This window comes from Duganella lactea (assembly GCF_009857505.1).
GTDB lineage: Bacteria > Pseudomonadota > Gammaproteobacteria > Burkholderiales > Burkholderiaceae_D > Rugamonas > Rugamonas lactea.
In genome coordinates this window covers 1-57671 of the sequence record NZ_WWCP01000037.1, presented here as the reverse complement: position 1 = coordinate 57671, position 57671 = coordinate 1, and the positions used below count along the sequence as shown (strand labels likewise).

General features: G+C 64.1%; 48 protein-coding genes and 2 rRNA genes (1 of these 50 running past the window's edge). 32 read left to right on the top strand and 18 right to left on the bottom strand.

Annotation, left to right across the window (positions count from 1 at the left end; genetic code table 11):
* Positions 1-1085: the 5' portion of a helicase-related protein gene (locus GTP44_RS22470; protein ID WP_161021168.1), read on the bottom strand. 895 nt of this gene lie to the left of the window's left edge; 1085 of the gene's 1980 nt are visible here — the first part of the coding sequence; the start codon lies at positions 1083-1085; its stop codon lies beyond the left edge, outside the window.
* Between the two features lie 123 nt (positions 1086-1208).
* Between GTP44_RS22470 and GTP44_RS22465 the strand changes: the two genes are divergently transcribed.
* On the top strand, positions 1209-1817 hold the full coding sequence (locus GTP44_RS22465) for an IMPACT family protein (RefSeq protein ID WP_160992225.1): 609 nt from the start codon (positions 1209-1211) through the stop codon (positions 1815-1817).
* 17 nt (positions 1818-1834) lie between these two features.
* Here GTP44_RS22465 and GTP44_RS22460 read toward each other — a convergent pair whose 3' ends face one another.
* The 3 genes from GTP44_RS22460 to GTP44_RS22450 all read right to left on the bottom strand — a co-directional run bounded on the left by GTP44_RS22460 (position 1835) and on the right by GTP44_RS22450 (position 5475).
* On the bottom strand, positions 1835-2995 hold the full coding sequence (locus tag GTP44_RS22460; RefSeq protein WP_161021167.1) for a DUF418 domain-containing protein: 1161 nt from the start codon (positions 2993-2995) through the stop codon (positions 1835-1837).
* A gap of 128 nt (positions 2996-3123) precedes the next feature.
* Complete coding sequence (locus GTP44_RS28065) at positions 3124-4668, bottom strand: methyl-accepting chemotaxis protein (protein WP_308494388.1); 1545 nt, start codon at positions 4666-4668, stop codon at positions 3124-3126.
* Between the two features lie 12 nt (positions 4669-4680).
* Positions 4681-5475: a transporter gene (locus GTP44_RS22450; RefSeq protein ID WP_161021166.1), complete on the bottom strand. Its 795-nt coding sequence runs from the start codon at positions 5473-5475 to the stop codon at positions 4681-4683.
* A gap of 228 nt (positions 5476-5703) precedes the next feature.
* On the opposite strand from GTP44_RS22450, the gene GTP44_RS22445 reads away from it, so the two are divergent.
* The 6 genes from GTP44_RS22445 to GTP44_RS22420 are packed head-to-tail and all read left to right on the top strand — an operon-like array spanning position 5704 to position 12840.
* The gene (locus GTP44_RS22445) at positions 5704-6951 is read left to right on the top strand and encodes an efflux RND transporter periplasmic adaptor subunit (RefSeq protein ID WP_161021165.1); all 1248 of its coding nucleotides are present in this window, start codon (positions 5704-5706) and stop codon (positions 6949-6951) included.
* A gap of 23 nt (positions 6952-6974) precedes the next feature.
* Positions 6975-7637: an ABC transporter ATP-binding protein gene (locus tag GTP44_RS22440; protein ID WP_161021164.1), complete on the top strand. Its 663-nt coding sequence runs from the start codon at positions 6975-6977 to the stop codon at positions 7635-7637.
* Positions 7638-7646: 9 nt separating this feature from the next.
* Complete coding sequence (locus GTP44_RS22435) at positions 7647-8885, top strand: ABC transporter permease (RefSeq protein ID WP_161021163.1); 1239 nt, start codon at positions 7647-7649, stop codon at positions 8883-8885.
* Positions 8885-10081, top strand: coding sequence for an ABC transporter permease (locus tag GTP44_RS22430; RefSeq protein WP_161021162.1), 1197 nt, complete (start codon positions 8885-8887; stop codon positions 10079-10081). Before GTP44_RS22435 ends, GTP44_RS22430 begins: the two co-directional genes overlap by 1 nt.
* A 3-nt stretch (positions 10082-10084) precedes the next feature.
* Positions 10085-11512, top strand: a complete 1428-nt coding sequence (locus tag GTP44_RS22425) for a sigma-54-dependent transcriptional regulator (RefSeq protein WP_161021161.1) — start codon at positions 10085-10087, stop codon at positions 11510-11512.
* Positions 11509-12840 carry a sensor histidine kinase gene (locus tag GTP44_RS22420; protein WP_161021160.1) on the top strand — a complete coding sequence of 444 codons (1332 nt, stop codon included), beginning with the start codon at positions 11509-11511 and terminating at the stop codon, positions 12838-12840. The genes GTP44_RS22425 and GTP44_RS22420 overlap by 4 nt, the downstream gene beginning before the upstream one ends.
* Here GTP44_RS22420 and GTP44_RS22415 read toward each other — a convergent pair.
* Positions 12824-13264: a hypothetical protein gene (locus GTP44_RS22415; protein ID WP_161021159.1), complete on the bottom strand. Its 441-nt coding sequence runs from the start codon at positions 13262-13264 to the stop codon at positions 12824-12826. The genes GTP44_RS22420 and GTP44_RS22415 overlap by 17 nt on opposite strands.
* 64 nt (positions 13265-13328) lie before the next feature.
* Positions 13329-15065 carry a methyl-accepting chemotaxis protein gene (locus tag GTP44_RS22410; RefSeq protein ID WP_229257034.1) on the bottom strand — a complete coding sequence of 579 codons (1737 nt, stop codon included), beginning with the start codon at positions 15063-15065 and terminating at the stop codon, positions 13329-13331.
* Positions 15066-15265: 200 nt separating this feature from the next.
* Here GTP44_RS22410 and GTP44_RS22405 point away from each other — a divergent pair, with 200 nt between their 5' ends.
* Both GTP44_RS22405 and GTP44_RS22400 read left to right on the top strand, forming a co-directional pair.
* Positions 15266-16666, top strand: a complete 1401-nt coding sequence (locus GTP44_RS22405; protein ID WP_160992236.1) for an L-cystine transporter — start codon at positions 15266-15268, stop codon at positions 16664-16666.
* A gap of 62 nt (positions 16667-16728) precedes the next feature.
* Positions 16729-17040 (top strand): hypothetical protein, encoded by a 312-nt coding sequence (locus tag GTP44_RS22400; RefSeq protein ID WP_161021158.1) that lies wholly within the window; start codon positions 16729-16731, stop codon positions 17038-17040.
* Between the two features lie 60 nt (positions 17041-17100).
* Here the strand turns inward: GTP44_RS22400 and GTP44_RS22395 are convergent, their stop codons facing one another.
* From GTP44_RS22395 to GTP44_RS22380, 4 genes are all read right to left on the bottom strand, one after another.
* Positions 17101-18522 carry an OmpP1/FadL family transporter gene (locus GTP44_RS22395; RefSeq protein WP_161021157.1) on the bottom strand — a complete coding sequence of 474 codons (1422 nt, stop codon included), beginning with the start codon at positions 18520-18522 and terminating at the stop codon, positions 17101-17103.
* Between the two features lie 196 nt (positions 18523-18718).
* The gene (locus tag GTP44_RS22390) at positions 18719-21955 is read right to left on the bottom strand and encodes an efflux RND transporter permease subunit (protein ID WP_161021156.1); all 3237 of its coding nucleotides are present in this window, start codon (positions 21953-21955) and stop codon (positions 18719-18721) included.
* Positions 21956-21967: 12 nt separating this feature from the next.
* Positions 21968-23134 (bottom strand): efflux RND transporter periplasmic adaptor subunit, encoded by a 1167-nt coding sequence (locus GTP44_RS22385; protein WP_161021155.1) that lies wholly within the window; start codon positions 23132-23134, stop codon positions 21968-21970.
* A 197-nt stretch (positions 23135-23331) separates the two neighbouring features.
* Positions 23332-23754 carry a divergent PAP2 family protein gene (locus tag GTP44_RS22380; RefSeq protein WP_161021154.1) on the bottom strand — a complete coding sequence of 141 codons (423 nt, stop codon included), beginning with the start codon at positions 23752-23754 and terminating at the stop codon, positions 23332-23334.
* 108 nt (positions 23755-23862) lie between these two features.
* Here GTP44_RS22380 and GTP44_RS22375 point away from each other — a divergent pair, with 108 nt between their 5' ends.
* Complete coding sequence (locus tag GTP44_RS22375) at positions 23863-24927, top strand: DUF475 domain-containing protein (protein WP_161021153.1); 1065 nt, start codon at positions 23863-23865, stop codon at positions 24925-24927.
* A gap of 13 nt (positions 24928-24940) precedes the next feature.
* Positions 24941-25312 (top strand): DUF8785 domain-containing protein, encoded by a 372-nt coding sequence (locus GTP44_RS22370; RefSeq protein WP_160992242.1) that lies wholly within the window; start codon positions 24941-24943, stop codon positions 25310-25312.
* Between the two features lie 46 nt (positions 25313-25358).
* Here GTP44_RS22370 and GTP44_RS22365 read toward each other — a convergent pair whose 3' ends face one another.
* Both GTP44_RS22365 and GTP44_RS22360 read right to left on the bottom strand, forming a co-directional pair.
* Positions 25359-27512 carry a coiled-coil domain-containing protein gene (locus tag GTP44_RS22365; RefSeq protein WP_229257033.1) on the bottom strand — a complete coding sequence of 718 codons (2154 nt, stop codon included), beginning with the start codon at positions 27510-27512 and terminating at the stop codon, positions 25359-25361.
* 94 nt (positions 27513-27606) lie between these two features.
* The gene (locus GTP44_RS22360; RefSeq protein WP_161021152.1) at positions 27607-28596 is read right to left on the bottom strand and encodes a serine/threonine protein kinase; all 990 of its coding nucleotides are present in this window, start codon (positions 28594-28596) and stop codon (positions 27607-27609) included.
* Between the two features lie 56 nt (positions 28597-28652).
* Here GTP44_RS22360 and GTP44_RS22355 point away from each other — a divergent pair, with 56 nt between their 5' ends.
* From GTP44_RS22355 to GTP44_RS22340, 4 genes are all read left to right on the top strand, one after another.
* Positions 28653-29351, top strand: a complete 699-nt coding sequence (locus GTP44_RS22355; protein ID WP_161021151.1) for a UPF0149 family protein — start codon at positions 28653-28655, stop codon at positions 29349-29351.
* Between the two features lie 148 nt (positions 29352-29499).
* Entirely contained in the window at positions 29500-29751 is a 252-nt protein-coding gene (locus GTP44_RS22350) for an alpha/beta hydrolase family protein (protein WP_161021150.1), read from the top strand.
* A 28-nt stretch (positions 29752-29779) separates the two neighbouring features.
* The gene (locus GTP44_RS22345; RefSeq protein ID WP_371867298.1) at positions 29780-31105 is read left to right on the top strand and encodes an Nramp family divalent metal transporter; all 1326 of its coding nucleotides are present in this window, start codon (positions 29780-29782) and stop codon (positions 31103-31105) included.
* Positions 31106-31135: 30 nt separating this feature from the next.
* On the top strand, positions 31136-32017 hold the full coding sequence (locus tag GTP44_RS22340; protein ID WP_161021148.1) for a cupin-like domain-containing protein: 882 nt from the start codon (positions 31136-31138) through the stop codon (positions 32015-32017).
* Here the strand turns inward: GTP44_RS22340 and GTP44_RS22335 are convergent.
* Together GTP44_RS22335 and orn are read right to left on the bottom strand one after the other, a co-directional pair.
* Positions 32010-33002 carry a DUF1176 domain-containing protein gene (locus GTP44_RS22335; protein WP_161021147.1) on the bottom strand — a complete coding sequence of 331 codons (993 nt, stop codon included), beginning with the start codon at positions 33000-33002 and terminating at the stop codon, positions 32010-32012. The two genes, GTP44_RS22340 and GTP44_RS22335, sit on opposite strands and share 8 nt — an antisense overlap.
* Positions 33002-33589 carry an oligoribonuclease gene (gene orn, locus GTP44_RS22330; protein WP_161021146.1) on the bottom strand — a complete coding sequence of 196 codons (588 nt, stop codon included), beginning with the start codon at positions 33587-33589 and terminating at the stop codon, positions 33002-33004. Before orn ends, GTP44_RS22335 begins: the two co-directional genes overlap by 1 nt.
* 56 nt (positions 33590-33645) lie before the next feature.
* Between orn and GTP44_RS22325 the strand changes: the two genes are divergently transcribed.
* From GTP44_RS22325 to GTP44_RS22255, 15 genes are all read left to right on the top strand, one after another.
* On the top strand, positions 33646-34917 hold the full coding sequence (locus GTP44_RS22325; RefSeq protein WP_161021145.1) for a M48 family metallopeptidase: 1272 nt from the start codon (positions 33646-33648) through the stop codon (positions 34915-34917).
* Complete coding sequence (rsgA, locus tag GTP44_RS22320; protein ID WP_161021144.1) at positions 34914-35840, top strand: ribosome small subunit-dependent GTPase A; 927 nt, start codon at positions 34914-34916, stop codon at positions 35838-35840. Before GTP44_RS22325 ends, rsgA begins: the two co-directional genes overlap by 4 nt.
* Before the next feature lie 52 nt (positions 35841-35892).
* Complete coding sequence (locus GTP44_RS22315; protein WP_161021143.1) at positions 35893-38718, top strand: ATP-binding protein; 2826 nt, start codon at positions 35893-35895, stop codon at positions 38716-38718.
* A gap of 100 nt (positions 38719-38818) precedes the next feature.
* The gene (argF, locus tag GTP44_RS22310; protein WP_161021142.1) at positions 38819-39745 is read left to right on the top strand and encodes an ornithine carbamoyltransferase; all 927 of its coding nucleotides are present in this window, start codon (positions 38819-38821) and stop codon (positions 39743-39745) included.
* 19 nt (positions 39746-39764) lie between these two features.
* The gene (locus tag GTP44_RS22305; RefSeq protein WP_160992254.1) at positions 39765-40997 is read left to right on the top strand and encodes an argininosuccinate synthase; all 1233 of its coding nucleotides are present in this window, start codon (positions 39765-39767) and stop codon (positions 40995-40997) included.
* Positions 40998-41092: 95 nt separating this feature from the next.
* Positions 41093-42886 (top strand): methyl-accepting chemotaxis protein, encoded by a 1794-nt coding sequence (locus tag GTP44_RS22300; protein WP_161021141.1) that lies wholly within the window; start codon positions 41093-41095, stop codon positions 42884-42886.
* Between the two features lie 71 nt (positions 42887-42957).
* Positions 42958-44775, top strand: coding sequence for a methyl-accepting chemotaxis protein (locus GTP44_RS22295; protein ID WP_161021140.1), 1818 nt, complete (start codon positions 42958-42960; stop codon positions 44773-44775).
* Between the two features lie 22 nt (positions 44776-44797).
* Positions 44798-45256 (top strand): chemotaxis protein CheW, encoded by a 459-nt coding sequence (locus GTP44_RS22290; protein ID WP_161021139.1) that lies wholly within the window; start codon positions 44798-44800, stop codon positions 45254-45256.
* Entirely contained in the window at positions 45253-46503 is a 1251-nt protein-coding gene (locus tag GTP44_RS22285; protein WP_161021138.1) for a CheR family methyltransferase, read from the top strand. The genes GTP44_RS22290 and GTP44_RS22285 overlap by 4 nt, the downstream gene beginning before the upstream one ends.
* A 12-nt stretch (positions 46504-46515) precedes the next feature.
* Complete coding sequence (locus tag GTP44_RS22280; protein WP_161021137.1) at positions 46516-47208, top strand: chemotaxis protein CheW; 693 nt, start codon at positions 46516-46518, stop codon at positions 47206-47208.
* The gene (locus GTP44_RS22275; protein WP_161021136.1) at positions 47205-49487 is read left to right on the top strand and encodes a hybrid sensor histidine kinase/response regulator; all 2283 of its coding nucleotides are present in this window, start codon (positions 47205-47207) and stop codon (positions 49485-49487) included. Before GTP44_RS22280 ends, GTP44_RS22275 begins: the two co-directional genes overlap by 4 nt.
* Entirely contained in the window at positions 49484-50527 is a 1044-nt protein-coding gene (cheB, locus tag GTP44_RS22270; protein ID WP_161021135.1) for a chemotaxis-specific protein-glutamate methyltransferase CheB, read from the top strand. Before GTP44_RS22275 ends, cheB begins: the two co-directional genes overlap by 4 nt.
* Positions 50528-50542: 15 nt before the next feature.
* Positions 50543-51607 carry a diguanylate cyclase gene (locus tag GTP44_RS22265; protein WP_161021134.1) on the top strand — a complete coding sequence of 355 codons (1065 nt, stop codon included), beginning with the start codon at positions 50543-50545 and terminating at the stop codon, positions 51605-51607.
* On the top strand, positions 51604-51918 hold the full coding sequence (gene ppnP / locus GTP44_RS22260; RefSeq protein WP_160992262.1) for a pyrimidine/purine nucleoside phosphorylase: 315 nt from the start codon (positions 51604-51606) through the stop codon (positions 51916-51918). The genes GTP44_RS22265 and ppnP overlap by 4 nt, the downstream gene beginning before the upstream one ends.
* A 36-nt stretch (positions 51919-51954) precedes the next feature.
* Positions 51955-52887, top strand: coding sequence for a sensor domain-containing diguanylate cyclase (locus tag GTP44_RS22255; protein ID WP_160992263.1), 933 nt, complete (start codon positions 51955-51957; stop codon positions 52885-52887).
* 53 nt (positions 52888-52940) lie between these two features.
* Here the strand turns inward: GTP44_RS22255 and murB are convergent, their stop codons facing one another.
* The gene (murB, locus tag GTP44_RS22250; protein WP_161021133.1) at positions 52941-53960 is read right to left on the bottom strand and encodes a UDP-N-acetylmuramate dehydrogenase; all 1020 of its coding nucleotides are present in this window, start codon (positions 53958-53960) and stop codon (positions 52941-52943) included.
* A gap of 155 nt (positions 53961-54115) precedes the next feature.
* Between murB and GTP44_RS22245 the strand changes: the two genes are divergently transcribed.
* Both GTP44_RS22245 and GTP44_RS22240 read left to right on the top strand, forming a co-directional pair.
* Positions 54116-54601, top strand: coding sequence for a YajQ family cyclic di-GMP-binding protein (locus GTP44_RS22245; protein ID WP_160992265.1), 486 nt, complete (start codon positions 54116-54118; stop codon positions 54599-54601).
* 142 nt (positions 54602-54743) lie between these two features.
* Entirely contained in the window at positions 54744-56003 is a 1260-nt protein-coding gene (locus GTP44_RS22240) for a nitronate monooxygenase (RefSeq protein WP_161021132.1), read from the top strand.
* A gap of 26 nt (positions 56004-56029) precedes the next feature.
* Here GTP44_RS22240 and GTP44_RS22235 read toward each other — a convergent pair whose 3' ends face one another.
* The 3 genes from GTP44_RS22235 to GTP44_RS22225 all read right to left on the bottom strand — a co-directional run.
* On the bottom strand, positions 56030-56965 hold the full coding sequence (locus GTP44_RS22235) for an exopolyphosphatase (protein ID WP_161021131.1): 936 nt from the start codon (positions 56963-56965) through the stop codon (positions 56030-56032).
* Positions 56966-57090: 125 nt separating this feature from the next.
* Positions 57091-57203 (bottom strand): 5S ribosomal RNA (rrf, locus tag GTP44_RS22230).
* Positions 57204-57317: 114 nt separating this feature from the next.
* Positions 57318-57671, bottom strand: a 23S ribosomal RNA gene (locus GTP44_RS22225); the annotation flags it as partial.

The following is a 57671-nucleotide window of genomic DNA, read 5'->3' as shown; positions in this document are numbered from 1 at the left end:
TCGCGGCGCGAGAAGCAGATCACCGCATCGCCACGCCGCAAATTGCTCAGCTTGCGCACAGCGGTGGGCTCGACCGACAGCGGCCCCTTGCGCTTGAGGAGATGCACTTCCAGCTCGCACTCCAGCCGCGCCGCCAGCACCTCGATGGCGCGCCGCGCTTCCGGCGCGCCCACCAGGTAGACGATGCGCGCCGGCGCGCCGCACACGGCCGCCGTCCAGGCGGCGCCACGGTCGCGGTCGGCCAGCATCTGGATTTCGTCGATCACGGCCACATCGAGCGGCGTTTGCGTATCCAGCATCTCCACCGTGCTGGCGACGTGGGTGGCGCCCGGCGTCAGCCGCCGTTCCTCGCCGGTGACCAGGCTCACCTTCAGCGGCTGGCCATGCGGCGACATTTCCTGCAGGCGCTCGTAGTTTTCCAGCGCCAGCAGACGCAGCGGCGCCAGGTAGACGCCGCTCGGCGCCTTCGCCAGCGCCTCGATCGCCAGGTGGGTCTTGCCGGAATTGGTCGGGCCCAGCACCGCGATGAACTTGCGTTTCATGCGCCGCGCCACCTCGAACGAGGCCGGATACTCGGCCAGATTAATGCTCTGGCGGGTACGCTCGGCGTGCTGCTCCTCCATATCGCGCTCGACCGCGTGCTCCAGCCGCTGGCGGATGCGGTCGAACACCATGCCGGCCGGCTCGGCAACTTGCATATCGCTCAAGGCATGCAAGAACGGCTCGGCGTCCATATCGCAATCGTCGCAGGCGTCGGCCAGTTCCTGGACGAAATCGCGGACGTAGCCGTGCAGCGCGTCCGCCACTTCCTCGCTGGCGCGCTCGCGCAGCAACGCGGCGCGGGTATCGGCATCCATTTTTCGCCATTTGGACGATTTGGCCAGCACGCCCTGCGCCGGCACCAGATCATAAGCCACGCGACGGTGGCCGTATTCAACCTCGCCGCTCAGGCGCAGCAGCACCCGGCCTTCGGCCTTGAACAGCGACACGCCACGCTCGGCCAGACCGAGCTGGCGCATCAGATCATCGTCTTCCGCCGGGTCGCCATCGGCGGCTGAAACGAAGGGTGCGGAGGGATTGGTCATGGTCTGTCAGGTGGGGTGAACTCGGCCCGGATTATACCGTGCCGCCGCCCCCAACATGGCGCGCGCGCCTGATTTCTGGCAACATACTGCGGTTTTACACCGCCGTCCCGCCGAAAATCCGCCATGCCCCAAACATTAAATACAGCCGTTCATCACGAACTGCTGATTAAGAAAAGCCGCTTTATTGCCTGCGTCCAGCCGATGACCGATCGCGCCAGCGCGCAGAAAATCGTGGCGACATTATGGGAGCAGCATCCAGGCGCCGCGCACGTTTGCTGGGCATTATTGGCCGGCGGTCAATCCGCCGCCGTGGATGATGGAGAACCGAGTGGCACCGCTGGCCGTCCGATGCTGGAAGTATTGCGCCACCAGGATCTGGAAGGTGTATTAGCCACCGTGGTGCGTTATTTCGGCGGCGTTAAATTAGGCGCCGGCGGTCTGGTACGCGCTTATACCGACAGCGTGGCGCAGGCTTTATTAAAAGCCGAGAAAATCGCCATTATCAAACAGCGCTATCTGATCTGCAGCGCGCCCTATGCCATGGAAGGTTTGGTACGGCGAGAAATTGAAATGGCCGGCGCCACCCTGAATAATGTCCGGCATGCGGACGCGGTGCAATTCGAATTGAATCTCCCCGATACCGCGGCCGAAACGCTGATAACCCGCCTGAACGAAGCCGGCCACGGGCGCATGGTCTGGATCGATCCCGACGACACGCCCGAGGCAAGCTGAATCCTGGTGTATTCGTGCTAACTTTTAGCGTGGCTGCCGAGCCATGTCAGTTTGTGCCACACGGTTTCAAGCGGTCCCTGAGGATGACGGGCCAGCCACCACACACTGAACCGCTGCTGCGCCACGGCCAACAGAATGCCGATCGCCAGGGCAAAGCTGGCGCCGGTGTACTGATACATGCCCAGTCCGAAACCATAATAGATCGATGTACCGATCACCGACTGCACCACGTAACTGGTTAAACTCATACGCCCCAAAGGCGAGAATATGGCCAGCCAGCGCTGCTTATAAAATAGCAGTACAAATAGCGATACCAGCACCACCATAAACGCCACATTCGTCCATGAAGTAATTATCACGAGTAATGGACGGCGCACGGCCGCACCAACACCCAGCAATTCCGGCGAGCTCTTCAACATATAGAACGGGATAAACAGCAAGGCGGAAACAATCAGTGCGCGACGCCAGAATAATGGATCGCTGAATAATCCTTTACGGCCAGCCAGCATGCCAAGCATGAATAAAGCCGGAATCTGGAACAGACGGCCATTTTCCCAACTCCAGCGAACCGCGCCGATTTTTCCGTTAGTGAGATTACCAGCCCACACTTGGAGCGCCGAGCCATGTGCGAAATAATCATTGGCACGGCCGAAATAAGCCCACGATGCCGGATTAGGTAATTTCTCATCCGGATTGGGTAATGCCTGAATTACTTCCCACCAGGCATACGGCTGCAGCAATAACAGCAGCGCGATGATCAAGACCCAGCGGTTACCCAGCCTTGCGACGGGAATCAGCGCAAATCCGAGCACAGCGTAGATACTCAAAATATCGCCGTGATAAAACATGGAATTAATCACGCCAAACGCCAGCAGCAACACCAGCCGCCAAGCGAAGCGCGCCCGGAAGTCCTCGCCGCGCACTTCGCGGTTGTGATATTGGAGGTAAAAAGTGACGCCAAACAGCAAGGCAAAGATGGCGTAGGATTTGCCGCCAAACAAGAAAAACAGACTATCCCAGATGACCTTATCGACCGCCTGCAGCCAGACAGGCAAGCCGGTGGGGGAAAAATAGAAGTCGAAGTGCTCGATGTTATGCAGCAGCATGATTGACACAATGGCAAAGCCACGCAGCGCGTCAATCACGTCCAGCCGGGAGGTTGTTGTCTTTATAGTCATGGGTCTCCACCAAGTGAACAAAATGCCAAGCTTACCCCAAATCAAAATCGGGGTCAGCGGCTGATGCTCATTCAGTTAGGCGGAGCGCGCGCGGGAATGACGCGGGAGACTACCCAGGTCGGGGTGATTCAGTTAGCGAGACGGAAGACTTTGACGGCTTCGGCCAGACGGTCGGCCTGATCCTGCAACGCGGCGGCGGCGGCTGCGGCCTGCTCCACCAGCGCGGCGTTCTGCTGGGTGGCGCTGTCAATGGTGCCAATGGCCTGGTTCACCTGGTCAATGCCCATTTCCTGCTCGCGGCTGGCGGTGGCGATTTCCCCCACGATGGTCGTCACCCGCTCGATACTGGTGACGATTTCCTCCATCGTGCCGCCGGCCTGACCGACCAGCGCGCTGCCCTCGCCCACCTGGGCCGCCGATGCTTCGATCAGCTGTCGCACTTCCTTCGCGGCCGCGTCCGACCGTTGCGCCAGGCCGCGCACTTCCGACGCCACCACGGCGAAGCCACGGCCCTGCTCACCCGCGCGCGCCGCTTCCACCGCCGCGTTCAGCGCCAGGATGTTGGTCTGAAAAGCGATGCCCTCGATCACCGCGATGATGTCGACGATTTTCTGCGACGAGGCGCTGATGCCGCCCATGGTGGCGACCACCTGCGCCATCACCGCGCCGCCGCGCGTGGCGACGTCGGCCGCCGACGAGGCCAGTTTGTTGGCCTCGCCCGCGTTGCTGGAATTCTGCCGCACCGCCGAGGTCATTTCCTCCATCGACGAAGCGGTCTGCTGCAGCGAACTGGCCTGCGATTCGGTCCGCGCCGACAGGTCCATATTCCCGGCCGCGATTTCGCCCGAAGCCAGCGCGATCGCATCCGTGCCGCCGCGCACCTGGCTGACGATGCCGTGCAGGCTGAGATTCATCTCGCGCAAGGCGCGCTTGAGCTGGCCGGTTTCGGTAACATCCAGATCGGCCACCTCCATGCGGGACGACAGATCACCCTTGGCCACGCGGGCCGCGAAGTCGACCGCCTCCCCCAGCGGTCCGAGGATGGCGCGCGCCATCATCTGCCCCACCAGCAGCGATACCGCCACCGCCAGCAAGCCGAAGCCGAGAATATAAAGGCGCGACTGCACCACCGCCGCATCGCCAACCGCCTTGGTGGCGTCCGAATTCTTTTCGATCAGATCGCTCAGCGCGGCCATGCTTTTCTCCAGCACGCGGAACGTCTCCATGAAAGCCGGGAACTTGGTTTGCGCGGCCGCTGGATTGGTCAGCGACAGCTCGACCATCTCTTCCGCGCTTTTCAGGTAGCGATCCACATCCGGCCGCACCTGCTCCATCGCGCGGCGCACCTCGCCATCGGTACTGGCCGCGTCCATCTCCTTGATCAGCCGGCGGAACAGCGCGATGTGTTCGGCCGTGTCCTGGCGCACTTCCTTGACTTCGGCCGGGTCGTTCTTCTCGGCGGCCAGGCGGGCGGCCAGCACGTCGGCGCGCAGGGCGTCGTGTGCCTGGTCGGCCTGCAATTGATCCTTCATCGCCGAGCTGTTGGTGCTGATCGCGTCCATCGACTGGTCCAGCACGTGCACGGCGTAGTAGCCCACCAGTCCTACCAGACTGACGAAAACCAGCGTCGCCAGATTCATCAACCACAAGCGCTGTTTGATCGTGAGTCGCATCGGGTCTCCCGCTTAAAATTTGATGGATAAGCCGACCGTCCAGCTCCAATCCGGGGTGTTCTTGTTCAGTCCGCGTGACAGCGCGGTATCGACCTGCACGGTGTCGGCCAGCAGATAGGCGGCGCCGATGTCGAAGGTCGCGACATTGCCGCCGTGGCGCCCCTTGGCGATCTGCGGCGCGGAGTATTCGATGAAGCTGCGGAAGCGCTCGCTCCACTCCTTGCCCAGCACGATACCGAAGATGCCGCTGGCGTGACGACCACCGCCGCCCACGTCGCTATCATCATGCTTCCAGGCGATGCCGGGCATGACGCCGAGGCTGAAGTCGTCCGGCAATTCCCATTCGGCCGCCAGCCGCAGCGAGCCACCCTTGCCGGGCGCGCGGAAGGCACGCGAACCACTGTCGAGATCGACGTGAGCCAGCAGGCCCAGCGACGGCGACGCGCCCTGCGCGTCGGCGACGTGCCATTTGAGGCCAACCGAAAGGTCCGCGTAGCCGTTGTCGGTGCTGCGGCTGCCGGTGTTGAGGTCGTCGGTGACGAGACGCATGCGGCCGTCGGTCTCGATGCGCGCTTCGAGGTTGTCGCTGATGCCGAAGCGCAGCAATGTCGGCGTCGAATAGGTGCGCTCCTTGACCCCGTTGGCTTTGTTGCGGTCCAGCGCGAAGCTGGTTTCAATCTGGAAGCGTCCAGCGCCGACGACGTTGCTCGATTCGACGAAATCCGGCCGATCGGTAACGATCTGGTCTTTTTCGTCGGCCTGGGCCAACAGCGGCCACGTCAGCAACAGCAGTGCGATCTTCTTCATAATCTCATTTTCTCCACCCGCGTAGCACATGCGTCACCCTAACACATTGGTCTGGATCAATTGTTGGGATTTTTCCACATGGATACACCTGTCCGTTTCCGGACGCCGTTGGGCGAAGGCGGGCAACCAGGCGTGTGGCGCCGGCAGACCGGATCGGCTGAAGGCCTTGATTTCACTGGGTTTGTTGGTGGATCAACGGTATGGCACGGCGTTTGCAATGGAACGGGCATGGATACCACGATCAGCCCACACATCATCCGCCGCCGCAAACGCCGGACCGCGCTGGCGGTCGCCGCCGTGCTGGCGACGATCAGCCTCGCCGCCTGGGGCCTCAACCGCGCCATCAGTCCCAGCGTGGACGCGAACAACGTCAGCATCGCCACCGTCCGCTTAGGCAATATCGCCAACAGCATCAGCGCTTCCGGCATCGTGATTCCGGTGCACGAGGAGCAGGTGTCGAGCCCGATTCAGACGCGCGTGGCCAAGGTACACGCCAAACTGGGTCAGCAAGTCCAGACCGGCGAACTGCTGCTGACGCTGGACGACCGCACCATCGTGCTGGCCAGCGATTCGATCAAGGAGCAACTGGCGCAGCAGGAAAACCGCATGCTGGCGCTGACGCTGGAAATGGAGCAGAAGCGCAAGCAGCTCACCGGCGCCATTGAGCTGCTGCAACTGGACCTGGAAGCCGCCCGCGTCAAGCTCGGCCGCTACCAGACCTTGCGCAAAGCAGGCGGCGTCTCCGCCGAGGATTTGCTGACGGCCGAACTCAACGTCAAACGCATCGAGATTCAGCTGCGTCAGCACCACGAGCAGCAGGAAGACAACCAGCGCGTCACCCGCAGCAATATCGAAGGCGCGCGGCTGCAAAAGAGCATCCTGCAAAAGCAATTGCAGGAGCAGCAGCAACTGCTGGCGCAGACCCAGGTGCGCGCGCCCTTCTCCGGCATGCTGACCTGGCTGATGGCCGAGGAAGGCGCCAGCGTCAGCACCGGCCAGTTGGTGGCGCGCGTCTCCGAACTGAACAACTACAAGGTGGAAGCCTCGCTGTCCGATTTTCATGCGAGGGCGCTCAGCGCCGGCCAGCCGGTGCTGGTGGAGCAAGGTAACGTCAAGCTCGATGGCGAGGTGCAGACGGTGCTGCCCGAGATCCAGAACGGCACCGTCAAGCTGCTGGTGACGCTGCGCCAACCGCACCACGCCATGCTGCGCAACAAGCTGCGGGTCGAGGTCAGCATCGTCACCGAACAGAAAAAGAACACGCTGCTGGCCGACGCCGGCCCCGCCTTCAACGGCCGCGGTCCGCAGGAGATCTTCATCGTGCGCGACGGTGTCGCCCGCAAAACCTCGCTCACCATTGGCGCCAGCGATGGCAAGTCGGTGGAAATCCTGTCCGGCGCGCGCGCCGGCGACCAGCTCATCATTTCAGATACCAGCCGCTACAAGGAACGCGACAGCGTCCGCGTAACGCAATAATCGGCAATAAAATGGAGCCTACCGTGATACGCCTGAACAAAGTCAGCAAAACCTACCAGACCGACAAGGTCGAGACCCTGGCGCTGAAAGACATCGACCTGCACGTCGGGAAAGCCGAATTCGTCAGCATCATGGGCCCGAGCGGCTGCGGCAAAAGCACACTGCTCAACCTGATCGGCCTGCTTGACGAGCCGGGCAGCGGCACGATCGACGTCGCCGGTGCGCCGGTCGCCTCGTACAAGGACAAGTACGTCGCCCAGCTGCGCAACAGCACTTTCGGCTTCATCTTCCAGAGCTTCCACCTGATCAACGACCTGCGCGTGATCGACAACGTTGAGCTGCCGCTGCTGTACCGTGACATCTCGCACAAGAAGCGCCAACGGCTGGCGCGCGAGGCGCTGGAGAAGGTCGGTCTGGGCGCGCGCATGGACCACTATCCGAACCAGCTGTCGGGCGGCCAGCAGCAGCGCGTGGCCATCGCCCGCGCCATCGTCGGCCAACCGCAGGTGTTGCTGGCCGACGAACCCACTGGCAACCTGGACAGCAAAATGGGCCAGGAAGTGATGGACATCCTGCTCCAGCTGCACCGCGAAGGCACCACCATCGTCATGGTCACCCACAACGAGCAGGAGGCGCAGCAAGCCACCCGCATCGTGCGCGTGTTCGATGGTCAACTGGTGGCCTAAGGAGCGCGCATGTTCAGAAATTATCTGCTGACCGCATGGAAGGTCTTCATGCGCCGCAAGCTGTTCACCGCGATCAACCTGCTGTGCATCGTGCTGACGCTGGTGGTGTTGATGGTCATCACCGCGCTGCTACAAAACACTTTTTACCCGACCGGTGTCGAGGGCAAGAGCGATCGCTTCGTGCAGATGGTGATGATGGAGGCCACCCACACCACCAGCACGCACCGCCGCACCGGCACGCTGGGCTACCGGATGATCGAGCAATACCTGAAGCCGCTGAAGCATGCCGCGCTGGTCTCGGCCACCGCCCTGCCGGAATCGGTGTCGATCTACCAGGAAGGCCGGGTCAGCGACCAGTTGATGCGGCTGACCGATGCGGCCTACTGGAGAATCCTCGATTTCACCATTGTGTCCGGCCGTGTGATCAATGCCGACGATGTGGCCAACGGCCGCATGGTGGCCGTGCTCAACGAAACCACCGCGCGCAAGCTATTCCCCGGCCAGCCCTACCTCGGCCAGAAGTTCAGCGCCAACGGCCAGACCTTCACCGTCATCGGCGTGGTGCGGGATGAATTGCACCTCAACGCCTTCGCCGACATCTGGACGCCGATCACCGCCCAGCCATCGAGCGACTACAAGAACAATCTGTTCGGCGGCTTTGGCGCGATGATCATGGCGCGCTCGCCAGACGACCTGCCGGCGCTGCAAAAGGAAATCATGGACGCGGCCCGGTCGGTGCAGTTTGACGACCCCAACATCTTCAACATCGCGCGCTTCTGGGGCGACTCCAAGCTGGCGCTGTTCTCGCGCACGCTGCTCAGCAGCCATGCCGAGGATGGCGACGTCGGCAAGATGCTGACCATCTTCGTCGTGCTAATGCTGCTGTTCATGGCGCTGCCGGCGCTGAACCTGATCAACCTGAACGTGGGCCGCATCATGGAACGCAGCGGCGAGATCGGCGTGCGCAAGGCTTTTGGCGCCACCAGCCGCCAGTTGGTGGCGCAGCTGGTGCTGGAAAACGTGCTGCTCTGCCTGATTGGCGGCGTCATCGCGCTGATCGCCTCGGCTGGCGTACTGTGGTGGTTGGAAGGCTCGGGCATCATTCCCTACCTCCAGGTCCACATGAATCTGGCGGTGTTTGGCTACGGCCTGCTGATTACGCTGGTGTTCGGCGTGCTGTCGGGAGTGATCCCGGCCTGGAAAATGTCGCGCCTGGCGCCCGTCCACGCATTGAAAGGAACTGCCTGATGCTGCGCCATCTGTTGAAACTGATCTGGAAACGCAAGTCCCGCAACATGATGCTGAGCCTGGAGATTCTGCTGGCGTTCCTGGTGGTGTTTGCCATTGCCGCCCTCGGCTTGCGCTACTGGCAGTTGTATCAGCTGCCCACCGGCCACGGCTGGAAAACCCAGTGGTCGGTCAATATCCGCGCGGCGCAGGAGCTCCCCAACGATCCCGCCATCTTCGACAATATCAAGCGCAGCCTGCTGGAAATGCCGGAAGTGGCATCGGTGGCCTTCAGCTCGTTTGGCACTTACGAGATGTCGCGCTGGACCAGCGAATACGCCAAGCCGGACGGCAGCCACGTACTGACCCTCGACGGCATGGGCGTCAGCGACGACTACTTCGCCACCATGGACATGCAAATCGCCCAGGGCCGCTTCTTCTCCAAGATGGATGACCATGCCGACGCCGCGCCGGTGGTCATCAACCGCCGCCTGGCGGATCAATGGTTCCCCGGAAAAGACCCGCTCGGCCAGCTGTACGTGGAGCAGACGCGCAGCAAGAAGGACGGACAACGCTACCGTGTGGTTGGCGTGGTCGAGCAATTCCGTTCACATGGCGAGTACATGGACCCGGTGTATTTCATGCTGTCGCGCTGGATACCCGGCGTGGGCAAGGAGGCCGCGCACAGCATCATGCTGAAGCTCAAACCGGGCACGCCGCGCACCTTTGAGACCCGCCTCAACGCCCGCCTCAAGCAAATCCGCAACGACTGGAACTATGTGATCACCACCCAGGCCGACGCCCGCGCCTCGATGCTGAAGACGCAGACCATCCCGCTGGTGATCCTGGCGGTGATCGCCGCCTTCCTGCTGGTGATGGTGGCCTTCGGCCTGTTCGGCGTGTTGTGGCAGAACACCACGCAGCGTATCCCGGAGATCGGCCTGCGCCGCGCGCTGGGGGCCGACGCCGGCGACATCTACCGCCAGATCATCGCCGAGCAATGCCTGCTCAGCACCGGCGCCATGCTGATCGCGCTGGCGCTGCTGGTGCAGTTGCCGTTGACCGGCGTCTTCGGTGAAGCGCTGAACTGGCCGGTGTTTTTCGGCGCGGCGGCGCTATCGGCAGGCTTGATCTATCTGCTATCCTTGCTTTGTTCGCTTTATCCCGGCTGGCGCGCCGCGCGCCTCAGCCCGACACAAGCGCTGCACTACGAATAGGCCATGGATTCCACTCGCAAGCAACGTATCTTAATTATCGACGACGACAGCGCGGTGCAGGTGTCGCTGGCCCTGCTACTGAAACAGGCCGGCTACGACGCGCTGTGCGCCGACGATCCACAACAAGCGCTGGCCCGACTGGCACAGCAGCCGGTCGACCTGGTGCTGCAGGACATGAACTTCTCGTTGCAGACCAGCGGCGAGGAAGGCTTGCAGCTGCTGGCCGACCTCCGCGCCATGCAGCCCGCCTTGCCGGTGCTGCTGATGACGGCCTGGGGCTCGATCGCGCTGGCGGTACGCGGCATGCAGGCCGGCGCGGCCAACTTCTTTACCAAGCCGTGGGACAACACACAGCTGGCGGAACTGGTGCGCACCACGCTGGAGGCGGCCACACCGGCGGCGCGGGCCTCACGCCAGGCGCTCGATGCGCAGTTCGATTTCAGCGGCATCATCGGCGAGCATCCGCGCCTGCTGAAGGTGCTGGGCACCATCGGCCAGGTGGCCAACACGCGAGCGCCGGTGCTGATCCTCGGCGAGAGCGGCTGCGGCAAGGAACTGATCGCCGACGCCATCCACCGCAACAGCGCGCGCGCCGGCAAGGCGGTGGTCAAGATCAATATGGGGGCGATCTCGCCGTCGCTGTTCGAGAGCGAGATGTTCGGCCATGTGCGCGGCGCCTTCACCGACGCCAAGACGGACCGCAAAGGCCATGTCGCCAGCGCGCACGAGGGCACGCTGTTCCTCGATGAGATCGGCGAGTTGAACCGTTCGGATCAAGTCAAGCTGCTGCGCGTGTTGCAGGATCAGACCTATCAGCCGGTGGGCGCCAGCCGCACCGAGCGCGCCGATGTGCGGGTGGTGTCGGCCACCAACCGCGAGCTGGCGGAGCTGGTGGCCAGCGGCGAATTCCGCGAAGATTTGTTTTACCGCCTGAACCTGATCACGATCCGCCTGCCACCGTTGCGCGAGCGGCGCAGCGACATCCCTTTGCTGGCGCGGCATATCCTCGGCGAGGTGGCGGCCAGCTATGGCCTGCCGTCGGCCACGCTGGCGCCGCAGGCGCTGGAGTGGCTCAGCGCGCAGCCCTGGCCGGGCAATATCCGCCAGTTGAAGCAGACGCTGGAGCGGACCTTGCTGCTGGTGGGCCGCGGCGAGTTGCGGCAGGCGGATTTTATCGCCATCGAACAGCATGAGCATGGCGGCACGGCGGGCGGCCTGCGCGGCGTCGACGGCATGACGCTGGAGCAGGTCGAGCGGCACATGATCGCCCACGCGCTGGAACAACATCACGGCAACATCTCGCGCGTGGCCAAAGCGCTGGGGCTGAGCCGCACCGCGCTGTACCGCCGCCTCGAACGTCACGGCCTCGGCAGCGCGCCGGCGGCGTCCGACGACGGCCACCTCGCCCACGACATCGGCGGTGGACGATGAGCTTGCGCTGGCGGCTGTACGCGTACCTGATCGCCGCGCACGGACTGTTCCTGGTGAGCACGGTGGTGTTGCTGCGCGAGCGACCGGCGCTGATGCTGGCGCTGGAGGCGGCGGTGCTGCTCAGCCTGTTGCTGGGCGTGCGCCTGATCCGCCGCGCGCTCGAACCGCTGGGCTACACGCGCCACTTTCACGACCTGTTGCAGGACCAGCACTACGCCGCCCGTCTGCAGCAAAGCGGCGACGCCGAACTCAACGAGCTGGTGCAACTGTTCAACACCATGTTGGGCCTGCTCTATCAGGAGCGGCTGCAGATCGGCGAACAGCAAGGCTTCCTCGACCGGCTGCTGGAAGCCACGCCCAGCGCCGTCATCGTGTTCGACTTTGATGGCCGCATCAGCCTGCTGAACGCCAGCGCCCAGGCACTGGTTGGCCTGCATAGCGCCAAAGGCATGCGGCTCGGCGACTGCGCGGGCGAAGCCGGCAGTCTGCTGGCGCAGCTGGACGCGCTGCCGCTCGGCGACTCCCAACTGCTCAGCGACACCGACGGCCGCCGCTATCGCGGCCAACGCGGCCAGTTCTATGATCGCGGCTTCGCCCGCCACTTCCTGCTGGTCGAGGAACTGACCGAGGAACTGGCAAGCTCGGAAAAGACCACCTACGAAAAACTGATCCGGGTGCTGGCCCATGAAGTCAACAACACCGTCGCCGCCACCGGCTCGGTGCTCGACTCGCTGCTCTACTACCGCGACCAGCTCGCCGAGCACGACCGCGACGACTTCGCCACCGCCATCCTCGCCGTGCAGCGCCGCAACGCCAGCCTGGGCGAATTCATCGAGCGCTTCACGCGCGTGGTCAAGATGCCGACGCCGGAACCGCGTCCCAACGCCGTGCGCGACATCATGGACGACATACTCTACCTGTACCGCGAGCCATGCCGCAGCCGGGGCATCGACCTCGCCTGGCAGCGCTGCGACGACGTGCCCGCCATCGCGATGGACCGGCAACTGATGGAGCAGGCATTATTGAACGTGGTGAAAAACGCGATGGAGGCGGTGGACGCCGGCGCGGTAGACGACAAGAGCATCGCCTTCGTGCTGGCGCGCGAGGCGGACGGCGTGCGTCTGTCGGTGATCGACAGCGGCAACCTGCTGGGCCAGGTGCCGGCGCGTCAGTTGTTCACACCCTTCTTCACCACCAAGAAAGGCGGCCAGGGCATCGGCCTGCTGTTCGTGCGCGAAGTGCTGAACCGGCACGGCTTCGCCTACAAGCTGGCCGCCACCGGCGACGGCGCGACCAGCTTCGACATCTGGTTTACTTCTCGCGCTTGACGCGCGGCGCGGTGCGCGAGCCGTCGATGTCCATGTAAATCGCGCCCATCGCGCCGCGCTCCAGCTTGACCTTGGGATTGGTGGCCGACATCGCCTCGTCGCTGCCATCGGCGATCCGCCATACCTGGCCGTTGGCCAGGCGAATGCGCTGGTTCGGCACCCAACCGTCGAACTCGCCGACGATGGACGATTCGATGGCGTCGATCTTGGCGGCGTTTTGCTGGCCGAACTCCTGCACCAGTTGGTTGGGCGTCGGCGCGGTGGCCGCCGCGACCGCCACCACCGTTTTAGCGCCACTCAGCGGAATCGCGTTATAGCAGGCCAGACGCAGCGGGCCATCGTCCAGCTGGCGGCATTTGAGCAACGCCGCGTCATCGGCCAGCGCGGCCGTCGAAACCAACATCAGGGCAAACAGGACTTTCATCGGGGCTGATCCATAAAAGAGTGACTGGACGCCCGGCGCTGCGACCGGGCGGGTCACAATTATCTCAGAATTCCTCCCAATCATCGCCACCGGCCTTGGCGGTGCTGATTTGCTTCTGCGGCGGCGCCGCCACGCGCGGCGCCGGTTTGGCCGCACTGGCCGTCACTGACATCGAAGCCGGTGCCGGCTTGCGCGCAGGCGCCACCGGCTTGCGTGCCGCCACCGGGGCGGCCGGACGCGGCGTGCTCACGCCATCGAGTCGGAACACGCTGACCACCCGCTCCAGATTGACGGCCTGATTCTGCATCGCCTCCGCCGCCGCCGCCGCCTCCTCCACCAGCGCCGCGTTTTGCTGGGTCACGGTGTCCATCTCGCTGACCGCCTGGTTAATCTGCTCGATGCCGGCGCTCTGCTCGTCGCCGGCGGTGGAGATATCGGCCATGATGGCGGTCACGCGCTGCACGCTGGCGACCACGTCGTCCATGGTCTGGCCGGCCTGCGCCACCAGCTTGCTGCCGATCGCCACCTGTTCGACCGAATTGCCGATCAGTTCCTTGATCTCCTTGGCCGCCGACGCCGAGCGCTGCGCCAGCGTGCGCACCTCGGACGCCACCACGGCGAAACCACGGCCCTGCTCGCCGGCGCGCGCCGCCTCGACCGCCGCGTTCAGCGCCAGAATATTGGTCTGGAAAGCGATGCCGTCGATCACCGCGATAATGTCGACAATCTTGCGCGACGACTCATGGATCGCGCCCATCGTGTCGACCACCTGCGCCACCACCGAACCACCCTGCTGCGCCACCGATGACGCCGACTGCGCCAGCTGGTTGGCCTGGCGCGCGTTGTCGTTGTTCTGGCGCACCGCGCTGGTCAGCTCCTCCATCGACGACGCCGTCTCTTCCAGCGAACTGGCCTGCTGCTCGGTACGCGCCGACAAATCCTGGTTGCCACTGGCGATCTGGGTCGAGGCCGAGGCGATGGTCTCGGTGCCGACACGTACCTCGGCGACGATGCCGGCCAGCGCATCGCGCATCATCTTCATCGCGTGCAGCATGCTGTGCTGGTCGTTGCCGGCGGTATTCACCACCACCGTCAGGTCGCCGGCGGCGATCCGGCTGGCGATTTCCGCCGCATAGTCCGGCTCGCCGCCGAGCTGACGCAACAGGCTGCGCGCAATCGTCGCCGCCGCCACCGCGCCGACCACCAGCGCCAGACCGCTCAGCACCACCATCAGCGTGCGCGCGCGCTGATAGGCGGCGCTGGCCTCGGCCGCATCGGCCTCATTGGTGGACTGCTGCAACGCCGCATACTGGTCCATCGCATCCTGCCATTGCTGGGTGCTCGGACCGGCCTGCTTCATCAGCAACTCGGTGGCCTCGGCGTCCTTGTCGGCCAGCGCCAGCTCGAACAGCTTGTCGTTCATCGGCCGCGTGGCCTTGGCATGCCCGGCGATGCGCTCGCGGATCGCCACGCCTTGGGCGGTGGCCGGCATCTTGGCCAGCGCCTCGACCGCCGCGTTGTAGTCGGCGCGGGCCTTGGTCACCTTCTCCATCTCGGCACGGATGGCGGCTGGTTCATGCAACAGCACCACGCTGCGCGACACGCGCGCCACAATATGCACCGATTCGGACATGGTGTTGACCAGCTGCGTCTTGACCGCATTCTCATTGACGATGCGCTCCAGCTTGGCATGGATCGTGCTCATGTTGAACAGGCCGAGTATCGCCACCGCCAGTAACAGCATCAGTACCAGACCGAAACCTAAACTGAGGCGGGTACCCACTTTCATGTTCATAGTCATATGCGCCACTCCTTTGCGATAGGTGACCTTAAATTGTACCGTCGCGTTATCACGATAATTAACAATACGTTTCAAAACATAACTAATTACAACAGTTCATATATGCTTTACGAATAGCTATATAGCTAAATAATCTCCAGACCTTCTAAGCAGGCAGATAAAATGCGTGATTGGTTACAACAAGGTAGTAAGGGCAAGCCATGGCGATAAATGTGATTCTCAACCTGCTGGCGGCGCTGGCACTCCTCGGTTTTCTGTACGCGCAGCAGCGCCGGCAGGCGTCATTTTCGGTGCGGGTGTTCACCGGTATGGGGCTGGGCGTGGTTTTGGGGGCGGCCCTGCAACTGATCTACGGCGCCGGCGCGGCCGAGGTGGCGACCACCGGCGACTATCTGGACATCGTCGGCAGCGGCTACGTCAAGCTGCTGCAGATGATTGTGATGCCGCTGATTATGGTGTCCATCATCGGCGCCATCCTCAAGCTCAAAGGCATCAACGCGCTCGGCAAGATCAGCGCGCTGACCATCGGCACGCTGATGCTCACCACGCTGATCGCGGCCAGCATCGGCATCCTGATGGCCAAGGTTTTCAGCCTGAGCGCGGTCGGCCTGACCGCTTCCGCCGCCGACATCGCGCGCGGCGTCTACCTGCAAGGCAAAGTCGAATCGGCGCAGGCGATTTCGCTGCCGAGCATGCTGCTGAGCTTCATTCCGGCCAATCCCTTCCTCGACATGACGGGCGGCCGCAAAACGTCCACCATCGCGGTGGTGATCTTCTCGGTCTTCATCGGTATCGCCGCCACCGGCATCCACGACAAGAAGCCGGAGATCTTCGCCACCTTCGCCCGCTTCATCGAGGTGGCGCACGCGATCGTGATGCGCATCGTCACGCTGGTACTGCGCCTGACGCCGTATGGCGTGTTCGCGCTGATGGCGCAGGTGGTGTCGACCTCCAGCTACACCGACATCCTGCGCCTGGTCGACTTCGTGCTGGCCTCGTACAGCGCGCTGTTGCTGATGTTCGGGGTGCACCTGCTGATCGTCACCGGCCTGGGCCTGAACCCGCTGCGCTGGACGCGGAAAATCCTGCCGCTGCTGACCTTCGCCTTCACCTCGCGCAGCAGCGCCGGCGCCATTCCGATGAGCGTGCAGACGCAGACCCAGCGCCTGGGCACGCCGGAAGGCATCGCCAACTTCGCCGCCTCGTTCGGCGCCACCATCGGCCAGAACGGCTGCGCCGGCATCTATCCGGCGATGCTGGCGGTGATGATCGCGCCGACCGTCGGCATCGATCCGTTCACCCTCGGCTTTATCGCGCCGCTGCTGGCCATCATCACCATCGGCTCGGTGGGCGTGGCCGGGGTGGGCGGCGGCGCCACGTTTGCCGCGCTGATCGTGCTGTCGTCGATGAACCTGCCCGTGGCGCTGGCCGGCCTGCTGATTTCGATCGAACCGCTGATCGACATGGGCCGCACCGCGCTCAACGTCAGCGGCTCGGTCACCGCCGGCGCCGTCACCAGCCGCGTGCTGGGCGAAACCGACCAGGCCATTTTCAACAGCGACGCCGACCAACCGATCGACGGCGACCGCAAAGTGGCTTGAGGCGGGAACTGCCGGTCAGCCGGCGCAGTCTAATTATTTCTTTTTGAACGAAAGGAAAAATGATGACTATCCTCCCTCACACCATCAAAGCGCTGCTGGGCGCGACGCTGGCAGTTACGTTGCTGGGCGCTTGCAACAAGCGTCCGGCAGACCAGCCACAATCCCCGGCCACCGCCACGCCGGATACCACCACCCCGCCCGCCACCACCACACCCGATAACCCCACCACACCATCCGGCAGCGGCGCCGGCGGAACGGGTACGGGCACCAGCGGCACGGGCACAGGCGCTACGGGTACCAGCGGGACCGGCACCACCGGCAGCACGCCACCTCCGCAGCAAGAGCCGCCACCGTCCACCACGCGCGGCCAATAGAAAAGGCCACGCGAAAAAAAGGGCCCGCAGGCCCTTTTGAAAACACCGCGCCGAACGCGATCAGAACTTGTAGTTATACGACAAACCAAGCAACGACAGATGCGTCTGATAAACGCCGCGCGTGGTTTCACCATTGCCGGTGCAAGCAGTCGCCAGCGGGTTGCACTGGTTGCTGTAGTTGATTCGCGCATCCTTGAAGTCGAGGAAGCTATACGCCAGATCGATCGACGAACGCGGGCTCAGCTTCCAGTTGGCGCCAATCGAATATTGCATGCGGTCGCTGTCCGGCAGCGCTGGGTGGGTCAACTCGGCGCTTTTCACCGGCGACTGGTCGTGCGCGATACCGCCGCGCAGCGTCAGGTTTTCGCTAAACGCATAGTTCGCGCCCAGCGACACGCGCACCGTGTTTTTCCATTGCTGGCGAATCACTTCCGCGCCTTCCGTGGTGCCCGGGAACTCGATGTCCAGGTTACCCATACGGTTGTTGCGGGTGAAAGTCACGTCCGCCATGCCGGCCCATTTCGAATTGAACTGATGGAACACGTTAGCCGACAGGGTTTCCGGCGTGCGCAGCGCCACCAGTGCGGCCGAGTTCTGCTTGCGCGAGGCGGTCTGCAGCACCTTGTTGACGATCGGATCGCTGGTCACCTGCGAGAAGTCCCACACGGTGCTGCCGCGCAACTTGTGCGAGATCGACGAGCGGTATGCCAGGCCGAAACGGGTGTTCTCGTCCAGCGTGAACATATAGCCCAGGTTGAAGCCCCAGCCCCAGTCCTTGCCGTCGTTCGAGCCGTGGCCGTCGCGCGCGGTGCGCAACAGCGCCGGATTGCCGCCCAGCGTGGCGATCTGACGGATCAGCGCCGCGCCCTGGGCGGCGCCGGCACCGCTCGACAGCGCGGCGACCGAACCCGGTACATCCACCGCCTGGCCCAGTTCCGCCTTCATGAACTCGGCGTCGATACCGAAGCCGAAGGCGTGGTGTTCGTTCAGTTTCCACGCCACCGACGGGTTCAGCGTGATCGCTTCCAGTTTGATGTTGGACAGCGCGTAGCGGCCGTTCCAGTCGTTGCCGTAGTCCAGCTTGGCGCCGTAAGGCACGTACAGGCCGAAGCCGGCGGTCCACTGGTCATCCAGCTTCTTGCTGAGGTAGAGCGACGGCGCCGCCACCGCGGTCGGCACGTAGTCGTTGGCGGCGCTACCGCCGGTCGGGGTGCCGGTGAAGCGGGTCGAACCGGTGTCGTTATAGGTCGAGTGCGGCATCACGACGGTGGTGCCGACGCTGATTTGCGTGCCGTCCAGGCGCGACAGGCCGGCCGGATTGTAGAAGATGGTCGAGGCGTCCGCCGCTTCGGCGCCGTTGGCGTCGGCCGTGCCCTGGCCGGAGATGCTCTGCGAACCGAAACGATAGCCGGACGCTTGCGCGCCAACGGAAACAGCGCCCAGGGCGGCGGCAATGATCAGAGTAAGGTACTTGGGCTGCATGGTAGTCTCGCTTTATGAATGGTTTTATCGGCCCCGTAGCCGGCGGTACGGGATGGCCAGCAGCATACTACACAAATAAAACACCTCGGCTAGAGGGCGAATACTAATTAAAACCTTGAAACCGAGCATACGCTCTGCATCCTGAGCGACAAAAAAGGGCCCGCAGGCCCTTTCTCTTGATCCATCAAGAATGCTTTTATGCAATCTTGCGTGCATCCTCCTGCAACGGCTGTTGCGGCGATTTCGGACCGCGCCCGGTCAGCTTGCGGACGCCGCGCACGATCGCGCGGAACACGAAGCGGATCAGCAGCAAGGTCAGGATGGCCTCGACCAGCGTCACCAGTCCGGCCACGACCACCGGCCAGCGGGCCGCGCGGCGGCGGAACTTGGCGCCCATGCGGTCCTTGCTGATCTCGATGCTGTCGTAGAAGGTCGGCACCATCAGCAGCGTCAGCAAGGTGGAGGTGATGGTGCCGCCGATGATCGCGATCGCCATCGGGCGGTAGAACTCGCCGCCCTCGCCCAGGCCTATCGCCACCGGCAACATGCCGGCGATCAGCGCGAAGGTGGTCATCAGGATCGGCCGCAGACGCATGCGGCCGGCGTACATCAGCGCCTCCTCGCGGCTGAAGCCCTCTTCCTGGCGCTTGCGCGCCGCGTCCAGCAGCAGGATGGCGTTCTTCGCCACCAGGCCCATCAGCATGATCACGCCAATCAAGCTCATCAAGTTGATGGTGCTGTTGGTGGCCAGCAGACCCAGCACCACGCCGATCAGCGACAGCGGCAGCGACAGCATCACGCCGAGCGGCGCCGTGAAGGAACCGAACTGCATCACCAGGATCAGATACATCAGGCCGACACCAGCCACCAGCGCGATCCCCATGGCGCCGAACACTTCCTGCATGTCCTTGCCGGCGCCGCCCAGCGCCAGGCCGTAGCCGGGCGGGAAGTCGATGTCCTTGACCAGCTTCATGGCGTCGTTGGTCACTTCGCCCGGCGAGCGGCCCTCGACGTTGGCGCTGACCGAAATCACCCGCTTGCCATCCTTGTGCTTGATGGTGGACGGGCCCTTGCCCATCGTCACGCTGGCGATCTGGTCCAGCGGCACCATCTGGTTGGTGCCGGCCACGGCGATCGGCAGGCGCTCGATGTTCTCGGCGCTGGTACGGTCTTCCGGCGCCAGGCGCACCGCCACGTCGCGCGACTCGCCGGTCGGGTCGACCCAGTCGCCCACCTCGATACCGGCAAACGCCACCCGCAGCGCGCTGGCGGCGTCGCCGGCGGCGATGCCCATCGAGTTGGCCAGGCCGCGGTTGAGCACGATCTGCAGCTCGTCCTTCGGATCCATTTCCGACAGACCGACGTCGACCGCGCCCGGCACCTTGCGCAGCCGGTCCATGAAGGCGTTGGTGATTTCCATCAGCTTGCGCGAATCGGTGCCGGTGAATTCAATCTGCACCGGCTTGCGGGCGCCATTGCTCAGGTCGTCCAGCACGGTGTACTCGGCGCCGACCAGGCCGGCCAGTTTCTGACGCAGCTCCTTGGCGATCTCGACCACACCGCGATCGCGCTCGGTCTTCTTGCCGACGTCCACATACACGCGACCGCCGCTGAGGTTGACGTAACTGTTGGTGTCCTTGGTTTCCTTCAGCGAACGGGCGATCACGGCCGCGCTTTCCAGTTTGCGGCGTGAGTATTCCAGCGAGCTTGACGACGGCGTCCGCACATCGATGGCGATCGTGCCCCAGTCCGACGCCGGCACGAAGCTGGCGCCGCCGTGCGCCACCTGCAGGTAGATCGCGCCGACAAAGGTGGCCATGGCGATCACGCCCATCGAGCGGCGGTGATGCAGCGCCCAGGCGATGACGCGGCCGTAGCGGTCGGCCTGACGATCGAACCAGACGTTGAACCGGGCAAAATACTTCTCGATGCCACGGCGTGGCGCGTCGTGGTGGTCCGGCGGGTCGCCCCAGAAGGCCGACAGCATCGGGTCGAGCGTGAAGGAGATGATCAGCGACACCGCCACCGAACAGGTCACGGTCAGCGCGAACGGACGGAACCATTCACCGGTAATGCCCGGCATGAAGGCCACCGGAATGAACACCGCCATGATCGAGAAGGTGGTGGCGGCCACCGCCATGCCGATCTCGGCCGTGCCTTTCAGCGCGGCGGTGCGGCGGTCGGCGCCCAGCTGCATGTGGCGGACGATGTTTTCCCGCACCACGATGGCGTCGTCGATCAGCACGCCGATCGCCAGCGACAGCCCGAGCAGCGTCATGAAGTTCAGCGTGAAGCCACACAGCCAGACACCGATGAAGGCCGCCAGCACCGAGGTCGGCAGCGACAGCGCGGTGATCAGCGTCGAGCGCCACGAATTGAGGAAGGCGTACACCACGAAAATGGTCAGGCCGGCGCCGAACACCAGCGCGTGAATCACGTTGTCCAGGCTGGACTCGGCGTTTTCGCCGTCATCCTGGGTGATGTCCAGCTTGGTGCCGGCCGGCATTTCCTTCTGCATCTCCTCGGCCATCGCCTTGATCTTCCTGGCCACGGTCACGGTCGACGCGTCGCGCGAGCGGGTCACCGAGATACCGACGTTGGGCTTGCCGGAGCGCACGCTCAGGCTATTGGTTTCGGCAAAGCCGTCGACAATGGTCGCCACTTGCGCCAGGCGCACCAGGTCGTCGCCGTTGCGCTTGACCACCACTTTCTGGAACTCTTCCGGACGCTCGATGCGGCCCACCAGGCGGATGCTTTTTTCATCGAGCTCGCCGCGCACCTTGCCGACCGGCGCGTTGGTGTTCTGGTTGCGCAGCGCGTTGACCACGTCGTTGACCGAGACATGGTATTCGCGCAGTTTCTCGGCCTTCAGCAGCACGCTCAGCTCGCGCCGCAGGGCGCCGTCGATATTCACCGAGGCGACGCCGTCGATGCTGCGGAAGCGGTCGGCCAGCTTGTCCTCGGCCAGGCGCGAAATCGCCGCGTGGCTTTGCGAACTGGACGATAGCGCCATCTGCATCACCGGCTGCGCCGACGGGTCGATCCGTTGCAGGATCGGCTCGCGCATCTCGATCGGCAGCTTGTAGCGCACCGCCGCGATGGCGTTGCGGATCTCGTCCGAGGCCTCGATCAGGTTCTTGGTGAAGGTGAACTTGATGAAGATGCTGGCCGAGCCTTCCGAAGCGGTACTGTTAATCTCGGTCACGCCGGTGATCGAGTTCAGCGATTTTTCCAGGCGATTGACGATCTCGCGCTCGACCGTCTCCGGCGAGGCGCCCGGATACGGAATGGCGACGACGATGAACGGCACCTCGACGTCCGGGTTCTGGTTGACGCGCAGCTTGGTCAGCGCCATCAGACCCAGGCACATCATCGCGACGATCAGCACGATCGTCGCGACCGGCCGTTTGACACTAAAATCCGATAAGAACATGGTGGTTATCCTTTATTTGCCCGACGTTTGGGTCGACGCCGAGGCCACCGCCTTCGGCGTGCTCAGCACCACCTTCTGGCCATCCTTGAAGCCGGAGGCCGGCACGCGCACCACCATGTCGCCGGCCTTCAGGCCGGACAGCACCTGCCAGCGGCCACTGCGTTCGTCGCGGGTGCCGATGGTCAGCGGCACCTTGGCCAGCGTGCCGTTGTTGACGCGCCAGACATAGTTGCTGTCGCCGGCCTGGACCAGCGCCGACGGCGGAATCATCAGCGAATTGGCGCTCTGCGCCTCGACCCGGCCCTCGGCGTACAGGCCGGCCACGCCCGGACGGTTGTTGTCGGCGAACTCGACCAAGACTTCCACCTGGCGGGTGATGGCGTTGGCGGCCGGATCGACGCGCTTGACCTTGCCGTTGAACGGCTGCTCGCCATAGCCATTGACGCGGAACAGCACCGGCTGGCCGACCTTGACCACGCCGACCTTGTCGGCCGACACCGTGCCCTCGAAGCGCATGCTGCTCGGATCGATCACCTTGATCAGCTCTTTGCCGACCTGGGCGGTGTCACCGTTGGACACCTTGCGCTCGCTGACGATGCCGTCAAACGGCGCGCGCACCAGGGTGCGGGTCAGTTGCTGGCGCGCCGCGACCGAGCGCGAGCGGGCCGCCGCCAGATCGCTCTGGGCGTTGTTGCGGCGCACCTCGGCGTCCTCCAGCGCGGTGGTCGACACCATGCCGGAGGCCAGCAGGGTTTTCTGGCGCTCGTACATGCGCTGGGCCTGGGCCAGCGACTGCTCGGCGGCGCGGGTGGCCTCCTCGGCCGAGGTCAGGCTGTCGCGGATCGAGGTGTCGTCCAGCCGCAGCAGCACGTCACCCTTTTTAACCGTCTCGCCATTTTCCTTGAGTACCTGAATGACAATCGCGCCCACCTCGGCGCGCAGGTCGGCGCGGCGTTCCGGCTGGATCGAGCCGGTGATGACCGGGCCGGAGGCCAGCGCGTCCGAGGTGATGGTCAGCGTATCCTCCGCCGACATCTGCAGCGTCACTTTCGGCTGGTCTTTCGCTGCGGTAGCGGAGGCCGAAGCGCTGGCGCCAGCGTTCTCCGGCGCCTTGGCTGACTTGCCGCATGCCACCAGGGCAGAGGCAATGGCGATCGCTAATAGGGTTTTGCGCAACATAAAGTTCTCCGAAAAGTGGCACGCGGGGTGCTTTTAGAATTAGCCAGACTACAGGGCGCAGAGTATCCGCGACGGACCTTGTCAGGTCAATCACAGTGCGACGGACGGCAGAATTTGTGGCTGAAACGCCAAATAAGCGGATGAACGGTAGAGGGGATGGGCGGGATCGGACACCCGCCCGGACAGAGCGGACCGTGTCAGCCGCGGCCGAACAGGACGTAAACGAGGTGACCGATGGCGATGCCGGTGGCCAGGCCGCCGATAATTTCCACCACGGTATGCCCCATGCGCTCGCGCAGCGAGGTGTGGCCGCCGTCTTCCTTGGCGATGCGGTTGATCGCCGCTGCCTGCTTGCCGACGTGCTGGCGCAGGCTATTGGCATCAATGACAACAATGAAGCACAGCGTCACCGCCACGCCGAAGGCCGGATGGCCAATGCCCTCGCGCAGCGCGATCAAGGTCGCCATGCTGGACACCACGGCGCTGTGGTTACTCGGAAAACCGCCGTTGCCAACCAGATTGAAGGCCCATTTGCGCGCCTTGGCGCTATTAATCAGAAACTTGATCGGTCCCACCGTGAGCCAGGTAAGCAAGGGGGTAACGAGGTAAGCGAGGTCCATGGTGAAATCCCTAACATTTTTGTGGCGACATTATGGCAGATGGCCCCACAGCGGTGGAAGCAAGTAATATAAAATTCAGCCATTGCGTACATTTCAACAAAGACAACCATGCAACACTTCAGAATCTCGTTCGCCGTCACCTTCATTCTGCTGGCCCTGGGCGGCTGGTGGGGCTACAACCATGGCGGCATGGCCGGCCTGGCGCAGGCGCTGTGGATCACCGCCGTGCTCGGCATCATGGAAGTCTCGCTGTCGTTCGACAACGCGGTGGTCAACGCCTCGGTGCTGAAGCACTGGAACGCCTTCTGGCGCAAACTATTCCTGACGGTCGGCATTCTGGTGGCGGTGTTCGGCATGCGGCTGGTGTTCCCGCTGCTGATCGTCTCGATGGCCACCGGGCTGGGGCTGATGGAAGTGTGGCACATGGCGCTGAACACGCCGCAGGAATACTCGCGCTACCTGACCGGCGCGCACGCCGAGGTGGCCGCGTTCGGCGGCGCCTTCCTGCTGCTGGTGTTCCTCAACTTCCTGTTCGACGACCGCAAGCAGCTGCACTGGCTGGGCTGGATCGAGGAAAGCATCGGCAAGCACGGCACCGAAAGCCTGGCGGTGCTGCTGACCCTGGCGGCGGTGTTTGGCTGCGTCTCGCTGGTCGGCGCCGACCAACAATACAAGGTGCTGACCGCCGGCGTGGTCGGCGTCATCGTCTACCTGGCGGTCGGCTGGATCAGCGGCCTGCTGGAAGAAAAGGAACCGGCCGGCGGCGACGACGATGACACCACCGAGGCCGGCGTCGGTCCGGTGGCGGCCACCATCGCCAAGGGCAGCTTCGGCGGCTTCCTGTATCTGGAGGTGCTGGACGCCTCGTTCAGCTTCGACGGCGTGATCGGCGCGTTCGCCATCACCACCGACGTCGTCATCATCATGCTGGGCCTGGCGATCGGCGCCATGTTCGTGCGCTCGCTGACGGTGTTCCTGGTGCACAAGGGCACGCTGGACGAATACGTCTACCTGGAGCATGGCGCGCATTATGCGATCGGCATCCTGGCGCTGATCATGCTGGCCAGCGTCAAATACCATATCCCGGAGTGGATCACCGGCCTGTCGGGCGTGGCCTTCATCGGCGTCTCGCTGTGGTCATCGATCCGCCATAAACGCCAGCACAACGCGTGATACTATAGCCGCCATGACGACCTCGAAACGTGTAATCCTCTACTCGCTCGGCCTGCTGATGGCCGCCCTGCTGATGCTGGCCGCCTACACCTGGGCCATGCTCAACATCTCCTACTCGGACGGCGAGCGCGCCGGCTACCTGCAGAAATTCTCCACCCGTGGCTGGATCTGCAAAACCTGGGAAGGCGAAATTCTGCTGACCTCGATGCCGGGCGCGATCCCGGAGAAATTCGAGTTCAGCGTCCGCGATCCGCGGGTAGCCAGCGAACTGACGGCGGCCACCGGCAAGCGCGTCGTGCTCAGCTACGCCCAACACCGCGGCGTGCCGACCCAATGCTTCGGCGAAACCGAGTACTACGTCACCAAAGTGGCGGTCCAGCCGTAACGACAAGCCCCGGTGTCAGGTCTGACACCGGGGTTTGACACCGCGCCTAGTCCAGGGCGGCGATGCTGGCTTGCACCGTCGCCAGCGCTTTTTGCGCGGCGCCCAGGCGGCGGGTTTCGAGCTCCAGCAGTTGTTGTTTGGCGGCGGCCATCGCGACCGTCGTCTCGGCCACTTTGCGTTGCATCGCGGCGTGCGCCTGCGCGCTCTCCAGCAGCGCTTTCTGGGCGGTGGCCTTGTCGGCCATCGCTTGTTCGGCGGCCTGCTCTTCGTCGGCGCGTTGACGGGCGCTCGTGGCCACCGCGCGCTCCGCTTCCAGGCGGCCGGCGATCGCTTGCGAGGCGCGCACTTCCGAGGCGTTGGTGATGCGTTGCTGCGTCAGCTTCTGGTCGATCAGCGCCAGCGATTGGCGCTCGGCCTCGACGTATTCGCGCTCGGCCGCCAGCAGCGCTTCGGCCTTGGCGGCTTTTTCCTGCTCGACGCGGGCGCGCTCGGCGTGCACCGCGCCCAGTTCCACCGCCAGGTTGGCTTGCGCCGCCAGCGCCTGCGCGGCGATGGCTTTCTGTTCGGCTTCGGCCGAAACCTGTGCGGCCATCACGCGCGCCGCCTCGGCTTGCTTGTCGGCGGCGTCGGCCAGGCGTTGCCCGGCTTCCTGCTGCTGCTGGAACGCTTCGGTCTGCGCGCGCTCGGCGACCACGCGCTGACGCGCGGCTTCAGTGGCGCGCTGTTCGGCGTCCAGTTTTTCTTTCAGCGAGATGATGGCTTGCCGCTCGGCCTCGGCCCGCTCCTGCTCGGCGCGCAGCAGCGCGGCGGCGTGTTCGGCGCGCTCGCCGGCCAGCGCGCTGGCGGCGCGCTGCGCCTCCACTTGCTGTGCCATCGCGCTGACTTCGGCCTGCTCGGCGGCGTTCTGGCTGGCGGCCAGCTCGACGGCGGCGCGTGACAGCGACTCGCGCTCGCGCGCCAGATCGGCGGCGCGCTGCTGCTCCTGGCTGTCCGCGCGCGCGGCCTCGGCGGCGGCCTCTTCGGCGGCCTGGCGCAGCCGGGCCTGCTCCAGCGCGGCCGCTTCCGCCTCCACCTTGGCCAGCGTGGCGATCTCGGCGTCCTCTTCGACCTGCATGCGGGCCTGCGCGACGGCGCGCAACTGGTTGTCGACTTCGATCCGCGCTTCGGTGGCGGCGATGATGCGGGCGTCCGCTTCGCGGCGCGCTTCGGCGGCGGCGACCGCCACCGCTTCCATGCGCTCGCGGTGCAGCGCGGCGTCACGGATTTCTTTTTCGGTTTGCAGGCGCAGGCGCAGCGATTGCGCGGCGCTGCGTTCGGATTCGGCCTTGGACTGGGCGATCTGCTCGCGCTCCTGTTCCAGGTGCGCCAGCGCGCGCGCCTCTTCCAGCGCGCGCGCTTCGGCGGCGGAACGTTTGAAGGCCGCTTCCAGCGCGATCTTGTCGGCGCGCTCGCGCTGCTTGGTCAGTTCCAGCGCATCGGCCTCGGCTTCGGCCAGTTGCTGCGCGGTCAGGCGGGCGCCGGCGGCGTGACGCTCGCGTTCGCGCGCCAGCGTGGCGACGCGGGCGTCCGCCGAGGCGATGCCGACCACTGCCTCCTTGGCGGCCTGCACGGCGGCGACACGCTCGGCGGCCTGCCGGCGGGCTTGCTCGGTCTGCGCCTGCAACTCGGCGGCGGCGCGCGAGGCTTGCTCGGCCAATTCGGCTTCGGTGGCGATCTGTTCGTGGGCGCGCTGGCGGCTGACTTCCTCGGCCTTGGTGCGTTCCTCGGCGGCCTTGCGGATGGCGTTGTCGGCCTCGGCGCGGGCGCGCAGCTCGGCGGTTTCCTGCTTCACCGCGTCCAGCCGGGCGACGCTGGCCTGGGCGGCGGCGCGCAGCGAGTCCAGCCGCTCCTGATTGGCCTTGATCGCCTCCTCGGCCGCCTGCGCGTTCTGCTGCGCGACGGCGGCGGCGGCGGCGTCCACGGCGGCGCGGTCCTCGGCCAGCGCGCGGGCGCGGGCCTCGGCGTGGGCGCGGCTCTCGGCGGCGCAAGCGGCCTTGGCCTCGGCTTCCACCCGGGCGATGGCTTCCTGGATGGCTTTCATTTCCATCGCGGCGCGCGGCATCTGGGGCGGCGCGACGTCGTCGGGGTCAAGCACGGAGGCCATCGGCAATGGCAGCAGGGTGACGTCGTCGCGTGCTTGTTTGGCCAGTTGTGCTTGCATGAGAGTCTCGCTGAGAGGTTTTCCGAGCTCTCATTATCATGTAGCCATCAAGCAAGCCTAGCCGTAAGCAGAGGCGGAAAAACCCGCCAATTCTTCAAACTGGCAGCGGCGCCTCGTCCATCAGGGCGACCTGCTCGCGCAACTCCAGGATGCGGTCCTGCCAGTAACGCTGGGTGTTGAACCACGGAAAAGCCGCCGGGAAGGCCGGATCGTCCCAGCGCCGCGCCAGCCACGCCGAGTAATGGATCAGCCGCAGCGTGCGCAGCGCTTCCACCAGATGCATCTGGCGCGGGTTGAAGTCGCAGAAATCCTCGTAGCCGGCCAGAATATCGCCCATCTGGCGCACCTGCTCGGCGCGCTCACCGGACAACATCATCCACAGGTCCTGGATGGCCGGGCCCATGCGGGCGTCGTCGAAGTCGACGAAGTGCGGGCCGGCGTCGGTCCATAGCACGTTGCCGCCGTGACAATCGCCATGCAGCCGCAACTGCGGCAACGCGCCGGCGCGGTCGTAACAGCGGCGCACGCCGTCCAGCGCCTGCCGCGTGATGGCGGCGTACGAAGCCTTCAGATCCAGCGGGATAAAATCATGCGCCTGCAGAAATTCGCACGGCTCGGTGCCGAAGGTGTCGATATCCAGCGCCGGCCGGTGCGCGAACGGCCTGGTGGCGCCGACCGCGTGGATGCGGCCGATGAAGCGCCCGGTCCACTCCAGCACCGCCGGATCGCCGAGCTCGGGCGCGCGACCGCCGTGGCGGGTGAAGACGGCAAAGCGGAAGCCCTGGTGATGATGCAGCGTGGCGCCATGCAGCGCCAGCGCCGGCATCACCGGAATTTCGGCGTCGGCCAGCTCCCGCGTGAACGCGTGCTCTTCAAGGATGGCGTCATCGCTCCAGCGGCCGGGACGATAGAATTTGACCACCAGCGGCTGGTCATCCTCGATGCCCACCTGGTAGACGCGGTTTTCATAGCTGTTCAGCGCCAGCAGGCGGCCATCGCCGCGCAGGCCGATGCTGTCGAGGGCGTCGAGCACGCAATCGGGGCTCAACGCGGAATAAGGGTGGGATGCGGTCATAGCCGCCATTGTAAGCGGCGCGGACGTGTATACTGTCAGATTCACCCAAATAAATAGAGCAAGCTATGCAACTCGATCAGCCACTGAGCGACAAAGAATTCGACGAACTCGACAACTTCCTGCTGTCCGAACGCAGCCCGGAGGATGCCATGACCATGGACATGCTGCACGGCTACCTGACCGCCATCGCGATCGGCCCGGAAACCATCATGCCGTCCGAATGGCTGAAAAAGGTCTGGGGCAAGGAAGACACCGACGTGCCAAAGTTCAAGCACGAGAAGGAAGAGCAGCGCATCATCGAGCTGATCATGCGCTTCATGAACGAAGTGCTGGTGACGTTTGAAGTGGCGCCGAAGGAATTCGAGCCGCTGTTCGTCGAACACGAGCACGAAGGCCAGACGCTGATCGACGCCGAAGCCTGGTGCTGGGGCTTCTGGGAAGGCATGGAACTGCGCCCGGGTTCGTGGGAGCCGCTCTGGGATTCGGAAGTGGCCGACCTGATGCGTCCGGTCTACCTGCTCGGCGCGGACGAGATCGAGGAAGAAGAACTGCCGCTGGTGGAAGATCCGGTCAAGGCGCACAAGCTGGCGCAGGAACTGGAAGCCAACCTGCCGAACATCTACAAATTCTGGCTGCCGCGCCGCAAGGCCGCCGTCGAAACCGTCAAGCGCGACGAGCCGAAAGTCGGCCGCAACGACGATTGCCCTTGCGGCAGCGGCAAGAAGTTCAAGAAGTGCCACGGCGCCAACGACGCGGCGGAATGATCTCGCGCGCGGCGGCGGTGCTGCTCAGCATGGCCTGTCTGAGCGCCGGCCATGCCGTCGCGCAAACCGAACGACTGACCGACCGCACGCCGAGCGCTTCCAGTCCGGCGGCAAGGCCCTGCCCTACCGCCCGCTGCCGCCGGCCACCGTGGCAACCGGCAAGCGCTACCCGCTGGTACTGGTGCTGCATGGTTCCGGCGCCATCGTGGATGGTTTGCTGACCGCGCTGGTCGCCGACCTGCGCCAGCGCTATCCGATCGACGCCCAACGCATCCACATCACCGGTTTCTCGATGGGGGCGTCGGCGGCCAAGCAGGTGATCGTGCATGCTGCTCGCAAAGGCATGGCGCGCATGGCTGTTTTCGCAATGACGGAGCCGGCACGCCGCGTTCTAAAGTAGAATTTGGGCATTATTTTTCAGGATGCCTATGTTTTCGTTCAAGCTGCCCACCACCGCCACCGCGCCCTTCTGCCCGTCCGAAGTCGCGGGCACCGTCGCGGTGCCGGAAAGCGATCCGTTCTGGAAAAAAGTACTGCGCTTCGCCGGACCGGGCCTGCTGGTGTCGGTCGGTTATATGGACCCTGGCAATTGGGCGACCGCCATTCAGGGCGGCTCACAGTTCGGCTATCAGTTGCTGTTTGTGGTGGTGCTGTCGAGCCTGGCGGCGATCGTGCTGCAGTGTTTGAGCATGCGGCTGGGCATCGTCACCGGCAAGGACCTGGCCGTACATTGCCGCGAACAATATCCGCCGGCGGTCGGCAAAACGCTGTGGGGCTTCGCCGAGATTTCAATTATCGCCTGCGACCTGGCCGAGGTGCTGGGTTGCGCGCTGGCGTTCAAGCTGCTGCTGGGCGTGTCGTTGCCGACCGGCGTGGCGCTGACCGCGCTCGATACGCTGATCGTGCTGGGTCTGAAAGGCAAAGGCTTCCGCCAGGTCGAGGCCATCGTGCTCGGGCTGATTTTGACGGTGGCGATCTGCCTGTTCACCGAACTGATTTTCGTCAAGCCGGACTGGCAGGCGGTGGCGGCGGGCCTGGTGCCGTCGATCAGCGCGCTGTCGTCGCGCGAGCCGCTGTACCTGGCCATCGGCATCCTCGGCGCGACGGTGATGCCGCACAACCTGTATTTGCATTCGTCGGTGGTGCAAACGCGTGTGGTCAGCAAAACCGACCACGCCAAACGCGAGGCCATCGGCCTGTCGCGCATCGACACCATCATCTCGCTGCTGCTGGCGTTGCTGATCAACGGCGCCATTCTGGTGCTGGCGGCGGCCGCCTTCCATCGGCCCGACAACCCGGTCGTGCTCGACATCGACCAGGCCTACCTGCTGCTGGAACCGGTGGCCGGCACCGCGCTGGCCGCCATCCTGTTCGGCCTGGCCCTGCTGGCATCGGGACAAAGCTCGACCTTCACCGGCACCATCGCCGGCCAGGTCATCATGGAAGGCTTTCTGAAACTGAAGATCCCCTGCTGGCAACGGCGGATGCTGACGCGCGGCCTGGCGCTGATTCCGGCCATGATCGGCGTGCTGGTGTTGGGCGAACACTCGGTCGGCAAGCTGCTGGTGCTCAGCCAGGTGGTGCTGAGCATGCAGCTGCCGTTTGCCATGTACCCGCTGGTCAGCCTGACCTCGCAACGCCGCATCATGGGCAATTTCGCCAACGCCTGGTGGACCGTCGCGCTGGCCTGGTTCCTGTTCGCCCTGACCTCCGCCGCCAACGCCTGGCTGGTGTGGCAGGCGTTTTTTGAATAGACTGCGCTGTTTTTTTATTGCTGGTAGAAGATGTCAAGAACAAGCAAAGCCCTGCCGCCCCGTGTGCTGGCCACCGAAACGCCGGAACAAGCCGCCGCCAACAAGCAGGCGCGCGCGCAGCGCGACGCGCAAATCCGTGGCGTCAGTTCCATCCACGAGATGCGCGAAGCGATCAAGCAAGCCTCGCGCGCGCTGCCGACCATCGACGCGGTGCCGCGCGTCAAAGCGCTGACGGCGGCACAGTTCCGCGAACGCGCCGCGCCAGGCCTGCCGTTCCTGATCGACGGCGTCGTCAACCGCTGGCCGCTGGCCGCGCAGCCGCAGAGCCTGCTGCGCGAGCGCCACGGCGACATGCCGGTGCGCGCCCGCGTCGGCGACTACATCAACACCGCCTTCGCCGCCGACCGCGCGATGCGGGACATGAGCATGGCCGCATACCTCGACCTTGCCGAGCGCACCGAAGGCTTGCCGCCCTACCTCGGCAATCTGGAGCTGAAGGCGTTGAACAGCATGTGCCACTGGCCCACGTATTTCGACAAGATGGGCCCGGCGCGTTTCTGGATCGGCCCGGCCGGCACGCTGACGCCGCTGCATTGCGACTACGACGACAACATCTTCGCGCAGATCTGGGGCAGCAAGCGCATCTTCCTCGCGCCGCCGCATCATGATGCGTTCCTGTATGTGAAAGAAGCCAGCGCCATGCTGTTCGGCTCGCCGTTTAATCCGGAGGCGCCCGACTACGAGCGCTACCCGCTGGCGCGTCAGGCCACGCTGATCGAGGTGCTGGTGCGGCCGGGCGACATGCTGTACGTGCCGGCCGGCTGGTACCACCAGGTGCACGCGCTGACGTTCTCGCTGTCGTCCAACCGCTGGGCGCGTGGCGTGCCCTTCGTTTTGCGCGAGCCTAGTTGATCTGGCGCGCCAGCCATTGGCGCAGCATGAAGCCGCCACCGGGCATGCCCCGGCACAGCGGGCCGTTGGATGATTCCAGCAGCTTGAAGCCGTCGGCGGTCCACAGCCAGCTATTGAAGCTGCCGCAATCGCCCAGGCCGCGTCCCTTGGCGTAGGAACTCAGCACGCCATCCTCGAAATTGGCTTCGACCGCCGAGTCCTCCGGCTTGCCATCGACATCCGGCAACATCAGGCGCACCGGCGCATACGGCGGCTTGTCGTTGACGCGCCAGACACCATAAGCGCCCTGATACGCGCCCAGCGAGCACTGGCGCACCACCAGCAACTGGCTATCGGAGATGCGGTGGATGCTGCCGTAAGCGCCCTCGCTGGCGATGTCTTCACAGTCGGCGTCCTTCAACACGCCCAGGATGGCCGGCAGCAGCGCCTTGTCGCTGTCGCGCTGCGGCGGCAGCGACAAGGCGCGCAACGGCGGCGCCGGCAAGGCGGCCGGCACCGCGCTGGCCGGCTGACGGCCGGTCCGCACCAGCGCCGTCAGCGTGCCGACGCGCCCCTGCGCATCGTCCATCTTCAGCAGCACGGCATGCAAGCCGGCCAGCGACAAGGTCCACGTGTGCCGGCCATCCGAAACCTGCGCCGTGTCCGCCTTCTTCAAGGCCGGCAGCAGGCGCGCCATCTGCGCGGCCGTGATGTCCTGCCGGATGCCTTGAATCAGCACCTCGCCGGCGCGGATGCTCAGCGGCGCCTGGTCGTCCGCATCCTCGGCGTAGGCCATCAGCTTGCCCACCACCGGCGCGTTGCCGCCGCCGTCACGCGCCAGCCACAGCGTCACCGGCTCGCTCTGCGCCATGTTCTGGTAGCCGACCGCCTCGCAATGACGCGTGTTGTCGCAAGCGCTGGCCCAGTCCTTGTGCACGAACTCGCCGGCGTGGGCGCCGGCGGCCAGCAAGGCGCCCAGCGCCAGCGATGGCAGGCGCGCCGTCATCACAGTTTGATGAAATGCTCGCGGTAGTACTTCAGTTCTTCGATCGACTCAAGGATGTCGGCCAGCGCGGTGTGCTTCTGGGCTTTTTTGAAGCCGCTGACCATGGCAGGATTCCAGCGCTTGCCCAGTTCCTTCAGCGTCGACACGTCGATATTACGGTAGTGGAAGAACGCCTCCAGCTTCGGCATGTAGCGCACCATGAAGCGGCGATCCTGGCCGATGGTGTTGCCGCACATCGGCGCCTTGCCCTTCGGTACCCATTGCTTCAGGAACTTGATCAGCTCCTCCTCGGCATAGGCTTCGGTGATGGTCGACGCCTTGACGCGCTCGGTCAGGCCGGAGCGGCCGTGGGTGCCGGTGTTCCAGGCGTCCATCTTGGCCAGGGTTTCGTCCGACTGGTGGATGGCGAACACCGGCGCCTCGGCCAGCACGTTCAGGTGCATGTCGGTGACCACCACGGCCACTTCGATGATGCGGTCGGTTTCCGGCTCCAGGCCGGTCATTTCCATGTCCACCCACACCAGGTTGAATTCGTTCGGGCGTGGTGCTGCGGTTGCGCCTTCTGGCAAATCAGTAGCTTGTGACATAATTCTCTTTTCTTGGCTAAATTAATCCGAATCTGCCATTTTCTCACAGGCACAGAATGTATTCACTCGCGTTTTCGATTTTGTTCGTCTCTTTTATCATTTTGACGCTGCTGGTGCGCTTCTGGCTGGCCTCGCGCCATATTCGCCATGTGCTGGCGCACTGCGGCGCCGTGCCGGCGGAATTTGCCGAAAAGATACCGTTGGCGGCCCACCAGAAGGCCGCCGACTACACCGTCGCGCGCACCAAATACGGCCTGCTGACGCTGCTGGTGAATACGCTGGTGCTGGTCGGTTTCACGCTGCTCGGCGGCCTGCAATGGCTGTCGGTGCAGGTGTTCCAGGTCACCGGCCCGGGCATGACCTACCAACTGGCGCTGCTGGCGGCGTTCGCGCTGCTCTCCGGCGTCATCGACCTGCCGTTCGACTACTACAAGCAGTTCGGCCTTGAACAGCGTTTTGGTTTTAACAAGATGAGCAAGGGCCTGTTCTTTGGCGACATGCTCAAGGGCGCGCTGCTGGGCGTGGTCATCGGCCTGCCGCTGGCGTGGGTAGTGCTGACCTTGATGCACCAGACCGGCGACCTGTGGTGGCTGTACACCTGGTTCGTCTGGAGCGGCTTCCAGTTGCTGATGATGGTGCTGTACCCGACCGTGATCGCGCCCATGTTCAACAAGTTCACGCCGCTGCAGGACCAGTCGCTGAAGTCGCGCATCGAAGGCCTGATGACGCGTGTCGGCTTCGCCTCCAAGGGCCTGTTCGTGATGGATGGCTCCAAGCGCAGCGCCCACGGCAACGCCTACTTCTCCGGCTTCGGCGCCAACAAGCGCATCGTATTCTTCGATACGCTGCTGGCGCGCCTGCAGCCGCAGGAAATCGAGGCGGTGCTGGCGCATGAGCTGGGACACTTCAAACTCAAGCACATCATCAAGCGCATCGGCATGATGTTCGCCATGTCGCTGGGTTTCCTCGCCCTGCTCGGCTACCTGAAGACGCAGCCGTGGTTCTACGACGGCCTGGGCGTCAACCCGCTGCTGCTGCCGGGCCAAAGCAACGACGCCATGGCGCTGCTGCTGTTCATGCTGGCGCTGCCGGTGTTCACCTTCCTGCTCAATCCGCTGACCTCGCTGGGTTCGCGCCAGCACGAATTCGAGGCGGACGCCTTCGCCGCCCGGCACACCGACGCCCGCGATCTGGTGTCGGCGCTGGTCAAGATGTACGAAGACAACGCCTCGACGCTGACGCCCGATCCGCTGCATTCGGCCTTCTACGACTCGCACCCGCCGGCCAGCGTGCGCATCCGTCAACTGAACCTGGCGGCGGCACAATGAGCAAGCCCCACAGCAAACCGCAAGCCGAACAGCGCAGCGCCATCATCATCGCCGCCCACGGCCGCCACTACCTGGCCGAGGCCGATGGCCAGAAGCTGCAATGCGTCACCCGCGGCAAGAAGACCAATGTGGCGGTGGGCGACGTCGTCCACATCAGCATGACCTCGCCCGACCAGGGCGTGATCGACAAGATCGAAGAGCGCAAGACGCTGCTGTATCGCTCGGACCAGTACAAGTCCAAGCTGCTGGCCGCTAACCTGACGCAGCTGTTCATCGTGGTTGCCACCGAACCCGGCTTCACCGACGACCTGGTGTCGCGCTCACTGGTTGCGGCCGAGGCGGCCGGCATCAAGGCCCACCTGATCCTCAACAAGACCGACGTGGCGGACGCGTTACCGCGTACCCGCGAGCGGGTCGCCGCGTATGGCGATCTCGGCTACCCGGTGCACGAAGTGTCGGCCACCGCCCACCCCGAGCACGCGATCGCCACCTTGCAACCACTGTTGGCGGGCAACTCGTCGATCCTGATCGGCCAGTCCGGCATGGGCAAGTCCTCGCTGATCAACCTGCTGGTGCCGGAAGCCGACATCGCCGTGCGCGAAATTTCGGCCGCGCTCGACACCGGCAAACACACCACCACCTTCACCCGGCTGTACACGCTGCCGGACCTGGGACCGGACTCGTCCATCATCGACTCGCCCGGGTTCCAGGAATTCGGCCTCTACCATTTGAGCGAGGGCATGCTGGAGCGCGCCTTTGTCGAATTCGCCCCGTATCTGGGTCATTGCAAGTTCTACAACTGCCGTCACCTGATCGAGCCGCAATGCGCGGTGCTGGCCGCCGTTGAGGAAGGCAAGATCGCCCGCATGCGCCACACGCTGTATGGCCAGCTGCTGCACGAGTCTTCACAAACCCTGTACTAAAACCAAAAGTTTGTGTCTATAATGCCTTGGGGCAAGTACCTAAGGAACCGAGATGGACCTGTTTGCGCTTGATGACGCGTTAGCCGACTGGGAGGCCGCACTGACCTCCCAGCACGGCGCTGCGCGTTTGCCGGCGCTGCTGCCGCTGGCCTGGCACTTGCGCCAGCGCGACACGCCGCGCGCGCTGCGACTGGCGGTTGAAGCCGACACGCTGCTGCCCGCACTTCCCGCCGCCGACAGTGAACCCATCGCTGCCCGCCTGCAACTGCTGCGGGCGGAAGCCACCTGGCTCGATGGCCACCTGGCCGACGCCGACGCCCAGGCGCAGCAAGCGGGTGCCCGCTTCGCCGCGCTGCGACTGCCGCTCGGCCAGGCCGACGCCCACTGGCTGCGCGCCTGGATCGCCATCGACAGCGGCGAGCATGCCCGCGCCGAGAACGAACTGGAACAGATGGCCACCGCCGCCCGCGCCGCCGGCGATTCACAGCGCCTCGCCATCGCCGACGCGGTCAACGCCCGCTGGAGCGTGCTGCACGACCTGCCCAGCGCGCAGCGGCGCTGGGCGCAACGCTTCAGCCGCGAAGAAGAAGCCCTGCCCACCGTCGCCGGCTGGATCTATGACTACTACGGCCTGGCCGCCAGCCAGGCCAGCGATTTCGGCGCCGCCGCCGGCCACTATCTGCGCTGCTACGAGGCGGCGCTGGAGAGTGGCCAGATGCGCATGGCGATCACCGCCGCCATCAACATCGGCCTCGATTTCACGCTGCTCAACGACCACCACGCGGCGCTGGAGTGGATGGAGAGCGCGCTCGAACTGGCTCGCCCCACCGGCTGGCCGCGCAGCATCGGCATCTGTCTGATGCACACCGCCGACACCATGCGCCGCCTCGGGCGCCTGGACGCCGCCGACGAACTGCTGCGCGAAGCCACGCAAATACTGGCGCCGTTGCACGGCGCCCGCGCCTACGCCACCGCCCTGCAATATCTCGGCGACCTGGCGCTGGACCAGGGCGACTTCACCGCCGCGCTGCACGCCTTCCGCCAGTTGGAGGCGCGCGGCACCGCGCTGGGCCACGCCGATTTTCTGAGCATCGCCCGGCGCGGCCAGGCGCACGCGCTGTGCTTTCTCGACCGGCCGCAGGAAGCGCAGGACGCCGCCGAACGCGCCACCACGCTGGCCCGGGAACAGGCCAACAACTACCACCAGGTGGCGGCGCTGCGCGTGCTGTCGCTGATCCATCTGCGCCACCAGTTGCCGGCGCCGGCCTGCATGACGGAGCCGAACGCCACGCTGCACTTCCTGCATCAGGCCCTGTCGGTGGCCGGCCATATCAACGGCTACACGCTGCCGGCCGACCTGCACGAAGCGCTGGCGCGCGAATACGCGCACATCGGCGACTACCGGCAGGCCTACGCCTCGTCGCAACTGGCCGCCGCCGCGCGCCAGAAGACACACAGCCACGACGCCACCAACCGCGCCATCGCCATGCAGGTGCAGCAGCAGACCGAGAACGCACGCGCCGAAGGCAAGCACCACCGCGCGCTGGCCGCCGCCGAAATGCGCCGCGTGCAGCTGCTGCAGCAGACCACCGCCTTGCTGGAGCGGCTGTCGGCCATCGGCCAGGAGATCACCACCCACCTCGACGCCGGCGCGGTGTTCCAGGCGCTGCACCGCCATGCGCAGGCGCTGCTGCCGGCCGATTCGCTGGCGATCTATCTGTGCGATCCGGGCTGCGACACCATCAGCCGCGTGTTCGGCATGGAGAACGGTCAGCCGCTGGCCGGCAACACCATCGACATCGCCAACCCGCGCGCCAACGCCGCCCGCAGCCTGCGCGAGCGGGCCGAGATTTACATCGACGAGGCGGGCCCGGACGACATCTTCCTCGCCCCCGGCACCGACCTGATGGCCAGCGCGCTGTATGTGCCGCTGCTGGTGGGCGAACGCGCGCTGGGCGTGATGACGGTGCAGTCGATCGAGGTCGACGCCTACGGCGAACGCGAACGCCTGATCTTCCGCACGCTGTGCGCCTACGGCGCCATCGCGCTGGACAACGCCGAAGCCTACCGCCAGCTGAAGGACGCGCAAACGCAGCTGGTGTCACAGGAAAAGCTGGCGGCGCTGGGCGCGCTGATGGCCGGCGTGGCGCACGAACTGAATACGCCGATCGGCAACAGCCTGCTGATCGCCAGCACGCTGGCGCAGAAAACCGAGGAGATGGAAGCGCAGATGAACGGCGCCGGCCTGAAACGCTCGGCGCTGGCGAACTATCTGGACGACGCCCGCAAGGCGCACGAACTGGTGATGCGCGGCCTGACCAGCGCCGCCAATCTGGTCAACAGCTTCAAGCAGGTGGCGGTGGACCGCACCACCGAACAGCGGCGCGATTTCAATCTGTCGCAGGTGACGCACGAGGTGATCGCCACCATGATGAACCGCATCCGCGCCTCCGGCCACCGCATCGAGATCGAGGTGCCGGACACCGTGTCGCTGGACAGCTACCCAGGGCCCTACGGCCAGGTGATCGCCAATTTCATCAACAACGCCCTGCTGCACGCCTTCGCCGGCCAGGGCAACGGCTGCATGTGGCTGCGCGCGCAGGCGCCGGTGGACGGCCGGGTGCAACTGACCTTCCGCGACAACGGCGGCGGCATCGCGCCCGAACACCTGTCGCGCATCTTCGATCCCTTCTTCACCACCAAACTGGGACAGGGCGGCAGCGGGCTGGGACTGTCGATTAGCTACAACATTATCACTTCACTCATGGGCGGCCTGATTTCCGTCCACAGCGCGCGCACCGGCACCACGTTCACGCTGGATCTGCCGCTGAAGGCGCCCGAGAACAAGCTGCCGTCCACCGCGCATATCTATCACTGAACGGGTTTCACAGACAGCATAATCTGCGGTAATTCGCCCCGTCCGCCGAATTGCCTTTATAATTACCCGGCTAAGCCGTAGCTATCTGTCAGTTGTCATTATGCCTATCCAAAAAACGATCAAGCATTACCTGCAGTTTTCCGACCTCACGCTGGAAGAGTATGAGTACGTCATCGAACGCGCGCATATCATCAAGCGCAAGTTCAAGAACTACGAGATCTATCACCCGATGATCGACCGCACGCTGGTCATGGTGTTCGACAAGAACTCGACCCGCACCCGCCTCTCGTTCGAGGCTGGCATGCACCAGTTGGGCGGCGCCGCCATCTACCTCAACACCCGCGATTCCCAACTGGGCCGCGGCGAGCCGGTGGAAGACGCCGGCCAGGTCATGTCGCGCATGTGCGACATCATCATGGTGCGCACCTTCGGCCAGGACATCATCGAGCGTTTCGCCGCCAACTCGCGCGTGCCGGTGATTAATGGCCTGACCAACGAACACCATCCGTGCCAGGTGGCCGCCGACATCTTCACCTACATCGAGCATCGCGGCTCGATCAAAGGCAAGATCGTGGCCTGGGTGGGCGACGCCAACAACATGCTGTATTCGTGGCTGCAGGCGGCCGAGGTATTCGGCTTCCACGTCAACGTCTCGACCCCGCACGGCTACGAGATGGACATGTCGCTGGTCTCGACCGACCGCTACACCTTCTTCAAGAATCCGTCCGACGCCTGCGAGGGCGCGCACCTGGTCAACACCGACGTCTGGACCAGCATGGGCTACGAAGAGGAAAACGCCGCCCGCCTGAAGGCCTTCGACGGCTGGATCGTCGACAGCGCCAAGATGGCGCGCGCCGCGCCGGACGCGCTGTTCATGCACTGCCTGCCCGCCCACCGCGGCGAGGAAGTCGCGGCCGACGTCATCGACGGCCCGCAGTCGGTGGTGTGGGACGAGGCGGAAAACCGCCTGCACATTCAAAAAGCGTTGATCGAGTACCTGCTGCTCGGGCGCATAGAAAACAAGTAATCTTCAACTGGGATCAATCATGAGCGACATTAAAAAAGTAGTCCTCGCCTACTCGGGCGGCCTCGATACCTCCGTCATCCTGAAGTGGCTGCAGGATAACTACCAATGCGAAATCGTCACCTTCACCGCCGATCTGGGCCAGGGGGAGGAGCTGGAACCGGCGCGCGCCAAGGCGCTGAAGTTCGGCATCAAGCCAGAGAACATCTACATCGACGACGTGCGCGAAGAATTCGTCCGCGACTTCGTGTTCCCGATGTTCCGCGCCAATACCGTGTACGAAGGCGAATACCTGCTGGGCACCTCGATCGCCCGTCCGCTGATCGCCAAGCGCCTGATCGAAATCGCCAACGAAACCGGCGCCGACGCCATCTCGCACGGCGCCACCGGCAAGGGCAACGACCAGGTGCGCTTCGAGCTGGGCGCCTACGCGCTGAAGCCAGGCGTCAAAGTGATCGCGCCATGGCGCGAATGGGACCTGCTGTCGCGCGAAAAACTGCTGAAGTACGCGGAAGACGCGGGCATCGCCATCGACATGAAACACAAGAACGGCGGCGCGCCGTACTCGATGGACGCCAACCTGCTGCACATCTCCTTCGAAGGCCGCCACCTGGAAAACCCCAGTGCCGAAGCCGAGGAATCGATGTGGCGCTGGACCGTCAGCCCTGAACAGGCGCCGAACGACGCCGAGTACATCGACCTCGAATACGAAAAAGGCGACATCGTCGCCATCAACGGCGTGCGCATGTCGCCGGCCACCGTGCTGACCGAACTGAATCGCCTCGGCGGCAAGCATGGCATCGGCCGTCTGGACCTGGTGGAAAACCGCTACGTCGGCATGAAGTCGCGCGGCTGCTACGAAACCCCGGGCGGCACCATCATGCTCAAAGGCCACCGCGCCATCGAGTCGATCACGCTGGACCGCGAAGTGGCCCACCTGAAGGACGACCTGATGCCACGCTACGCGTCGCTGATCTACAACGGCTACTGGTGGGCGCCGGAGCGCGTCGCGCTGCAAACGCTGATCGACCACACGCAGAGCACCGTGAACGGCTGGGTACGCCTCAAGCTGTACAAGGGCAATGTGATCGTGGTGTCGCGCGATTCGAAGACCGACTCCCTGTTTGATATGAACATCGCCACCTTCGACGAAGACGGCGGCGCCTACAACCAGGCCGACGCCGGTGGCTTCATCAAGCTGAACGCACTGCGCATGCGCATCGCCGCCAACGCCCGCCTGAAGCGCGGTCAGTAAGCCTCGCCGCTCTCGCCTGCTCAAGAAAGGCCGCTCGCTGAGCGGCCTTTTTTTTGATACATTGGCTCCACATCCTGATCGTGAGTGGAGCACCCATGCTGAAGAACCTCAGTATCAAGAAAAAACTCGCCGGTGGTTTCGGCGTCATCGTTGCCCTCATCGTGCTGCTGCTGGCGCTGGCCTACACCAACTTCACCAAGCTGTCGACCGCCAGTGGCTGGGACCTGCACACCATGCAGGTGCTGCTGGAAGCGAACCAGATCGAAACCGCGATGGTGCAGATCCAGAGTTCGACGCGCGGCTACCTGCTGACCGGCGACGTCACCGCCCTGCAACGCATCAGCAACGAAACAGAAATCTTGCGCCGCCATCTGGCGGAGATCACCAGGCTTACCGCCGACAACCCCGCGCAGCAGGCGCGCATGCAAAAGCTCGTCCCCTTCGTCAATGACTGGCTGAATAAGGTCATCAACCCGCAACTGGAGAAGCGCGGTGCCGGCGCGCAAACGGCAAACCCGGACGAGGTGCGCGTCGGCGGCCGCACCATGGCCGACGCGCGTGCCATGATCAAGGAAATCACCGACCAGGAGAACCTCCTGCTGACCGAACGCACCAGGACCACCACCGACTTGTCGGAATCGATGATGCTGCTGCTGGTGCTCGGTGGCGGCGTCTGCACGGCACTGGCGCTGGTGATCGGCGCGGTGCTGCGGCAGGCACTGGGCGCCCCGATCAGCCGCCTGGCCTCGGTGGTGGAGCGCATCGCCGGCGGCGACCAGGGCGCGCGGGTGAAGGTTACCTCGCGCGATGAACTGGGTCAGATGTCGCAGGGCTTCAATCAAATGGCGCAGGCCATCCAGAACAGCCACGCCAAGGAGCTGGCGGCCACCAACCTGCTCAGGTCCAAGGTCGATTCGCTGCTCGGCGTGGTGTCGAAAGCCGCCGCCGGCGACCTGACCGGCAAGATCGAAGTACGCGGCAATGACGCCATCGGCCAACTGGCCGAGGGGCTGGACCGCATGTTCGGCAACCTGCGCTCCCTGATCAACGAAGTGCAGAAAGCCGGCATTCAGGTCACCACCTCGGCCACCGAGATCGCCGCCTCGGCCAAGCAGCAGGAGGCCACCGGGGTCGAACAGGCGCAGACCAGCATCGAGATCCTCAGCACCACCAGGGAAATCTCCGCCAGCATCGCGGAGCTGGTCAGGACCATGGAGGAAGCCACCAGCGTGGCCGACTACACCACCCACGCCACCGCCGACGCGCAGGACAACCTCAAAGGCATGGACGGCACCATGCGCAACATGGTGGCCGCCACCGACTCGATCAACGCCAAGCTGGCGGCGCTGTCGGAAAAAGCCTCCAACATCAACAGTGTGCTGATCACCATCACCAAGGTGGCCGACCAAACCAACATCCTGTCGCTGAACGCCGCCATCGAGGCCGAGAAGGCCGGCGAGGCCGGGCGCGGCTTCTCGGTGCTGGCCACCGAAATTCGCCGGCTGGCCGACCAGACCTCGGTCTCCACCTGGGATATCGAGCAGATGCTCAAAGAGATGCAGTCGGCCGTCTCCGCCAGCGTGATGGGCATGGACAAATTCTCCGAAGAGATCCGCCGCAGCGTGGGCGAGGTGCGACAGGTGACCGACCAGCTGTCCGGCGTGATGGACCAGGTGCGGCAACTGGCGCCGCAATTCGAACTGGTGTTGCAGGGGATGCAGTCGCAGGCCGTCGGCGCCACCCAGATCAACCAGACCATGATGCAGTTAAACGAAGCCACCCAGCAAACGGTGGAATCGCTGAAATCGACCAGCGAGGCGGTACACCAGTTGCAGTATGCCGCCGGCGGGTTGCAGACCAGCGCCGCCTCCTTTTTGATCGCCGCCTGAAAACCCAAAAAATACGGCCGGTATGGGACAATGCCAACTGCACACTGGCGCCTGCCAGCCCTGGAGAGAACATGTTTAAAGACTTGAGCATCAAGAAGAAGCTTTACCTCAGTTTCGGCGCCATCCTGGCCATCATCCTGATCTTGCTGTCGATCGCGTACAACCGTTTCAACAGCCTGTCCGAGGCCAATACGTGGGATCGCCACACGATGGACGTGATCCAGGCCATCGACGTGCTACGCAACGATCTGCTGCAAGTACAGGTGGAGGCGCGCGGCTATTACCTGACCGGGTCCGCGGAGCGCCTTGAACGCACCCGCAAGGAGATGACCGATCTGCCGGCCTCCGTCAACGAACTGCAAAAGCTCACCGCCGATAATCCGGCCCAGGTGGAGCGCTTCAAGAAACTGCACGACATGATCAACGCCTGGCGTCTTGACGTCATCGACTCCCAACTCAAAATGCGCCAGGAACTGGGCGACAAACCCGGCGCCGCCGATACCATGGGCCGCATGCCGCAACTGGCCAATACCAACAGCTCGGCCATCGGCGCCATCTACAAATTCATGAACGAGGCCGCCGACGAAGAAAAACGCCTGCTGGCCGAACGCTCCAAGGCGAGCGAGCGGCTGCAGGAAACCATGCGCATGATCCTGTCCGGCGGCGGCGTGGTGTGCATCGCGCTGTCCCTGGGCATCGTCTGGATTCTGGTGCGCGCGCTGCTCGCGCCGCTGGACAATCTGACGCAGGCGGTCAACCGCATCGCCGCCGGCGATCCCGGCGCCCGCGCGCAGGTGCTGTCGGCCGATGAACTGGGCGAGGTATCGACGGAGTTCAACCGCATGGCGCAGTCAATCCAGGACAGCCAGGCCAATGAGCTGGCCGCCACCAACGCGCTGCGCGCCAAGGTCGACTCGCTGCTGGGCGTGGTGTCGAAAGCGGCGTCGGGCGACCTGACCGGCAAAATCGAAGTGACCGGCGATGACGCCATCGGCCGCCTGGCCCTGGGCCTGGACCGCATGTTCGACAACCTGCGCGCGCTGCTGAACAACGTGCAGAAGGCCGGCATCCAGGTCACCACCTCGGCCACCGAAATCGCCGCCTCGGCCAAGCAGCAAGAGGCCACCGGCATCGAGCAGGCGCAGACCAGCGTCGAGATCCTCAGCACCACCAAGGAAATCTCGGCCAACACCTCGCAGCTGCTGAAGACCATGGAGGAAGCCACAGCGGTGGCCGACTACACCACCCACGCCACCGCCGATGCGCAGAACAACCTGCGCCGCATGGATGGCACCATGCAGCACATGGTGTCGGCCACCGACTCGATCAACGCCAAGCTGGCGGCCCTCTCCGAAAAAGCCTCCAACATCAACAGTGTGCTGATCACCATCACCAAGGTGGCCGACCAGACCAACATCCTGTCGCTGAACGCCGCCATCGAGGCCGAGAAGGCTGGCGAGGCCGGGCGCGGCTTCTCGGTGGTGGCCACCGAAATCCGCCGGCTGGCCGACCAGACTTCGGTCTCCACCTGGGACATCGAGCAGATGCTGAAAGAGATGCAGTCGGCCGTCTCCGCCAGCGTGATGGGCATGGACAAATTCTCCGAAGAGATCCGCCGCAGCGTGGGCGAGGTGCGCCAGGTGACCGACCAGTTATCCGGCGTGATGGATCAGGTGCAGAAACTGGCGCCGCAGTTCGACGTGGTGCTGCAAGGGATGCAGTCGCAGGCGGTGGGGGCGGAGCAAATCACCGCCACCATGATGCAACTGAACGATGCCACCCAGCAGACGGTCGAATCGCTGAAGGCCACCAGCGAAGCGGTGCACCAGTTGCAGTACGCGGCTGGCGATCTGCAGACCAGCGTCGCCAACTTCGCCGTGGCGGTTTAAGCGGGGCGCGGGAGCTGAGACCATGAAACTCCTCGTCTTCCACATCGGCGCCGACCGTTACGGCCTGCGCCTGCGCGATGTGGTGCGCGTGCTGCCGCTGGTGGAATTGAAGCTGCTGCCGCTGGCGCCGGACAGCGTGGCCGGCCTGATGGACCTGCACGGCGCGTCGGTGCCGGTGATCGACTTGTGCCGCGCCAGCGGCCTGCCAAGCGGCGCCGACCACTTCGACACGCGCATCATCGTCGCCGACTATGTCACACCGGAAGGCGCGCACCATGCACTGGGCCTGCGCGCCGAGCGCGTACTGGGCGTGCAGGAGGTGCGCGACGATCAACTGCTCGACAGCGGCGTGCAAGCCGCGCCCTTCCTCGGCCAGGTGGCCAGCGACGCGCAAGGCATGCTGCAACTGGTGGGGCTGGAGCATCTGCTGCCGGAGGAACTACGCGCGCTGCTGTTCCAGCGTGACGGAGCGGCGGCATGACGCCGGCCCAGTCGCTGCTGCGCACAGCCACCGGCTTGAACCTGTCCAAACCGGTGGTCGAGCGGGCCATCAAGCACCGCATGGAGCACAACGCCGTCAGCGACCCCGATGCCTACCTGCGGCAGATGACGCCGGCCGAGATGACGGCGCTGGTGGAACTGGTGGTGGTGCCTGAATCGTGGTTCTACCGCGACCCGCAGGCGTTTGTGGCGATGAGCGAATTCGTGCGCGCGCGCCTGGCGGCCAACAGCGAACGGCGGCTGCGCATTCTCTCCATTCCCTGCGCGGGCGGCGAGGAGCCGTACACCATCGCCATGGTGCTGACCGACGCCGGCATCCCGTCGCGGAATTTTATGGTCGACGCCTTCGACATCAGCCCCACCTGCGTGGCGCGCGCCAAGAGCGGCATCTACGGTCACAACGCCTTTCGCGCGCAGAACATGGCGTTCCGGGATCGCCACTTCAGCAGCGACGGCGACGGCGACTACCGCGTCAACGACGACATCCGCAAGCAGGTGCGCTTCGCACAGGGAAACCTGCTGGAATTCGACCTGGCCGCGCGTACCGGCTACTACGACGTGGTGTTCTGCCGTAATCTGCTGATCTACTTCGACAAGCCGACCACCAAGGCCGCCATCGCCAAACTGCGCGCGCTGCTGGCGGACGACGGCCAGCTGTTCGCCGGCTACGCCGAAGTGCCGTCGTTCTGCAGCCACGGCTTTACGCCACTGTCCCATAGCCAGGCTTTCGGACTGATGAAGGAAACCGCGCCGCCGACCAAACCGGTGCTCAAGCCAGTGGTCAAGCCGGCGCACGCGCCGCGCGTCGTCGCCAAGCCAGTGCCGCCGCTGGCCGCGCGCAGCATCGCCTCGCCGCCATCGCTGCCGCCATCCCCGCCCCCGGCGCCGCGCGCGCCGACAGCGGCGCCGGCGCTTGACCTGCTGGCCGAAGCCCGGCGCCTGGCCGACCTGAGCGACATCAAAGCCGCTGAAAAACACTGCCGCGACCATCTGGCGCAGCAGCCGGAATCGGCCGAGGCCTACTTCATCCTCGGCCTGCTGAACGAATTGAACCAGCAGCCGAAGATGGCCGAAGACTACTGGAAGCGCTGCATCTACCTGCAACCGGACCACTACCAAGCGCTGTGCCACCTGGCGCTGCTGGCGGAAGCCAACAACGACGCCAGTGGCGCCGCCACGCTAAAGGCGCGCGCCGCCCGCATCTACCAACGCCAGCAAGCATCCTGAAGACGCTAAACCATGAGCACAACCACCTCTCCCGTCGCCGCCGATGTCGTTGATGTCCAGGACTGCTGGAACGTCATCGGCGTGAACGGCGACCAGCGTTGCGACAAACTGGCGCAGGCCGTCCACTGTCGCAACTGCGGCGTCTACGCCAGCGCCGCGCAGAAAAACCTGCAGCGTCCCGTCGGCGCGGACTACAAGCGTGAATGGGCCGCGCATTTCCGCCAGGCCGCCGGCGACACCCGGCAACTGGACGCCTCCTGTCTGGTGTTCCGCGTCGGCCGCGAATGGCTGTCGCTACCGACGCGCATGTTCGTGTCGGTGGCGCCGACCGCCAAGCCACACCGGCTGCCGCATCGCGGTTCGCGTGGACTGAGCGGCATCGTCAACGTCGGCGGCACGCTGTATCCCTGCATGTCGCTGGCCGAGCTGCTGGGCATCGACGACAGCGAAGGCGAAGCCGCCACCGACCGCCACACGTTTGCGCGCCTGCTGCTGACACAATGGGAAGACCAGGCCTATGCCTTGCCGGTGGCCGACCTGCACGGCATACTGCGCCACGCCAGCAACCAGATGCAGACGCCGGCGGCCACCATCAACAAGGGTCTGTCGCGCTTCCTCGCCGGCGTGATCACGCATGGCGACATGCGCATCGGCGCGCTGGATGAAACGCTGATCGGCCATCAACTCGCGAGGAGCCTGCGATGAGCGCCGATAACAACGGAGACCTGAGCCAGTTCTCCATGCAGGACCTGTTCCGCATGGAGGCCGACGGCCAGACGCAGATCCTCACCGATGGTCTGCTGGCCATGGAACGCCTGAAGGACGACGCCGGCGCGGTGGAATCGATGATGCGCGCGGCGCACTCGATCAAGGGCGCCGCCGCCATCGTCGGGCTGGAAGTGGTGGTGCAGCTGGCGCATGGCATGGAGGACGCTTTCATCGCCGCGCAAAACGGCAAGCTGGCGTTGACGCCGAACCGCGTCGACGCGCTGCTGGCGGGTGTGGACCTGATCGTGCAACTGGCGCGCCTGAAGGAAGGCGAAGTGGAAGCCTGGCTGGCCGCCAACGGTGAGCAGATTACGCGCACCATGGACGCGGTACGCACCATCGCCTTCCTGCCAGATCCGATCAACCTGGCCCCGCCACCGCCACCGCCACCGCCACCGGTCGTGCCGGCGAACGCCACAACCCAAGAAACTGACGCGACGGAGGCTCCCGCCGTCGAAGACACCCAGGAACGCCGCTCGCTCCCGCCACTCAAGCAAGCGCAAAACTTCGACAAGCTGCTCTCGCTGGCCAGCGAATCGCGCATCAACGCGCACCAGATGCATCCCTTCGTACAGAACCTGCAGCGCTTCAAGCGCAACCAGAGCAGCCTGTTCTCGATCATCGAGCAACTGCACGAAGCCATCTCCAACAGCAACGACGCCGGTCTCAAAGAGAAGTCCCTGCTGGCGCTGCAGAAAACCCACCCGCTGAAGCAATTCGTGCTGGAGCACATCGCCGACATCGAAGCCTACGAGCGCCGCCTGCTGGGTGTCTCGCAAAGCCTGGTGGACGAGGTGCTGACGCTGCGCATGCGTCCTTTCCGCGACGGCGTGCAGCACTTCCCGCGCATGGTGCGCGACCTCGCGCGCAACCTGGGCAAGGACGTGCAATTGCAGATAATCGGCGAAGACACACTGGTCGACCGCGACATCCTGGCCAAGATCGAAAGCCCGATCAACCACATGCTGCGCAACGCCATCGACCACGGCATGGACAGCGCCGCCGAACGCCTCGCCGCCGGCAAGCCGGGCACCGGCACCATCGTGCTGGAGGCGCGCCACCGCGCCGGTATGCTGAGCATCGAAATCAGCGACGATGGCAAGGGCGTCAACATCGAAAAAATCCGCGCCCGCGTCATCGAACGCAAGATGGCGCCGGCGCAGATGGCCGCCGCCATGTCGCCGGCGGAGCTGCTGGAATTTCTGTTCCTGCCCGCCTTCAGCCTGAAGGACAACATCACCGAGATCTCCGGCCGCGGCGTCGGCCTGGACATCGTGCACGAGACCATCCGTTCACAGAACGGCACGGTGCGCATCGAGTCCGAACTGGGAGTCGGCTTCCGCACCCACATCACGCTGCCGCTGACGCAGTCGATCATGCGCGCGCTGGTGGTCGACGTCAAAGGCGAAGCCTACGCCGTGCCCATCGTGCAGGTGGAGCGCGTGCTCAAGGTGCCGCAGACCGCCATCCACACGCTGGAGAACAAGCAGTTCTTCGACTTCGGCGGTGAGCATCTAGGCCTGGTCTCGGCTTCGCAGGTGCTGGAACTGGGCGACACCAGCGCCGAAGGAGCGGAGCTGCCGGTGGTGGTGATCGGCGCCGGCGCGCGCCGCTACGCGCTGGTGGTGGACGCCATCCGTGGCGAACAAAGCCTGGCGGTGCAGGCGATCGACCCGATCTTCGGCAAGATGCGCGACATCGCCGCCGCCGCCCTGCTCGACAATGGCGAGCCGGTGCTGATCCTCGACGTGCCCGACCTGCTGCTATCGATCGACAAGTTGCTGCACGAAGGCGGCCTGCATCAACTGGCCAAGTCCGACACCGCCGAACGGCGCAAAACCAAACGCATCCTGGTGGTCGACGACTCGCTCACGGTGCGCGAAATGGAGCGCAAGCTGTTGCTCGCGCGCGGCTTCCTGGTCGATATCGCCATCGACGGCATCGATGGCTGGAACGTGGTGCGCAGCGGTGACTACGATCTGGTCATCACCGACGTCGACATGCCGCGCATGGACGGCATCGAACTAGTAACCTTGATTAAGAAAGATATACATCTTCACAAGATCCCAGTCATGATAGTCTCTTATAAAGATCGCCCCGAAGACCGCGCCCGCGGCCTTTCGGCAGGCGCCGACTACTATCTGACCAAAGGCAGCTTCCATGACGAGACGCTGCTCGACGCAGTCAGTGATTTGATTGGGGACGCCCGTAGATGAAGATAGCCATCGCCAACGATGTCGCCATGGCGGCGGAAGCGCTGCGCCGCGTGGTCGCCAGCACCGCCGAGCACCAGGTGCTGTGGATCGCCCGCACCGGTGCGGAGGCGGTGCGCATGTGCGCCGAGCACCGCCCGGACCTGATTCTGATGGACCTGAACATGCCGGAGCTGGACGGCGTGGAGGCCACGCGCCAGATCATGGAGCACAGCCCGTGCGCCATCCTGGTGGTGACCGGCCGCCCGCAGGACAACGTCAACCAGGTGTTCCGCGCGCTGGGCGCCGGCGCGCTGGACGTCACCGCCACGCCGGTGCTGCAAGGCCAGCCGGGCGGTGACGCCGAGCTGCTGGCCAAGATCCGCACCATGGACAAGCTGATACGCCATAGCGGCGGCACCCAGGCCATGCAGCCGAAGAGCGCCGCCAGTGTCGCCGGCCACCATGCCGCCACGCCGGACGGGGAAAAAATCACCACGCTGCTGGCCATCGGCGCCTCCACCGGCGGCCCGGTGGCGGTCTCCAAGCTGCTGGCCGGCTGGAAGGCGCCGCGCGGCTGCGCCATCGTCGTGGTGCAGCACATCGACCGCCACTTCGCCGACAACTTCGCCCGCTGGCTGGGCGAACAGCTCGACATGCCGGTGCGCTCCGCCGAGGAAGGCGACGAACTGGCGGCCGGCACCGTGCTGATCGCCAAGAGCAACGACCACCTGACGCTGGATCAAAACCTGCGCTTGCGTTACGATATCCATCCCAAGGACTATGCCTACCGGCCGTCGGTGGATGTCTTCTTCCACTGCGTGGCGCAACACTGGAAAGGCGAGGCGCTCGGCGTGCTGTTGACCGGCATGGGGCGCGACGGCGCCGAGGGGCTGCTGGCGATGCGCAAGGCCGGCCAGACCACCATCGCCCAGGATCAGGCCAGCAGCGCCGTGTACGGCATGCCGCGCGCGGCGGCGGAGCTGGACGCGGCGCAGATGATTTTACCGCTGGCGAAGATCGGACCGTTCTTGCGCAGCACCCTTGGCGGACGTAGCCAATAACTGAATGGAACCCTGATGTCCGAAGTACACGTAACCGAAGCCGATCCCACCCCGCTCCTGCCCGCCTTCAAAGTGCGCGTGCTGCTGGTCGACGACCAGCTGATCATCGTCGAAGCCGTGCGGCGCATGCTGAGTGACCAGCCGGACATCGAATTCCATTGCGTGACCGATGCCAACCAATCGCTGGAGCGCGCGCGCGCGCTGCAACCGACCGTGATCCTGCAGGACCTGGTGATGCCAGCCATCGACGGCTTCGGCCAGATCGCCCTGTACCGCGCCGAGGAAGGCCTGCGCCACGTACCGGTGATCGTGCTGTCGGCCAAGGAAGACCCGAAACTGAAGGCGCACAGCTTCGGCATGGGCGCCAACGACTATATGGTCAAGCTGCCGGACAAGCTGGAACTGCTGGCGCGGGTGCGCTACCACTCCGGCGCCCACATCAGCCGCCTGCAGCGCGACCAGGCCTTCCGCTTCCTGCGCGAGAGCCAGAAGCAGCTGGCCGACGCCAACCTCGAACTGCAAAAACTGGCGGCCCTCGACGGCCTGACCGGCATCGCCAACCGCCGCCGCTTCGACGACGCCATGCGCGCCGAATGGCAGCGCGGGCAGCGCGAAAAAAAGCCGTTGACGCTGCTGATGTGCGACGTCGACTTCTTCAAACTGTATAACGACAGCTTCGGCCACCTCGCCGGCGACTTGTGCCTGAAGAAGGTGGCAGCTGTCCTGACCGAACATCTCAAGCGCCCGGCCGATCTGGCCGCGCGCTACGGCGGCGAGGAATTCAGCATTATCCTGCCGGACACACCGCTGACTGGCGCCATGATCGTGGCCGAGTCGTGCCGCCGCCACCTGGAACAGCTCGCGATCGAAAATCCGGGGGCGAACACCACGCTCTCAAGCGTGACCATGTCGATCGGCGTGGCCAGCGTGGTGCCGTCGCCGGCATCGACCGTCGAAGCACTGATCCAGCAAGCCGACCGGGCCCTGTACGCCGCCAAGCACGGCGGCCGCAACCGCGTAGTCAGTGCGACGGACCTGCCCGGTCCCACTACCTCGAATGAAGGAAAAACAGCAGCATGAGTGCACAAATCGATCAAGTCAGCGTCGTCAAAAAATCGAACATCTACTTTGACGGCAAATGCGTGTCGCACACCGTCATCCTGGCCGACGGCGGCAAGAAGACCGTCGGCGTCATCTTCCCATCAAGCCTGACGTTCAACACCGGCGCGCCGGAAATCATGGAAATCGTCGGCGGCGTGTGCAAGGTGCGCCTGGACGGCGCCAGCGCATGGCAGACCTACGGCGCCGGCCAGCAATTCACAGTGGCCGGCAACAGCAAGTTCGATATCGAAACAGTGGAGACCCTCGATTACGTTTGCCACTTCGGCTAACTTCACCAGCAGACCACGGTCTGCTTTTTTACGACCATGAACATACCTTCACACAAACTGCTCGCCATCATCGACGCCCAAGTCCAGCTGGTCGGCCTGGGCAACGATCTCAGCGCGGTAATGGACGCCGCCGCCGCCAAGGCGGTGGAACTGACGGCCGCCGACGGCGCCGTGGTCGAACTGCTGGAGGACGACGCCATCGTCTACCGCTCCGCCCATGGTTTGGCGGAAGCGCAGCTGGGCCTGCGCATGCCGGTAGCCAACAGCCTGTCGGGCAGCGTGCTGACCAGCCGCCGCGCCGCGCTGTGCAGCGACAGCGAGAGCGACGAACGGGTCAATCGCGAGGCGTGCCGCAAAGTCGGCCTGCGGTCGATGGTGATCGTGCCGCTGATCGCCGACGGCGCGGCGATCGCCGTCATGAAGCTGGTGTGGAAGGAACCGCGCGTCTTCAACGACGGCGAGGAACAGATCGCCCAGCTGCTGGCCAATATGACGGCCATGCTGATGCAGCGCGCCACGCGGGAAGGACCGAACGTGCTGAAGCAACGCATGACGCTGGACGAAGCCAGCGGCACCGCCAACCGTGCCTTCTTCTACGAGCAGTTGCAGGCCAAGCTGGCGGCGGCGCAGAGCAGCAACGGCCACCTGGGCGTTGGCGTGGTGCGCGTCAGCGGCATCGACGCGCTGCCGGAGGCACTGGCCAGCATCTCGCGCCGCATCGAGCGCGAATGCCGCGCAGGCGACCTGGTGGCGCGCATCGGCCGCGACGAATTCGGCGTCATCCTGAACATGGCGTCGCGGCGCTCGATCGTCACCAGCCAGCTGCACCGCATCAGCACTTCGGTGACGGGTGAATCGCTGCCCGGCATCAGCGACGCCGCGCTGCGCGCCGCCTGCCACACCGGCAGCTCGCTGTATCCGGAAGACGCTCACACCGCCATCGAACTGGTGCAAGCCGCCCGCCCCTGAACCCGTCGTTCCGGCGCAGGCCGGAACCCATGCCGAGTCTGCTGGCGAAGCGACTAGACGAACACCGGCTCCGGCTCCAGCAGCACGCCATAGCGCGCCTGCACATCGGCCTGGATCGCCTTCGCCAACGCCACCACATCGGCGCCGGTGGCGCCACCGTTGTTCACCAGCACCAGGGCCTGCTTAGGATAGACGCCGGCCGCGCCCAGGTTCCTGCCCTTCCAGCCGCACTGATCGATCAGCCAGCCCGCCGCCAGCTTCTCGCTGCCGTCCGGCTGCACGTGATGCACCAGCGTCGGAAAACGCGCCAGCAGCGCCGCACATTGCGCGCCAGACACCACCGGATTCTTGAAGAAACTGCCGGCGTTGCCGATCACCGCCGGATCAGGCAGCTTGCGGCGGCGGATGGCGATCACCGCGTCGGCCACCTGTTGCGGCGTCGGCGCGTCCGCCATGCCCGGCTCGGCCGCCAGCTCGGCGTAGCGCAGATTCGGCGTCCAGCGCTTGGGCAGCGCGAAGGTCACGTCGAGAATGATCAGGTCGCGGCCCTCGTGCTTGAACACGCTGTCGCGGTAGCCGAAGCGGCACGCCGCCGCGTCCAGCGCGCGCGTCACGCCACTGTGCGGATCGAACACCGTGACGCTGTGGCACACGTCTTTGATCTCCAGGCCATACGCGCCGATATTCTGGATCGGCGCGGCGCCCACCGTGCCCGGAATCAGCGACAGATTTTCCAGGCCGCCGAGTCCCTGCGCCAGGGTCCACTGCACAAACGCGTGCCAGTTTTCACCGGCCGCCGCGCGCACCAAATGCTGCTGGGCGTTGTCGCCGACGCGCTCTTTCCCTTGCAGTCCGATGTGCAGCACCAGGCCGTCAAAATCGCCCGTCAACAGCACGTTGCTGCCGCCGCCCAAAACCAGCTTCGGCAAAGAAACCCATGCGCCATCAGCATAAACGCCGAGCAGATGCTCTTTTTCAGTCACATGCAGGTAGGCGCGTGCCGTGGCGTCAATGCCAAAGGTATTCAGGGATTGCAGCGAAAATTGACGTAGAACAGGAATCGGCGGGGACATGAGGGGAATAAGCAATAAATTTGGTCGATTATAGAGGCAAACAAGCAAAAAACCACCGCCCATATGGCGGCGAATCGCAGGTTGTCCGTTAAAATATCAGTCTTTGATGCAGCCGCGTCCCCCGCGCTGCATGCCACACGAATAAGGAAATCGTTATGCCGTCGTTTGATGTAGTTTTGGAAGCCGATATGATCGAAGTGAAGAATGCCATCGAGCAATCTCAAAAAGAAATCGGCACGCGCTTCGACTTCAAGGGCACCGGCGCCGCCGTTGAACAGAAGGAACGCGAACTGACCGTCACCGCCGACTCCGATTTCCAACTGCAACAAGTACGTGACGTGCTGATCGGCAAGCTGGGCAAGCGCAAGGTCGACGTGCGCTTCCTGGAAGACGGCGACATCAAGAAAATCGGCGGCGACAAGGTGCGCCAGGTAATCAAGGTAAAAAACGGCATCGAGTCGGATGACGCCAAAAAGATCGTGCGCATCATCAAGGACAGCAAGATGAAGGTGCAAGCGGCGATCCAGGGCGAATCGGTGCGCGTCACCGGCGGCAAGCGCGACGATCTGCAGGCGGCCATGGCGCTGCTGCGCAAGGAAGCCAGCGACCTGCCGCTGGAATTCAACAACTTCCGCGACTGATCTCCGTCCACCGCGCGCGCGGCCAGCCCAGCGCCGCCGCGCCGTCATATCGCTGTAGTACACATGGAGTAGAATAAATCGGTGCTCCGATCATGCGTACTGCCGCGCGACCGCAATTAACCTCGGTAGTCTAAGGATAGCAATGAAACGTGTTGATGATTTCCGCCTGCGATTCGGCAATGAAGAATATGTGCCCATCATGATCGGCGGAATGGGTGTCGATATCTCGACCTCTGAACTGGCGCTGGAAGCGGCCCGCCTGGGTGGCATCGGCCACATCTCCGATGCCATGGTGGAAGACGTGTCGGACCGCAAGTTCGACACCAGCTTCGTCAAGGATAAGACCAAGCTCTACAAGCACAACATCAACAATATGGACAAGTCGATTGTCCAGTTCGACCTGGAGCGGCTGGCCGAGGCGCAGCGCCTGCACATCGGCGCCACCATGAAGGCCAAGCAAGGCCCGGGCCTGATCTTCGTCAACTGCATGGAAAAGCTGACCATGAACGGTCCGCGCGAAACCCTGCGCACGCGCCTGAACGCGGCGCTGGACGCTGGCATTGACGGCATCACGCTGTCGGCGGGCCTGCACTTCGGCTCGTTCGCGCTGATGGCCGACCATCCACGTTTCCGCGAAGCCAAGCTGGGCATCATCGTGTCGTCGGTGCGCGCGCTGCAGATTTTCCTGCGCAAGAACGCCAAGCTGAACCGTCTGCCCGACTTCGTCATCGTCGAAGGCCCGCTGGCCGGCGGCCACCTCGGCTTCGGCCTGGAGGACTGGAAAGACTACGACCTGATGACCATTACCAAGGAATTGCTGGCTTACTTCAAGCAAGAGAATCTGGACATTCCGTTGATCGCCGCCGGCGGCATCTTCACCGGTTCGGACGCGGTCAGCTTCCTGGAAGCCGGCGCGGCTGGCGTGCAGGTCGCCACCCGTTTCACCGTCACCAACGAATGCGGCTTGCCGGAGAAGGTCAAGCAGGAATACTTCAAGGCCTCGGAAGAAGATGTGATCGTCAACGGCGTGTCGCCGACCGGCTACCCGATGCGCATGCTGAAGAATACGCCGGCGATCGGCTCCGGCATCCGTCCGGGTTGCGAGTCCTACGGCTACCTGCTGGACGCCAATGGCAACTGCGCCTACATCAACTCATACAACCGCGAAGTGGAAGCGCACCCGAATGAGAAGAACGTGGTGGTCATGGATAAGACCTGCCTGTGCACCCACATGCGCAACTTCAACTGCTGGACCTGCGGCCACTACACCTACAAGCTGAAGGACACCTCGTTCAAGAAACCGGACGGCGACTACCAGATGCTGACGGCGGAACACGTATTCAAGGACTACCAGTTCAGCACCGACAACCAGATCGCGATGCCTGAAAAAGAGTTTGAATGAAAAAAGCGCCCTCGGGCGCTTTTTTATTAGCCGTCGGAATTAATCCGATGGATCAGTGCCCCCAGTACGTCCTCCGCCCGCTCGTTATCAACCTGGCAGGTGCCGGCGTTCTCATGCCCGCCGCCGCCATATTCCAGCATCAGCGCGCCGATATTGGTTTTCGACGTGCGGTTCAGAATTGATTTGCCGGTGGCAAATACCGTGTTCTGGTTTTGCAGGCCCCACAGCACGTGAATTGAGATATTCGTCCGCGGGAACAGCGCGTAGACGATGAAGCGGTTACCAGCAAAGATGATCTCCTCATCGCGTAGATCCAGCACCACCAGGTTCTTGTGCAAGGTGGCGCAGCGTCGGATCTGCTGCTTGCACTGCTCGGCGTGCTCGAAGTACAGGTCCTTGCGTTCCTTCACGTCGGGCAGCTCCATGATCTGGGCGATCGTATGATCCTTGCAGTAATCGATCAGGTCCATCATCAGGTTGTAATTCGAGATGCGGAACTCGCGGAAGCGGCCAAGACCGGTTCGCGCGTCCATCAGGAAGTTCAGCAAATCCCAGCCTTCCGGATTCAGCACTTCCTGCTCGTTGAAGCGGGCGGCGTCGCCCTTGTCGACCGCCGCCATCATGTCATTCCACGACGCCGGGAATGCCTTCAAGGCGCCATAGTAGTCATACACCACGCGCGCGGCGGATGGCGCCTCCGGATGAATGACATGGTTCTTGCGCTCGCCGGTGTTGCGAATGGTTTCCGACAAGTGGTGATCGAACGCCAGGTGCGCGGCGGCCACATACGGCAGATTGGTGGTGATGTCGCGGTCGGTGATCGAGATCTTCCCGTCCTGCATGTCTTTCGGGTGCACGAACAGGATCTCATCGATCAAGTCCAGGTGCTTCAACAGTACTGCACAAACCAAACCATCAAAATCGCTACGGGTTACCAAGCGATATTTCTTTGCGTCTGCCATGGCTCTGTCTCGGGTGGGTTGAACACCGGCAAATAATACAGCTCAATGAGCGGCCTGCACACAAATTACCGGCCGTAAACGCAAAAAGGCCCGTTCACTGAACGGGCCTCCTCACTTAATAACTAGCTTGACGATAACCTACTTTCACACTGGTTGCAGCACTATCATCGGCGTAGAGTCGTTTCACGGTCCTGTTCGGGATGGGAAGGGGTGGGACCGACTTACTATGGTCATCAAGCTTTGACTTGTATGCCGCGCAGCCTCATGGCTGCGCAGCGAATCTGGAGAAGTAAAGTTTTCGTTGGGTAGCATTCTCATCATCTGAGTAAATGCGCATAACCGTCAAGGTTATAGGGACAAGCCGTACGGGCAATTAGTATCAGTTAGCTTAATGCATTACTGCACTTCCACACCTGACCTATCAACGTCCTGGTCTCGAACGACCCTTCAAAGAGCTCAAGGCTCTGGGAAATCTCATCTTAAGGCAAGTTTCCCGCTTAGATGCTTTCAGCGGTTATCTCTTCCGAACTTAGCTACCCGGCAATGCCACTGGCGTGACAACCGGTACACCAGAGGTTCGTCCACTCCGGTCCTCTCGTACTAGGAGCAGCCCCCTTCAAATTTCCAACGCCCACGGCAGATAGGGACCAAACTGTCTCACGACGTTTTAAACCCAGCTCACGTACCACTTTAAATGGCGAACAGC

Bases quoted from the DNA above. Each gene is read 5' to 3' on its own strand.
- GTP44_RS22240 (WP_161021132.1), top strand. From the start codon at position 54,744: ATGAAACGTGTTGATGATTTCCGCCTGCGATTCGGCAATGAAGAATAT.
- GTP44_RS22235 (WP_161021131.1), bottom strand. From the start codon at position 56,965: ATGGCAGACGCAAAGAAATATCGCTTGGTAACCCGTAGCGATTTTGAT.
- GTP44_RS22405 (WP_160992236.1), top strand. From the start codon at position 15,266: ATGGCGATAAATGTGATTCTCAACCTGCTGGCGGCGCTGGCACTCCTC.
- GTP44_RS28065 (WP_308494388.1), bottom strand. From the start codon at position 4,668: ATGCGACTCACGATCAAACAGCGCTTGTGGTTGATGAATCTGGCGACG.
- GTP44_RS22420 (WP_161021160.1), top strand. From the start codon at position 11,509: ATGAGCTTGCGCTGGCGGCTGTACGCGTACCTGATCGCCGCGCACGGA.
- GTP44_RS22345 (WP_371867298.1), top strand. From the start codon at position 29,780: ATGTTTTCGTTCAAGCTGCCCACCACCGCCACCGCGCCCTTCTGCCCG.
- GTP44_RS22385 (WP_161021155.1), bottom strand. From the start codon at position 23,134: ATGTTGCGCAAAACCCTATTAGCGATCGCCATTGCCTCTGCCCTGGTG.
- GTP44_RS22245 (WP_160992265.1), top strand. From the start codon at position 54,116: ATGCCGTCGTTTGATGTAGTTTTGGAAGCCGATATGATCGAAGTGAAG.
- GTP44_RS22295 (WP_161021140.1), top strand. From the start codon at position 42,958: ATGTTTAAAGACTTGAGCATCAAGAAGAAGCTTTACCTCAGTTTCGGC.
- argF (WP_161021142.1), top strand. From the start codon at position 38,819: ATGCCTATCCAAAAAACGATCAAGCATTACCTGCAGTTTTCCGACCTC.
- GTP44_RS22375 (WP_161021153.1), top strand. From the start codon at position 23,863: ATGCAACACTTCAGAATCTCGTTCGCCGTCACCTTCATTCTGCTGGCC.
- orn (WP_161021146.1), bottom strand. From the start codon at position 33,589: ATGTCACAAGCTACTGATTTGCCAGAAGGCGCAACCGCAGCACCACGC.
- GTP44_RS22425 (WP_161021161.1), top strand. From the start codon at position 10,085: ATGGATTCCACTCGCAAGCAACGTATCTTAATTATCGACGACGACAGC.
- rsgA (WP_161021144.1), top strand. From the start codon at position 34,914: ATGAGCAAGCCCCACAGCAAACCGCAAGCCGAACAGCGCAGCGCCATC.
- cheB (WP_161021135.1), top strand. From the start codon at position 49,484: ATGAAGATAGCCATCGCCAACGATGTCGCCATGGCGGCGGAAGCGCTG.
- GTP44_RS22430 (WP_161021162.1), top strand. From the start codon at position 8,885: ATGCTGCGCCATCTGTTGAAACTGATCTGGAAACGCAAGTCCCGCAAC.
- GTP44_RS22460 (WP_161021167.1), bottom strand. From the start codon at position 2,995: ATGACTATAAAGACAACAACCTCCCGGCTGGACGTGATTGACGCGCTG.
- GTP44_RS22450 (WP_161021166.1), bottom strand. From the start codon at position 5,475: ATGAAGAAGATCGCACTGCTGTTGCTGACGTGGCCGCTGTTGGCCCAG.
- GTP44_RS22255 (WP_160992263.1), top strand. From the start codon at position 51,955: ATGAACATACCTTCACACAAACTGCTCGCCATCATCGACGCCCAAGTC.
- ppnP (WP_160992262.1), top strand. From the start codon at position 51,604: ATGAGTGCACAAATCGATCAAGTCAGCGTCGTCAAAAAATCGAACATC.
- GTP44_RS22275 (WP_161021136.1), top strand. From the start codon at position 47,205: ATGAGCGCCGATAACAACGGAGACCTGAGCCAGTTCTCCATGCAGGAC.
- GTP44_RS22435 (WP_161021163.1), top strand. From the start codon at position 7,647: ATGTTCAGAAATTATCTGCTGACCGCATGGAAGGTCTTCATGCGCCGC.
- GTP44_RS22305 (WP_160992254.1), top strand. From the start codon at position 39,765: ATGAGCGACATTAAAAAAGTAGTCCTCGCCTACTCGGGCGGCCTCGAT.
- murB (WP_161021133.1), bottom strand. From the start codon at position 53,960: ATGTCCCCGCCGATTCCTGTTCTACGTCAATTTTCGCTGCAATCCCTG.
- GTP44_RS22280 (WP_161021137.1), top strand. From the start codon at position 46,516: ATGAGCACAACCACCTCTCCCGTCGCCGCCGATGTCGTTGATGTCCAG.
- GTP44_RS22395 (WP_161021157.1), bottom strand. From the start codon at position 18,522: ATGCAGCCCAAGTACCTTACTCTGATCATTGCCGCCGCCCTGGGCGCT.
- GTP44_RS22265 (WP_161021134.1), top strand. From the start codon at position 50,543: ATGTCCGAAGTACACGTAACCGAAGCCGATCCCACCCCGCTCCTGCCC.
- GTP44_RS22410 (WP_229257034.1), bottom strand. From the start codon at position 15,065: ATGACTATGAACATGAAAGTGGGTACCCGCCTCAGTTTAGGTTTCGGT.
- GTP44_RS22400 (WP_161021158.1), top strand. From the start codon at position 16,729: ATGACTATCCTCCCTCACACCATCAAAGCGCTGCTGGGCGCGACGCTG.
- GTP44_RS22335 (WP_161021147.1), bottom strand. From the start codon at position 33,002: ATGACGGCGCGCCTGCCATCGCTGGCGCTGGGCGCCTTGCTGGCCGCC.
- GTP44_RS22365 (WP_229257033.1), bottom strand. From the start codon at position 27,512: ATGCAAGCACAACTGGCCAAACAAGCACGCGACGACGTCACCCTGCTG.
- GTP44_RS22315 (WP_161021143.1), top strand. From the start codon at position 35,893: ATGGACCTGTTTGCGCTTGATGACGCGTTAGCCGACTGGGAGGCCGCA.
- GTP44_RS22415 (WP_161021159.1), bottom strand. From the start codon at position 13,264: ATGAAAGTCCTGTTTGCCCTGATGTTGGTTTCGACGGCCGCGCTGGCC.
- GTP44_RS22290 (WP_161021139.1), top strand. From the start codon at position 44,798: ATGAAACTCCTCGTCTTCCACATCGGCGCCGACCGTTACGGCCTGCGC.
- GTP44_RS22355 (WP_161021151.1), top strand. From the start codon at position 28,653: ATGCAACTCGATCAGCCACTGAGCGACAAAGAATTCGACGAACTCGAC.
- GTP44_RS22445 (WP_161021165.1), top strand. From the start codon at position 5,704: ATGGATACCACGATCAGCCCACACATCATCCGCCGCCGCAAACGCCGG.
- GTP44_RS22285 (WP_161021138.1), top strand. From the start codon at position 45,253: ATGACGCCGGCCCAGTCGCTGCTGCGCACAGCCACCGGCTTGAACCTG.
- GTP44_RS22360 (WP_161021152.1), bottom strand. From the start codon at position 28,596: ATGGCGGCTATGACCGCATCCCACCCTTATTCCGCGTTGAGCCCCGAT.
- GTP44_RS22300 (WP_161021141.1), top strand. From the start codon at position 41,093: ATGCTGAAGAACCTCAGTATCAAGAAAAAACTCGCCGGTGGTTTCGGC.
- GTP44_RS22370 (WP_160992242.1), top strand. From the start codon at position 24,941: ATGACGACCTCGAAACGTGTAATCCTCTACTCGCTCGGCCTGCTGATG.
- GTP44_RS22465 (WP_160992225.1), top strand. From the start codon at position 1,209: ATGCCCCAAACATTAAATACAGCCGTTCATCACGAACTGCTGATTAAG.
- GTP44_RS22380 (WP_161021154.1), bottom strand. From the start codon at position 23,754: ATGGACCTCGCTTACCTCGTTACCCCCTTGCTTACCTGGCTCACGGTG.
- GTP44_RS22325 (WP_161021145.1), top strand. From the start codon at position 33,646: ATGTATTCACTCGCGTTTTCGATTTTGTTCGTCTCTTTTATCATTTTG.
- GTP44_RS22390 (WP_161021156.1), bottom strand. From the start codon at position 21,955: ATGTTCTTATCGGATTTTAGTGTCAAACGGCCGGTCGCGACGATCGTG.
- GTP44_RS22340 (WP_161021148.1), top strand. From the start codon at position 31,136: ATGTCAAGAACAAGCAAAGCCCTGCCGCCCCGTGTGCTGGCCACCGAA.